Origin of the sequence: Bacillus massiliigorillae (assembly GCF_000380245.2) — a bacterium.
In the GTDB taxonomy this organism is placed as follows: Bacteria; Bacillota; Bacilli; order Bacillales; family DSM-1321; genus Bacillus_AD; species Bacillus_AD massiliigorillae.
This window is the reverse complement of record NZ_HG428741.1, coordinates 2,061,375-2,119,045: the sequence shown is the minus strand read 5'-3', so window position 1 is coordinate 2,119,045 and position 57,671 is coordinate 2,061,375. Positions and strand designations below refer to the sequence as shown.

Genomic DNA, 57,671 nt, shown 5'->3' with positions numbered 1-57,671 from the left:
ATGTGATGGGGGAAATTGGTTTTAATAATGTATTGCCGAGTATCCCACCTGAAATTTCTGTTCCACCGGAATAATTTATGATTGGTATTCTTTCTTTTCCTACATTTTTAAACAACCACATCCATGGATCAGGATTCCACGGTTCACCAGTAGAGCCAATGGCTTTTAATTTCGAAAGGTCATGTTGGTCAATATTAGAAGTGTCTTGATTCATAATGGAACGAATAAAAGTAGGAGAAATACCAAGATGTGTCACGTCATGTTTGCTACAAATCTCCCAAATTCTATCGCTAGAAGGATAGTCAGGTACACCTTCAAAAAGCACAATACTTGCTCCGTTCAATAATCCACCGAAGACAAGAAATGGACCCATCATCCAGCCCATGTCACTATACCAGAAGAAAGTATCTTCTTTTGTAACGTCCATGCCAATTCCGGCATCAAAAGCCGCTTTTATTGGGAAACCACTATGAGTATGAACGGCTCCTTTTGGTTTACCAGTTGTACCTGAAGTATAAAGCAACATAAGTGGATCTTGACTATTCGTTTGAAGTGTTTCTACGACATTATTATTAGAGGTTATTGTATCCCAATGAATATCACGGTTTACATTCCAAGAAGTTTGTTCAGAGGTGCGATTGACGACAATAACATGTTTGATAGAAGGGCAGCTCTTAACTGCTTGATCTGCTTCTGTTTTCATGTTAATTTTTTTACCGCGGCGATAATATCCATTTGCAGTAATTAAATAATTAGCTTTAGCCGCTTGAATTCTTGTTGCTACTGCTTCGGCTCCATACCCAGAAAAGACAGGAGAGAAAATACAACCGATTTTGGCTAATGCTAGCATACTGATAACGGTTTCAGGAATCATTGGCATATAGATGGTGATAATATCACCTTTCTTCATGCCAAGCTTGAGAAAACCAGCGGCAGCAGCATGGACTTCACGATTTAACTGTGCAAAGGTATATGTTTTATCTTTTCCATCATCACTTTCCCAAATAAGCGCTTTGTTATTGGCTGTCTGTGGATTTTTCGCCCATTTTCCTAACGCATTTTCTACTACATTAATTTTTCCATTCATAAACCAACGAGGATATTTCCACTCTAAAGAGGATTGCAATGTTTCGTCGTAATCTTTATACCATTCGATATCAAGTTCTTTTACAGCTTGATCCCAAAACCAAGAAACATTTTCAATAGATTTCGTATAAAATGTATCATAATCATCGTAACCTAATTTTTGCATCCATTTGTAAAGCCTTGTTTGTTTCATTTTTTTGGAATCTGGAAACCACACAGCTTGATTCTTCATAGTATACCCCTTTCAACTAAGTGAATAGTATTTTATTACTTTATTATACAATAAAAGAAAAAGATGGTACAATGCGATTCTGATATATTCAAAGACTAGTATAAAAGTATCGTGTTTTTTTATAGGCAAACATACTTTTTTTTAATAAATGAACAGATAAATTTACATAAAAAATGAAAAATATGGTAGATTTTTAGTGAAAGAAAATTTATTATTAAATCTACTCCAGAAGTTTCGTAAAATCCTCTAGGACTTTCTACATTTAATAGAGTTTATCATTTATTAACAAAAGTATCTGCGATAGTCATTTACCTAATAATTTTAAACAAGACCTCCATTATATTTAGAGGCTAATACAAAAAGTGAATTTGAAAGCGTTTACTTTTGGCTTTAGAAGATGTAGTATGATTCGTTGATTTTTTTCTATCTTAGTTAAAACTCATGTTTGATGTATTCATTTTGTTAGGGGGAAGATAGGAATGAAAGCTCACCATTTAGTATTTAATAATTCTATAGATATAAACCCTCGATTAGGTACAATTCTTCTAAATGAGAAGAGGATGGCACTGATGTCTGTAGAAGCGTTAGGTTTATTAAGAAGAGATTTAGTATCTACTCTTAGTATGGATCGCGCAAAAGGTTTTTTGCTACGTTATGGATGGGCTTGTGGATTTAACGATGCTGAATCACTAAAGAAGATGTATGATTGGGACTCTAGAGAAGAACTAATTCTTGCTGGTCCTGCTCTTCATACATTAGAAGGGGTAGTAACAGTAGACGCAGAGGAGTTATATATTGGTGAAGATCGATTTTATATGTCAGGTTATTGGCGGAATTCCTTTGAAGCAGAGGAGCATATTCGGCATTTTGGCTATAGTGATGAAGCGGTATGTTGGATGCTTATCGGCTATGCGACTGGCTTCCTAGCTAATACATTCGGAAAAGAAGTTGTTATTTATGAGAAGTGTTGTAAAGGAAAAAAGGACGAGCATTGCTATTTTATTGCACAAACTGTCGAAAATTGCTCTCCAGAACAACGTGAAATATTAAGATATTATCAAAATGAATCATTAACAACTGAACTAGATGATATTCATAAAGAATTAAAAATGTTAAATAAATCGATTATTCGCTCGGAAGAAGTACAAAAGCAACTTACAAATCTTTTATTAGAAGGAAAGAGCCTTTCTAGTTTAATAGAAGTGATAGCAAACGTATTAGGAAGAAGTGTTTTAATAGAAAGAGGCACATCGAATTATGCCTTTGAAACTCATATTATTAGAGAAAAAGACTATGAAAGTTATAAGAAATGGAGAAAGAATAGTAAAAGCCATCGCGAGAATATAGATGTATTTCCAATTATGGCTAATATGGTCTCCTTAGGAAAGATGGTTATTGTAGGAGGAAATCCATTAAATAAAGAAGCAGAACAAATTATCGAACGTTCACTTTCCATATTGGCTATTCATATACATACTCAAAAGGTTATAGGGCAGTCATTGTGGCAAGAGAAAATTAATTTTTTTGATGAATTAATGGAAGAAAATCACAATCCTTCATTACTAGTGAAAAAGGCAAAGCATATTTTTGATTTAGATTTTGAAAAGGAAAATCGTATAATTGTTATAAAAAGCGCACCAATAGATCGATTAGAAGATATTCATTTTGTATTAAGTAGAAAATATGTTGACCAGGATATTTTTATTAAAAAGGGTTATATAGTCATGATTTTAAATAAAGCATGCTTGGAAAAACCTTCGATTGAAACATTTATGAAACAAATACAAAGTTTAATTTCTCAATATTATAAAAACGTTAAAGTCTACATCGGAGTAGGTAGGATATCATGTTCAATTAACGAAATAGGAGAAAGTTATCAAGATGCTTTTCATATTTGTGATTTTCTTAGCATAGCTTATCCAACAACCAATAAGGCGGTTATTTTTGAGAATTTAGATCCGATTATGCTTTTTCTAAAAAGTACAAAACCTAAAGATTTACTACTATTCTATGAGAACATACTAGGTGACATTATCAAGTATGATGAATCAAATGATTCGAATTTTATGGAAACATTAAAATTATATTTAGAGAATAATGGAAATGTGAATCAAACTGCGCAAGAATTAAATCTTTCAATACCAGGTCTAAGATATCGTCTTGAAAAAATTGAGACTTTAGTCCATGCTGATTTGAAAACAGGAACAGGAAGGTTTCAATGTCAGCTTGCCACACAAGTTTATTACACATTGAAGACCATTCAGCAAAATAAAAAAAGAAAATAACAAAAAAGGTTCCAAGCATGCTGATTTAGCAAATCAGCATGGTGGAGCCTTTTTTTATAGATTAGAAAAATTAGCTACTTTCATTTTTGAAAGTGAAACAAGAAAAGACCATACATTTCGATAATTTATTATGTTTTATACGTTTTGTATGATGTATATAGAATCTAGATTTGAATATTTGAAAGCGCTTAAATATATAGATGAGAGGGAGGCAAGCAAATGACAATTGCACAAAAAACGACAAAGCCTTTAACGGGTGAAGAATATTTAGAAAGCATTAGAGATGGGCGTGAAATATGGCTACATGGTGAGAAGGTAAAAGATGTTACTACTCATCCAGCTTTTCGTAATTCAGCCCGATCTATTGCTCGTTTGTACGATGCTTTGCATGATCCTAAGTACAAAGATATTTTAACGAGAGAAACGGATACAGGTTCAGGTGGTTATACCCATAAGTTTTTCCGAGTATCTAAAAGCCCTCAAGAATTGCTCGAAGCGAGAGATGCAATTGCTCAATGGACTAGACTTACTTATGGTCAAATGGGTAGAACTCCTGATTACAAAGCGTCTTTTCTAGGTACATTAGGTGGAAATCCAGAATATTATTCTCCTTATCAAGAAAATGCAAAGTTTTGGTATAAAGAAGCACAAGAAAAAAATTGGTTCTTTAACCATGCGATTGTAAATCCTCCTGTTGACCGTCATAAGCAGGTTCACGAAGTGTCAGACGTATTTATTAGAGTAGAAAAAGAGACAGATAAAGGTTTAATTGTAAGCGGTTCAAAAATGGTAGCTACTGGTTCTGCATTAACGAATTTCAATTTCGTTGGAACATACGGGCTTCCTATTCAGAAGAAAGAATTTGCGGTTGTGTTTATAGCACCAATGGATACGCCAGGAGTGAAGCTCATCAGTCGTGCGTCGTATGAAATGAATGCAGCTGTTATGGGTAGCCCTTTTGATTATCCATTAAGTAGTCGATTTGATGAAAATGATGCGGTGCTTGTATTTGATCAAGCGTTAATTCCTTGGGAAAATGTCATCATTTATGAAGATATGAAGAAAACAACAAGCTTTTTTGCTGAAAGTGGTTTTATCAATCGTTTTACATTCCAAGGTGTTACTCGTCTAGCTGTAAAATTAGATTTTATTATTGGACTTATGCTAAAAGCTGTTAAAACTGCTGGAACTGATCAATTTAGAGGTGTTCAAGCAAATATTGGTGAAGTCATCGGTTGGAGAAATATGTTTTGGTCATTAAGTGATGCGATGGCATTAAACCCAACACAAGGTCCGAATGGTACCGTTATTCCAAATTTAAATGGTGGTTTAGCATACCGGATTTTCATGGCGGAAGGCTGGCCGAAGATTACAGGTATTATTCAGCAAATTTGTGGAGGGAATCTCATAGTACAGCCTTCAAGTGCTCGCGATTTTCTTAACGAAGATTTTAGACCGACTCTTGAAAAATTATATCGTGGCTCACATGGAATTGATGCTGTCGATAAAATTAAAACAATAAAATGCTTATGGGATGCAATTGGCACAGAGTTTGGTGGTAGAGCTGAGCTTTATGAGCGCAATTATGCAGGAAATCATGAAGATATTCGCTTGCAAACACTATTTGATGCACAGGGTAGCGGTAAAGCAGAAGAATTTATGGCCTTTGCGGAAGAATGTATGAATGATTATGACCTGAAAGGTTGGACGAATCCAACATGGATTAATCCAGATGATGTGAGTTATTTCCAAAAATAACTTTATTCATAGATTGTGAAATGAAGGTAAGTAAGCTATTGCAGTTAATGAAGAGGATTATTATTAATATTATTTGGAGGGATTTATCATGTCAAATTTTGACGTAGCGCAATTAGCGCATGTTGAGCTTTACTCACCAAAACCAGAGGAAACTGTAAAATTCTTTACGGATATTATGGGTTTACAAGTTTCTGCTAGAGAAGGTCAATCGGTGTATCTTCGTGCATATGAAGATTTCTATCATCATACGTTAAAAATTACTGAAGCGAAAGAACCTGGCATGGCGCATGCAGCTTGGAGAGCGAGCTCAGAAGCAGCTCTTTATCAACGAGTACAATCACTTGAGAAAAGTGGATATGGAAAGGGATGGATTGAAGGCGATCTTGGACACGGCAAAGCATATCAATTTAAAACACCTGATGGACATAATTTAGAAATCCTTTGGGATGTAGATTATTACCAAGCCCCTGACCATCTAAAGACAGCTCTAAAGAGTCGTCCACAAAAGCGACCAAATATTGGTGTGCCAGCAAGACGTTTAGATCATATCAATTTAATGTGTAATGATGTAACGAAAAACAAAAATTTCATGTCTGAACAATTAGGATTTAAACTCCGTGAAAATATCGTTATGAATAATGGGCAAGAAATCGGTGCATGGATGAGTGTAAGTCCGCTTGTACATGAGGTAGCGCTAATGAATGACCAACGTGGTGGTAAAGGAAGATTCCATCATATTGCATTTTGGTATGGTTATCCTCAACATTTAATGGATGTTGCAGATTTATTGGTGGAAAATGACATAGTGATTGAAGCGGGTCCAGGAAAGCATGGCGTAAGTCAAGCGTACTTTATGTATGTTTTTGAGCCAGGTGGAAATCGTATTGAATTATTCGGAGACTCTGGTTATCTTATTTTTGATCCAGATTGGAAGCCAATTACTTGGACGGAAGATGAATTAGAGAAAGGTATCATTTGGTACGGTTCACCACTTCCAGAAGAATATTTCTTATACGGAACACCTGATATCACGCCTGCAAAGGTGAAATAATTGCGTATTCACTTTTCTAAAATGCCTTCGTTGCATCATTCCATTGTAGCGATTGGAGCTTTTGATGGTGTTCATAAAGGCCATCAAACGTTGATTCGAAAATTAGTTGAACATAGTAAACAAATGGGTGTTCCAAGTGTTGTTTATACGTTTGACCCACCACCACGTGTGTTTTTTCGAAATGCTAGGCAACTTACTTCTATTGAAGAAAAAGTAAACAGGATTGCAAAATTAGGAGTTGATCATATTGTCATAGCGCAATTTGATGAATCGTATTTGCAGATGAGTGCTTCCAAATTTATAAAATTACTGTTTCGAATTAATCCAGTTGAAGTAATTGTTGGGCGTGATTTTCACTTTGGTAAGAATCGAAGTGGAGGAATGAAGAATTTGCAGGAACACTTCAAAGTAACCTTACTTGAAACGATTTGTTGTGAAGAGGGTGAGGTTATTTCTTCTACACGTATTCGAGAGTTAATAGCGCATGGAAATGTTCGCGAGGCACAAAGTTTATTAAATTGGTAATGAAATGCAAGTATAATAATTTGAATATTCAAATTAATGAAAAGAGGGACGACCATGGATGATCGTAAGTTCAGGGACGCAATGGGGAAGTTTGCAACGGGTGTGACTGTGATTACGACAGAAGTGGATGGGAAAGAGCATGGCATGACCGCAAATGCGTTCATGTCTGCTTCTCTTCATCCAAAGCTTGTTGTCATATCAATCGGAGAAAACGCCAGCATGCTTGAGAAAATAAGAAAAAGTCAAAAGTTTGCTGTTAATGTTCTTTCGGCTAAACAGCAGGAACTATCAATGGTTTTTGCTGGGCAAATGAAAGAGAAGAAAGCAGTGAACTTTGCCAGACTAGAAGATTTACCAGTAATAGAAGGAGCAATAGCTCAAGTTACTTGTAATGTAGTTAGTGAATACGTCGAAGGCGATCACACTCTTTTTATAGGGTCAGTAACGAATATTCAACTTGAAGATGAAGAACCACTCTTATTCTTTAAAGGTCAGTATCGATTTTTATCTATGCAAGAAGTTTTTAAATAAGAGGTGAACAAAAATGAATATTCAAAATTGCGTAGAGCGTCTAGTTCAAGCGGAAGTTCATCAAATGCCCATTGAGCCATTAACAGATATATTTCCAAGTATTACAGTGGACGATGCATATCAAATACAATTAGCTCAGATTCAACGGAAAGTGGCAAATGGTGCTGTGATTATAGGGAAGAAGATAGGCTTAACAAGTAAGGTTATGCAAAAAATGTTTCAAGTGGATGAACCAGATTATGGTCATTTATTAGACAACATGATGTATGTAGATGGTGATACCGTAGCTTTGGGTGAACTTATTCAACCTAAAATAGAATTTGAGATTGCCTTTAAGTTGAAAAAAGATTTAAAGGGACCAGGTGTTACACCATTAGATGTAATCAATGCTACAGATTATGTTGTGCCTGCTTTTGAAATTATTGATAGTCGAATAAAGGATTGGCAAATTTGCTTTGAAGATACAGTGGCAGACAATGGATCATCCGCTAAAGCTATTATTGGTGGAAGTCCAACTCGGATAGAGGAAATCGATTTACAACATATTGGAATGGTTGTTTATAAAAATGGAGATTACTTTGATTCAGCAGCAGGAGCAGCCGTTATGGGAAATCCTATTAGAGCAGTAGCTTGGTTAGCAAATAGTCTTGGTAAGTATGATATTGGATTACATGCTGGTGAAATGGTTTTATCAGGAGCCTTATCAGCAGCTGTTCCAATTGAAAATGGAGATACATTCACTGCAGAATTTGCTCATATTGGCTCTGTGTCAGCCTCATTCCAAGAAAAGGAGTAGTGACATTGGATAAATTAAAAGTAGCTATTATTGGGTCGGGAAATATAGGAACAGATTTAATGTATAAGATTGAGAGATGTGAGTTTCTAGAAATGAGTGTCATGGTTGGAATTGATCCTGAATCAGAAGGTTTAAGAAGAGCAAGAGAGCGTGGCTATCATTCTATTGCAACTGGAATTGAAGGTTTAGTAGAAATACCTGAGAAATTCGATATTGTCTTTGATGCAACAACTGCAAAAGCACATGTGAAACATAGTGACATGATTACAGCATTAGGAAAGAAAATGATTGATTTAACGCCAGCAGCCATTGGTCCTTTTGTAGTGCCATCTGCCAATGTAAAAGAGCATTTACAATTATCTAACGTTAATATGGTCACTTGTGGTGGCCAAGCAACGATACCGATTGTGTATGCCATTAATCAAATCTGTCCAGTAGAATATGCGGAGATTGTAGCGACAGTAGCAAGTAAAAGTGCTGGTCCAGGTACAAGAGCAAATATCGATGAGTTTACTCGTACTACCTCACGAGCGATTGAAAAGATAGGTGGGGCAGAGAAAGGAAAAGCTATTATTATCTTAAATCCAGCAGAGCCTCCTGTTATTATGCGAGATACGATTCATGTGTTAGTGAAAGAAGTAGGATTGGAACAAGAAATTATCGCTTCAATTGAACAAATGGTTGCGACTGTTCAAGAATATGTTCCAGGCTATACATTACGTGGAAATCCCATTTTTGATGGTAGAAAAATATCTGTATTTATTGAAGTTGAAGGAGCTGGAGACTTTTTCCCTTCTTATTCAGGAAACTTAGATATTATGACTGCAGCTGCTGCAAAAGTCGGTAATGAAATGGCGAAAATGCAGTTAACAACTATCCAAAATTAAAAATAAGGAGGGGAAAAGATGAAGGGTTCATTAAATATTGTTGATGTAACGTTACGAGATGGTAGTCATTCGATGAAGCATGCTTTCACAGAGGAGCAAGTTCGCCAAGTAGCGAGAGGGTTAGATGAGGCAGGGATAAAATATTTCGAAGTATCACATGGCGATGGGCTTGGTGGCTCATCATTACAATATGGCTTCTCAAAGGTGAATGAATTACAGCTTATTGAGGCTGCTCGTGAAGAGTGTAAACAAGCAGAAATATCGGTTTTAATACTGCCAGGAATCGGGTTAAAGGAAGATCTTCAAGATGCAGTTAGTGCAGGAGCAAAAATGGCTCGTGTTGCTACTCATGTTACGGAAGCAGATGTAGCAGCACAGCATATTGAGTTAAGTAGAAATCTTGGTTTGAAAACGGTAGGTTTTCTGATGATGGCACATATGGCTCCTACTAACAAGCTAGTGGAACAAGCGAAACTCTTTGAAAGTTATGGTGCTGAAATTGTTTATGTGACAGATTCGGCGGGGGCGCTTCTACCTCATGAAGTAAGGGAAAAGGTTCAAGCGTTAAGAGAAAATCTATCCTGTGAAATTGGTTTTCATGCTCACAATAATTTATCACTTGCAATGGCAAATACGATGGCGGCAATAGAAGCAGGCGCTACATATATTGATGGAAGCTTACGCTGTTTAGGAGCAGGGAGCGGTAATACACAAACCGAAGTCATGGTGGCAGTTCTTGATAAATTAGGCTATAACACAGGCGTCAAACTATTTCCAATTATGGATGTAGCAAATGACGTAGTTGCTAAATTTATGCCAAGGCCTCAAGAAATTACAGGTTCAAGCTTAATTATGGGTTATGCAGGTGTTTATTCAAGTTTCTTATTATTTACTCAAGAAGCTGCAAGAAAATATGGAGTAGATGAACGTGATATTTTAGTAGCTTTAGGAAAGATGCAAGCAGTTGGAGGTCAAGAAGATTTAATTTATGACGTGGCAAGAGGGATAGCAGCTAAGAAGAATCTATTAGTCTAACTAGAGGTGATATTAAATGAGTAATATGATTGATCAAATTGCTTCGCAACTATATGCAGCAGAAAGAGAATGTTACGAGGTAGATAAATTTGTAGACCAGTATCCAGAATTAGATATTGATTTAGCCTACGATATTCAAGAACGCTTAATCCAAATGAAATGTGAAAAAGAAAATGCAAAAATAGCCGGTTGGAAGTTAGGGTTAACTAGTAAAGCAAAACAAATCATGATGGGTGTACATGAGCCTTCATATGGCATTTTACTAGACAATATGCAGCTACTTGAAGGAGAAAAATTTTCTGTAAAATCATTTATTCACGCTAAAATTGAACCAGAAATTGCCTTTTTCTTTGATAAAGAAGTAAAAGGACCTGTTGTTTCTGTTGCAGACATTTTGGAGGCAACTGCTTATATTGCACCAGCTATGGAAATTATCGATAGTCGTTATCGGAATTTCAACTTTACACTATCAGATGTAATCGCAGATAATTCTTCTTCTAGCCGTTATATCGTCGGAGAGAAATTATATCGAATAGATGAAGTTGATTTACGTTTGATAGGAATGGTCTTTAAGAAAAATGGAGAAATCCTTGCTACTAGTGCCGGTGCAGCGGTAATGGGGCATCCAGCAAGAGCGATTGCTTGGATGGCTAACAAATTGGTGAAAAGGGGTCAAAGCATTAAGCCTGGTGAAGTGGTATTAAGTGGAGCGTTAACAGGAGCTGAAACGATTGCAGCTGGTGATCACTTCTCAGTTAGTTTTGATGGAATGGGTAATTTAGAAGCTGTATTTGAAGGATAAGAATATATTACATACATTGATAAAGGGGGAGAAAGCTTATGCCATTTATTCAAGTAACGATTATGGAAGGGCGTACACTCGATCAGAAAGAACAACTCATATATGAGCTGAGTCATGCTACTGCCAAAGCCTTACAATCTTCTATAGAAAATATTCGTGTATCAATTAATGAAATTCCTAGTAATCATTGGGGAATCGCAGGTGAATCTGTATATAAACGAAATAATACGCTAATGGGGTGAGCAAATTGAATACAATTCAAAAAGAAGTAAAAGAGGTTAAGCTTTTTATTAATGGTGAATATGTGGACTCTTCCAATGCTTCCATGTTTGAAGTGAAAAATCCTGCTACTCAAGAAATCATTGCACGAGTTCATGAAGCTTCTTATGAAAATGTGGATGCTGCTTGTAAAGCGGCTAGAAAAGCATTCGAAGAAGGTCCATGGCGAACGATGTCTGTTTCTGAGCGTTGTTCAAAAATAAGACGGATGGCAGAAATTATTATAGAAAGAAAAGAAGAATTAGCAAGTCTAGAAGCGTTAGACGTTGGTAAGCCCTATCATGTTGCATTAGAAACTGAAATCCCAAGAGCAGCTCATAATCTTACATTCTTCGCTGACTTCATGGAGAAACAAGGTGGCGAAGTATATCCGATGGATGAAGAATTCTTAAACTACACTCGCTATGAACCAGTAGGGGTAGCTGCTTTAATTACACCTTGGAATCTACCTTTTATGCTGACAACATGGAAGTTAGGCCCATGTCTAGCTACTGGAAATACAGCGGTTATAAAACCGGCAGAAATCACTCCACTAACAGTGTCTCTTCTTGGTGAAATAGCGAAGGAAGCGGGAATTCCTGATGGGGTAGTGAATGTAGTTCATGGGTTCGGAGTGGATTCGGCTGGAGAATATATGACAACACATTCTGATGTGGATTTAATTTCATTTACTGGAGAAACAACAACTGGGAAAGCAATTATGAAAAATGGTGCGGATTCGTTGAAACGAGTTTCATTTGAATTAGGCGGTAAAGCAGCGAATATTATTTTTGAAGATGCTAATTTAGATAAAGCAATTCCCGTTTCTATTCGAGCGGCTTTCATGAATTCTGGTCAAGTTTGTTTAGCTGGTTCAAGAATACTAGTACAGCGCTCCATCTTTGACGAATTTGTAAGTCGTTTTAAACAAGCAGCATCAGAACTTGTTGTTGGTGATCCTCAAAACGAAACAACTAATATGGGCCCTCTTGTAAGTGAGGAACATTATGTGAAAGTGACAAGTTACTTCGATATTGCAATAGAAGAAGATTCAAAGTTAGTTTTTGGAGGAAAACGTCCCGAACTACCTGATTACTTACAAGATGGATATTATCTAGAACCTACTATTTATATTCAAGAAAATCCGAATGCACGAATTTGTCAAGAAGAGATCTTTGGACCGGTAGTCACACTCATACCATTTGATACGGAAGAAGAAGCTCTCCAAATCGCGAATAATGTTGATTATGGATTGAATGGTGTTGTGTGGACAGATAATTTACAACGCGCACATCGTATTTCACATAATGTTCGTGCAGGTACAATTTGGGTTAATTGCTGGTTTGTTCGTGACCTGCGTGCTCCTTTTGGTGGGTTTAAGAAGAGTGGAATTGGTAGAGAAGGTGGCCATTATAGCTTAGAGTTTTTTACCGAAGCCAAAAATATTTGTATTGCACTTAAATAAAGTACGATGTTTTGTATCGAAGCGTATTATTAAAAATATGAACAGAAACCACGGCTATTTTCATTATAGGCGTGGTTTTTCTTATTTAGAGTAATACTTGCTTTTTAAATATAAATAGAATAAATTTGAATGAATTGTTTAATAATTAAAGTAAAAAATATAAAAGACTACTACCTTAGTAGTATAGTATATATTAGTTAGAGCATTCTGTTTTAATCAATATTATTCATGTCAAACCGATAAAAACATAGGAACTAAATAAAAATTGCCTTCGGGGATAATACCTTTTTTTACTAATTTTATGATATTATTTACCTAAGGTGCAAACAGTAGAAAAGAGTTTCTAGCGGATTTGGAGAGGTGATTGTTGCACATGAAAATCGGTAATGTAGTAGTGCTTAAAATAAGAAATGGTACAGAAGTTGAAGAATATAAATCAAAAGTATTGGAAATGGAAAAAGATTCTTTTTGTATAGATATTCCGCAAAACATTCGAACGCTAAAATCGAATACTCTACCTAAGGGTGTTACGATTGAACTTACGTATTTAACGATAGAAGGAAATGTGTTTGAATTTAATACTAAAGTAATTGGTAAGAGAAATACAGGCATTCATATGCTAGAACTTTATTATCCTAGTAAAGAAAATCATAAAAAAATTCAGCGAAGACAGTTTGTGAGAGTAAATGTCCCTGTGGATATTGCGATACATTGTCCGAATAATATGTTTTCAGCGTTTGTAACGCATACAGAAGATATAAGTGCGGGTGGAGTAGCGGCTTTTGTCCCTAATAATATAGAAGTGAAACCGGAAATGGTTATTGATGTATGGATTGCCTTGCTTTTTAATTCAGGAGAATTTAAATATATAAAGTTCCCAAGTAAAATAATTCGAGTTCTACAAAGAGAAGAGTATTCGCAGAATATCATTACTATTGAATTTACTGATATGAATAAAACTGATCGACAGTTACTCATTCGCTATTGTTTTGAGAAACAATTACAGTTGAGAGATAAGTTACTTTAATGTGAATCTATGTAAATAATAAGCAAGCTAATATATATAGGCTTTGGAGGGAATATAATGCTTATTAAATTAATTGATGCTCAGGAAGGCGATATCTTGCTTAAAGATATAATGTTGCCATCAAATAGACCTTTAATGTTTAAAGGTGCAGTTTTGACAAAGGACAACATTAAAGTATTATCTGCTTTTTTAATTCGTAATGTAGATGTGAATAAACCTGTTGCACAAGCGTTGGTTAAAGCTTCTTCAGATCAAATTGAGGAAGAAGAATGTGATTTTCTTACTGCATATAGTAATGCAGTAGAACAATATAAAGTATTATTTAAAATGTGGCAGTCAGGAGTACCAACGCATGTCTTGGATGTGAGAGAAATTATCGTTCCGCTATTAGAACAGGCTTTAACCGAGGAAAAAGTTGATTTCTTCTTATATAAACAGTCAACTCCTGTAGATTATATATATCATCATGCTATTTCTGTAGGATTATATGCAGCTTTTCTAGCTAAGTCTCTTGGGTTATCAAAGGGAGAAGTAATTCAGGTAGCAATAGCAGGTTGCCTATGTGATGTTGGCATGGCTAGAATTCCAACAAAAATATTAACAAAAAAATCAAAGCTACTAAGAGAAGAGTATCAGGAAGTGAAAAATCATCCTGTAATAGGCTATAAAATGTTATTAGAAACATCGAGCTTAAAGAAAGATGCTCAGTTAGCTATTCTACAGCATCATGAAAGATTAGATGGGTCAGGTTATCCAAGGGGAGAAAAAGCCGAAAAAATTCATCTATATTCAAGAATTATTGCAGTTGCTGATACATATCATGCTTTAACTACGGATAAACATTACCAAAATGGCATACCGCCATTTAAAGTATTAGAAATGATAAGATACGAGGAATTTGGAAAGTTTGATCTGCCCGTTGTAAATGCATTATTAACTTCAATCGTTCAAATGGGGATAGGTAGTAAAGTGATATTATCTAACTTTCTTTCTGGAGAAGTAATATTTATGAATCCTCAAAATATTACACGCCCACTAATAAAACTTCAAGACTCTGATGATATGGTTGACTTAGAGACTAGAAGAGATTTGTTTATTGAGGTGATTTTTTAGAATTTATAAAAAATATTACTCGTTTAGATGCTTTGACACTAATTTGTTTTAATAAATTTGGAGATTTATATATTGTCATTTCAAAAAATAATAAAATGGATGAGTTTTTTAAAGAAGATGAAATAAATGATTTAGGAATTGTTCATTTTTCTTGGGCAATGTATGAATAGAAGTAATAGGGTAAGAAAACTAAGGCTGTGCAAAAAGTGATTGTAAATCATTTTTTGTATAGCTTTTTTTGTTACGGAATGTTGCTAGAAAAGAATTTTTCTAGGATTTTGACGTTTTAGTAGTACAATTAAAGTGTATTATTTTTTATACATAATAATCAGAAAGTGTATATGAAGAATGGAGGGGTGTTATGATCCTCACAAAATCTACTATAAATTCATTTCGGTACATATTTATATTATATATATCATTTATTGTAGTATTCGCAATGCTATATCTATTACCAATTGCTAGGACGGGGACACTTTCATTTGTTGATTCTCTTTTTGTATCTACAAGTGCGCTGAGTGTGACTGGATTATCGACCATTAATATTGCGGAAGAATTAACTCGTACTGGACAAACATTATTAATAGTAGAAATGCAGTTAGGTGGAATCGGAATTCTAGTATTGATTAGTTATTTATTTCTTATGATGGGAAAGAGAATAACGATGTCGAGTATGCTATTAATATCGAGAGATCAAAATCAGAGCAATTTAAAGACAATTAAACTCTTAAGCTTTTCAGTATTAATTATTGCGCTAACAATTGAACTGATTGCTTTTTGTTTAATTATAGGACAAGTTATTCCACATTATGATTCGATGTCAGATGCTATTTTTATTACGATTTTTCATTGTGTGGCAAGCTTTACAAACGCTGGGTTCGATATTTTTGATGGCAGTTTTTCAATTTTTGAGCATAATCAATTAGTTTTGTATGCTTCAGCAGCGACAATTTTTTTAGGCAGTATCGGTTATCCGACTATTATGGAGTATGTATTTTCTTTTAGAAAAAAGAAAAGTTTGTTCACGAAGATTAATATTCGTCTACATGCTTTATTATTGGCAATCGGTACATTCATTTATTACATATTAGAAGGTCATCATGGTTTTGCTGGTCTTAGCTTTTTTGACAAAATTTCTAACTCTGTTTTTCTTTCAGCTACGTCTCGAAATGGAGGATTATCGACAATAGATATTTCTACTTTATCCATTACTACAGTGCTTATGATTATGCTGTTAATGTTTATTGGTGGTGCTTCTTCAAGTACTGGTGGCGGGATTCGATTAACTACATTAGCTGTGTTAATTGCGAAAGTAATATCAGTTGCTAAGTCGCAAGAGCATACAGTGATTTACAAAAAAACAATAACGCAAGAAACCATAAATAAGTCATTTTTAATTTTTATTAGTTTTATTGTATTAATTTTTAGCTCGACCGTTATATTAACGATATTTCAAAATGTTCCATTAGAACAAATTATGTTTGAGGTTATTTCTGCATTAACTAATACTGGTTTATCCATGGGGTTAACAAGTGATCTGGCGGTAGTTTCAAAGCTTGTATTGATTTGTTTGATGGTGATTGGACGTATTGGGATTTTCACGCTTATTTATTTTGTATTTAGAGTGGAAAGTTCGAAAATCAGTTATTTAAAAGAAGATTTAGCAGTAGGTTAAGAGAGGAAGATAGGGTATGAAACAGTTTTTAATTATAGGTGCTGGCCGATATGGAAGTGGGATAGTAAAAGAATTGTATAAGCAAAATGCAGATGTGGTAGTTTGCGATTCTAATGAGAAGAAGCTTGATGAGATTGATCAATATGCAACACATTGTTTGATTGGTGATTTTACAGATAGTGATGTTTTAAATCAATTAAAAATAGATGAGTTTGATTCAGTGTTTGTTGCGATTGGAACAAATGCCTATTCAGCGATTTTAATAACTAAGAAAATGAAGGAAAGAAATGCGAAAAGAATTATTGCAAAAGCGATAAATCCGGAAGTAGGTGAAATACTTCAAAGTATCGGTGCTGATCGAGTCATTTATCCAGAAGAAGAAGCTGGACGAAAAGTGGCTAGACAGGAATTGATGACAGGGGTTATTGAGTATTTAGAAATAACCAAGGATGTATCGATTGTAGAGCTTGAAGTACCTCAGCAAATGCTTGGGAAATCATTGAGTCAATTAGATTTCTCAAGGAAATATGACTTAACTGTTTCAATTATTATCAGAAATGATGAGCCAATTTTAACACATTTTGCAGATATTCCTTTTCGTGAAGGAGACAAAGTGTTAATTGTAGGTGAGAATAGCAGGATTGAGCGATTTGAGAAACGATTTAAATGAAAAATATTATTATTTATTAGCATCAGTTGATATAATCTTACTGTAAGGTAGGAGGTGGAAAGTGAACATCATAATATTACTTGTTAGCTAAATTGGTCATTTTTTTTATAACATGATTTATGATGAGGATCTTGACACAATTTTACTCACATCTGCAGCAAGAAGAAAATAGCCAATAGGAAATCTTTCGACAAATTAGAAAAAATCGAAGGGAACACTAACAATACAAAAAGAAAAATACATATCTTTCTTTTGTAATTTGATATTAGTGAATTCACAAGAAAATGAAAAAATTCTCTAAAAATGCAAGTATTATTTTCTTTATAGGCTGTATGTTATACTTTATTGTTAGAATTATGTACTTTCCAATTACAAAAGTTATTTTTATTATTGATTTACTATTTGCTGTCGCTGCATCTACCACTTTGTACACATTATATATGGAGCGAAAAGAAAGAAAGCAGAATTAAAGTAGTAGGGCTTCTATAGAGGAAGCTCTTTTTTATTCGACTAAATAAGGAGATTATGGTGTTTATTTCTATATAGATTTGCAAAGTACAATAGGATGTGCTATTCTTACAAAGAATTATTTTTGTTTGTTATTGATTGACAAAGTTTTAGAACTTTTGGTCTAGTAGGTATCAGCAAGGATAGTATTATATTGTGTGGGTATCACACTAGGAGGCAACTTGAAAATGGAACAAGGTAAAGTAAAATGGTTTAATGCAGACAAAGGATTTGGATTCATCGAGCGCGAAGGCGGAGAAGACGTATTCGTACATTTCTCAGCTATTCAAGGTGATGGTTTCAAAACTTTAGAAGAAGGTCAAAGCGTAACTTTTGAAGTTGAGCAAGGTCAACGCGGACTTCAAGCTGCTAACGTTCACAAAGCATAATTAAGAACCAACCATACAAATTCGAGCAGATTCTTTAAGAATCTGCTTTTTTGCGTTCTCCTAAAATAATAAAAAATCCCTACCCATAATGGGTAGAGATAAAAAGAAACAGTAACAGGTTAAATGGTTAACTAAGTATATCATACTGTTGTAATTTTAACTAATTCACTGCTTAATAAATATTTCGACAAAATGGTATAGTTAATTGTAAATATAAGATTATTTAATGATAAAAACTTTTTTAAAATTTACGATTTTCTTCACGATTAAGGATAAAGTAATTTGTTGATAAAAAAATATTGACATTTTAAAAAGTTTGGTGGTAAAATAAAAATTTTATTCATTTTCGAAAATATGTTATACTGTATAATGTAACATATTCGGAGGTGGATTATTTGTTTCAAATTGGTGACAGTATTGTATATCCATTACATGGAGCAGGTGTAATTGAAGCTATTGAAAAGAAGGAAGTATTAGGGGAATTTCGACAATATTTTGTCATTAAGCTATCAATTAATAATCTACAAATTATGATTCCTATTGAGAACATAGCTAAATTAGGTTTACGACCAGTTAGTGAATATAAGAATGTGGAATTTATATTGGAGCAATATCTTAATGGTGAAACAGACCAGTCTATTCCCGTTAAAGAAAGATTTAGATTAAATACGGAAAAAATAAAGACTGGAAAAATTGCAGACTGTATAGAAGTGGTTCGTGATTTAAGCCGCATTGAAGGAGAAAAATCGCTGAACTCAAGTGAGAAACAGTTATTAAATAAAGCAAGAGCAATACTTATGAGTGAACTAGTGTTAATTGATGGAATAACGGAAAAGCAAATTAAACAGTTCTCTTAAGTATGCATTCACGATAGTCTTTCATAAAGAGAAACTTTGCTCGGAGGAGTATTTTGTTCTTTACGCAATGTTTAGTTAAATCAATTTGGTTTAAACGTCGCTTATTTCCCACATAAACGTCTCTGCTTATACTTACGTTTAGAAGTGGGAGTCTTAGCGCCAGTTGTAACCAGATAATATTTACTTAAAACCACTAAGCTTATGCTTGGTGGTTTTAATGTTTTTAGGACATGAGAAGAAATTTATCATCCTTAAAAGTCGAATTGCGGAATCGAAATGATGAATATTATATCGATAATTTGTTATAATCAATTGGTATTGTCGAATGATGTGATAAGAAAGAGATAATCGAGGTGTTAGAAGAGGAACTATGCTAATAGTCTATGATAGCTTAACAGGGAATGTTGAAAGGTTTGTTAAAAAAATACCTAGCAGAAGTGTCAAAATAACCAATGGACTACGTGTAAATGAACCTTTTATCCTTGTAACCTATACGATTGGTTTTGGAGGAGTACCTGAAAGTACAGCTAGTTTTGTAGAAGAAAATTATTCTTACTTACAAGCTGTTGTTTCAAGTGGAAACAAAGTATGGGGATCTAATTTTGCAAGAGCAGGCGATACAATCTCAGATCAATATTTAGTACCATTATTACTAAAGTTTGAATTGAGTGGTACGAACAAAGATTTAGAGATATTTACGCGGGAGGTAGCAATACTTGATGAAAGAACAAATTCCAAAATGGTTGAAGCTAAATAATGAAATAATGATGAAAAAAGATGGCGTCTTTCAATTTGAGAAGGACAAAGAAGCTGCACATAGCTACTTCGTGGATTATATTAATCAAAATACGGTTTTCTTTCACGATTTAAAGGAAAAACTAGATTACTTAATAGAGAATGACTACTATGAAGAAGAGTTCTTAAGTGAGTATTCATATGAACAAATTAAAGAAATTTTTGATATTGCATATGATAAGAAATTTAGATTCTCTTCTTATATGTCAGCATTTAAATTTTATAATGACTATGCGCTAAAGACAAATGACCGTGAGAAGATTTTAGAGCGCTATGAAGATCGTATTGCGATTGTAGCTTTATATTTAGCAAATGGTGATTTTGAAAAAGCTAAAAATATTACTAAAATGATGATTAATCAAGAATTCCAACCAGCGACTCCTACTTTCTTGAACGCCGGAAGAAAGCGACGTGGCGAACTAGTTAGTTGTTTCTTGCTTGAAATGAATGATTCTTTGAATGATATTGCTATGGGAGAGAATATTGCCATGCAACTATCAAAAGTGGGTGGTGGTGTTTCCACTAATTTATCGAAGATTCGAGCAAAAGGTGAACCAATTAAAGATATTGAAAATGCTACTAAAGGTGTCGTAGGCGTTATGAAATTACTCGATCATGCATTCCGTTATGCAGATCAAATGGGGCAACGACAAGGTTCAGGTTCAGTATATTTAAATATTTTCCACAAGGATATTGATGATTTCTTAGAAACAAAGAAAATTTCTGCAGATGAAGATATTCGAGTGAAGACATTATCAATCGGTGTTGTTATTCCAGATAAATTTATAGAGTTAGCTCGTGAAGATAAAGATATGTACGTGTTTTATCCATATTCAGTATATAAGGAATATGGCGAGTATTTAGATGAAATGAATATGACGAAGATGTACCATAAGCTAGTGGATAATCCTAATGTTAGAAAAGAAAAGGTTAATCCAAGAAGATTATTAGAAAAAATCGCGGCACTTCGTTTTGAATCTGGCTATCCATATATTATGTTTAAAGATAACGTAAATGATGTTCATGCGAATAATCATATTTCGGAAGTGAAGTTTAGTAATTTATGTTCAGAAGTTCTACAAGCGTCGGTTGTGTCTACATACAATGATTACGGTGAAGAAGATGAAATTGGTTTAGATATTTCATGTAATCTTGCATCGATGAACATTGTAAATGTAATGGAAAACAAAAGTATTAAGGAAACGGTTAAATTAGGTATAGATGCACTGACAACTGTTTCTGAAAAAACAAAGATTAAGAACGCTCCAGCTGTACAAAAAGCGAACACATTAATGAGAAGTGTAGGCTTAGGAGCGATGAATTTGCATGGCTTTTTAGCGAAAAATAAAATTAGCTACGAAAGTGAAACAGCAAGAGATTTTGCAAATATCTTTTTCATGATGGTAAATTATTATTCAATCGAGCGTTCTATGGAAATTGCGAGAGAAACTGGTATTAAATATTATCGTTTCGAAGATTCCACATATGCGACGGGTGAGTACTTTAAACAATATTTACAAGAAGATTTTAAACCGCAAACAGAGAAAGTAATGGAACTATTTGATGGTATCGAAATTCCAACGAAAGAAGATTGGCGAAATCTGAAGGATGATGTTGCGAAGTACGGTTTAACGAATAGTTATCGATTGTGTATTGCACCGACGGGATCAATTTCTTATGTACAATCATCCACGGCTTCAGTAATGCCAATTATGGAGCGAATCGAAGAGCGTACATATGGCAATTCAAAAACATATTATCCGATGCCATATTTAAGTAAAGAAAACTGGTTCTTCTATAAAGAAGCCTATGATATGGACATGTTTAAAGTAGTAGATATGATAGCGACAATTCAACGACATGTTGATCAAGGTATTTCGTTTACTCTTTTCTTAAAAGATACAATGACAACACGAGATTTAAACAAAATTGACCTATATGCCCACCATAAAGGAGTTAAGACTTTATATTACGCAAGAACAAAGGACACAGGTCAAGAAGGCTGTTTATCTTGTACGGTTTAAGAGAGGGGAAATAATAAATGAGCAAAGTATTTGATGCGGCAAACTGGTCAAAACATGACGATAACTTTACACAAATGTTTTACAATCAAAACACGAAACAGTTTTGGCTTCCTGAAGAAATCAGCTTAAATGGTGATTTGTTAACTTGGAAGTTTCTAAATAAACTTGAAAAAGACACATATAAGAAAGTTTTAGCGGGATTAACCTTACTAGATACTGAGCAAGGTAATACAGGTATGCCTAAGATTGCCGAAAGAGTTGAAGGTCATCAACGCAAAGCAGTTCTAAACTTTATGGCAATGATGGAAAATGCAGTACACGCTAAATCATATTCAAACATTTTCTTAACATTAGCTTCAACAGAAGAAATTAATGATGTATTTGAATGGGTAAAGCAAAATAAATACTTACAATACAAGGCGAAAACAATTGTTGGTATTTATAATGACATTCAAGATGATGATGAAATCAGTTTATATAAAGCGATGGTAGCATCTGTTTACTTAGAAAGTTTTCTTTTCTATAGTGGATTCTATTATCCATTGTATTTCTATGGACAAGGTAAGCTGATGCAAAGTGGCGAAATTATAAATTTAATAATCCGTAAACATATTGCGGCTTGTAACAGTAATGTTGCTTGAAAAACCTCTTTAATTGCTGGGAAGCCCAAAATAATTTAAACAAATTCATTTTAGACTATAGAAATTGTTTATAATGTTACTAAACTATAAAAAAATGGGGAGGTAACCGGTTTGGGTAATCAGCAGCGAAGCCTTTAAACTGGGGAATAGTATGTACGGGATATACTATTTGAAAATCAATAACAAATATTATATTGGAAAAGATGTTTGTATTGAAAGACAAAAACGAATTAAAGAGCATATTTGGATGTTGAAAAAAGGTAACCATTATAATTCTTATTTACAAAAAGCTTATCTCAAATATTTAGAAACGTTTGATTCAGGTATTATTGAAAAAGTAGAGTGTACATTAGAAGAATTAATTGTGCTAGAAAGAGAATATATCCAAAAATATGATGCTTATAAAAATGGTTATAACCTCACTACAGGAGGAGAAGGTTTAGGAGGGTATAAATTCACTCCAAAACAAATCGAGAGAAAAAGACAAAATGTGATGGGGCAAAAAAATCCAATGTCAAAACTGACAGAAGAACAATTTTTTGAAATTGTAGAACATTTAAAGCGAAATAAAACTAATTTAGAAATTGCTGTTATTTACGACTTAAACCCAGGATATGTGTCTTTAATACGTCACAAAAAGCGATATCATCATTTGTGGCCTCTTGTTGAGGATTATGAACCAACTATATCTGAACAACAATTAAAAAATCGTGGTAAAATTACAGAAAAAATGTTTATCGATATAGTGACAATGATTCGTAATGGCGAAACTAATGCTTTTATAGAAAGGAAATATGGTTTGTCTGCAGGCACTGCTAGCCGTATTCGTCATAAAAAACTCTATAAACAGTGGTGGAACCGCTTAGTTTAAAGGAACGTTCAACGACTATCCCATCGGCCGTGAAATTCGGCAATAGGAGTAGGGCCAAAAGCGGTGGGTGAAAATCCCTTAAATCGAAATAGGAGGTCACCTATAAATAGGTGAGTGATATAGTCTCTTCTTATAAGTAATTATAAGCAGTCTATAATATTTGGTTATGGACGACAGAAGAGTAGCGATCTTTTGTGAAGGTAAAGGATGAAGCCATTCACGGTGTATACATTGGCTTATTAGCACAAGAAATATATAATAAACAAAGCGAAGGAATGAAACAATCGTTAAAGGAATTCGCTTATGATTTATTAAAGGACTTATATGATAATGAAATGAGTTATACAGAAGATGTTTATGATCAAGTTAATTTAGCATCTGATGTTAAGAAATTCGTGCGATATAATGCAAATAAAGCTTTACAAAACCTTGGATTTACTCCATATTTTGAAGATGAAGAAGTTAATCCAATTGTACTAAATGGACTTGATACGAAAACAAAGTCACATGATTTCTTCTCTATGAAGGGTAACGGTTATAAGAAAGCAAAAGTAGAACATTTACGTGATGAAGATTTCTATTTTAATGATTAAAGGAGCACAATAGTACAGTGACAAAACAAATTAAAGTAAAGTACTTCGACAAAGAATTAGACAAGATTAATAAATTGGCAATTGGAGACTGGATTGATTTGCGTGCTGCTAAGACAGTTGAAATGAAGCAATTTGATTTTGCGCTAATACCACTTGGGATTGGAATGAAATTACCTGAAGGGTATGAAGCAAATGTCGTACCTCGCTCTAGTACGTTCAAGAACTTCGGTATTTTACAAACAAATTCTTATGCTGTTATTGATGAATCATATTGTGGTAATGAAGATCAATGGTTTTTCCCAGCACTAGCTATGAGAGATACGGTTATTCAAAAAGGAGATCGTATTTGTCAATTCCGTATTAATAAAAAAATGGAAACAGTGGAAATACTTGAAGTAGCAGAGCTAGATGAAGTAAGCCGTGGTGGCCTTGGTTCAACTGGAACAAAATAAACGTATATAAATATATTTAATAAGGAAACCTTAATCTTTATAGTATAGATTGGGTTTCCTTTTTTGTTTATTGTAAAAAACTAAATAATTAAAATTATAAATTATTGACAATTCTGTAAAATAGTTTTATATTTTAAAAACAAATAGTTAACTTCTTAATCATTAAGAAGTTAACTATTTTAGATTTATTTAGAAAGGAGGCTGCATCAATGGATAGAAATAAGGAGTTATTTGAAGTTACTTCTATGTTCCAGACATTTATGAAGACCATTTCCCGTGATTTTAATAAGAAAAGCACTAGTTTAAATATAAATCAATTTAAGGTTTTATTTATCATTGATAATTCAGGTTCACAAACTGTCTCAAAACTCGCAAGTGCTCTTAGTATTTCTGCTGCTGCTGTAACAGGAATAACCGATCAATTATTAAGTGAGGGGTTTGTTGAAAAAGAACGTTGTGATAATGATCGAAGGATTGTAAATATCACTATAACAGAAAAAGGTAAGGAAAAGGTTAATCATCTTCGTGCTATTAAAAAAGAAATTCTTCAGTCATACTTCGATATACTACCTGATGAAGAAATCCATCATTTAAAACGAATCTTCACAATGTTAACTACAAATTTATAACTGAAATAATAGGGGAGAGAAAACAAGGTAATGGAAAATTTATCAAAAAGTAAAAAATTATCTATTATGTTTGCAATTATGGCAGCTATGTTTTTTGCTGCTATAAATCAGACAATAACTAGTACAGCCATGCCTAGAATTATAGCAATTCTAGATGGTATGGACTATTACACTTGGACCATTAATATATATTTATTGACATCGACTATTGCAACAGTTCTTGTCGGTAAGTTGTCAGATATTTTCGGTCGTAAACCATTTTTATTGCTAGGGATTTTATTATTTATGATTGGTGCTTTTTTAACAGGTACCTCATCAGATGTATTTCAATTTATTATTTATAGGGGTATTCAAGGGGTAGGAGCTGGTATTATCCAATCAACAGCTTTTACTGCAGTAGGAGATTTATTTCCTCCACGTGAACGAGGGAAATGGATGGGATTAATGTCTGCCGTATTCGGCTTCTCTAGTGTACTTGGACCAGTACTTGGAGGTTATTTAGTTGATCACCTAGATTGGCATTGGTTGTTCTGGATCTTCTTACCTATTGGAATCATAGCTTTCGGTATGATTTTAGTGATGTTTCCTAAAGTTGAACGTGGAAAAGCACAGAGTATTGATTATTTGGGATCATTGTTTATTACATTAGCCATCGTCCCATTATTGCTTGCTTTCTCATGGGCTGGTACTGAATATGACTGGGGTTCATCACAAATTATTGGTCTTATTGCAGGCTCTATAGTAGCTGCAGTAATTTTCATATTTATAGAATCTAAAGTGAAAAATCCTATATTACCACTTAGTTTATTTAAGAATAATGTCGTAACTATTTCTAATTTGATTAGCTTTATCATGAACTTTGGTATGATGGGAGCTATGATTTATCTTTCATTCTTTGTTCAAGGTGTACTTGGTATTTCTCCAACTTATGCTGGATATGTTACGATGCCGATGTCTATTGTTATGGTTGTGTCCAGTGCTGTGACTGGACAGTTGATGGCGAAAACCGGAAAATATAAGCGGTATGCCTTGATTGGTGTTCCAATTATGATTGTAGGTATGACTATTATGGTTTACATGGATAATACTTTCATGGCTGTACTAAGTATGATTGTTTTTGGATTTGGTTTAGGTCTCGGTTTACCTGTATTCTCGTTAGCTACCCAAAATGCTGTTTCGCATAAAGAACTAGGTGTAGTAACGGCATCTACTCAATTATTCCGTAATTTAGGTGGTACGATTGGGGTTGCGGTAATGGGTACAGTAATGTCTAATAATCTAAGTACGCATTTAAAAGAAGCGATGCAATCTGCTTCTGCACCTGATTTTTCAAAAATTGACCCGAAAATAGCAGAGCAAATGGTTGCTTTCGCAAATCCGCAGGCGTTGATGAACAAGCCATTACTCGAAAAAACACAAGCAAGTTTGCCTGCTGAAATTCAGCCTATATTTACTCAAATGATTGATAATATTCGAGATGCCTTATCTCAAACATTATCAACCGTATTTTTAACAGGAACCATTATATTAGTGGTAGCTTTTATCCTTGTATTCTTTTTAAAAGAATTACCTCTTCGTACTTCAAATATTGCTGAGGAATTAAATAAAGAGAAGAAGGAAAATCAGGAAGTAACCACTGCATTATCACAAGAGATGAAGTAATTTGGTATTTAATGTTTATAAAAGAGAAATACATGCCATGCTTAGGTATGAGTCTTTCCGTTTTGAAAACCATAAGTAGTTTTCGAGAGCGGTTTGCTCTATGCCAGCATGGCTCTTTTTGATTAGTCAACAGAGGTATTTACTTCTAATTTATTTATTTTTGAACGTTTTTAAAATATATTTAAATGATTTCTCATCGGCAATTAATGCTGTTAATATGACTAAAGTAATGGATAGACATATTAAACTTGTCATCGAGCTATCACTCCTAATTCAATGATTTATGGACAATGAATATATTTTCTTATAAATAATATATTAGTAGTTTATTCTTTTATTCAATATTAGTAGAAGATTTTTCAAACATATTTATGGAAAATGACTTCGTTGCATAGATAAATAATCGTGAAAGGTCTATAATTTTTATAAGGCAAATAATTTGAAAGAGTTAAACTCAATTCTACAAAGTAAGCAAGACATATGAAAAATGAAGCTTATAAATAATAGACTATATAAGGAGGCGTTTATAATGATGATAGGGCTAGTAGCGGTAGTATTAATATTCTCCATTCCTATTATTGCAATTGTAACAAGTCATTTTGAGAAACAAGCTAAATTAAATCGAGAAATGCTTAAAGATCAAATAGAATTAGAAAAGCTAAAGCAAGAAAACTTCATTATGGAAACGGAAAAATTACGACTTGAACTTGATAAAATGGAACAAAACAATAATAAACATCTTACTAAATTTTAGATTAAGTTGTATTACTTCGTTTATGTCGATTAGAAACAAAAGCTATAATATTATTTCATTAAAAAGTACATATGAGAAAAATACATTGTGTAAAGTCCTTGTAAAAGGACTTTTTTTTGTACGATGAACATACAATGAAAAAGAAGTTTTTTGTCTAATACAGGAGGGATTGACTTGGAGAATGTAAAGTATGCCGTACAGAGCTTAAAGGCTTTTAGAATGTATTGGTTTTATGCATCTGAAGAGGAGAGAAATATGATTTCATCAACTGTTAAAGATGAAAGTTCAGCCTGTTTAAAGATTTTAGGAGCAATACAATCTTATGAAAAAAGTGATGATGAATATTTTCCATATGAATAAAGAATAATCCGCTCACATTTTATGTAATATAACAAAATCAAAAGACTAGCATTTATTATCAATGCTAGTCTTTTGATTTTGTTTAAGCAAAGCTCTTATTAAACTATTTAATCACACGTACAGCTTTCACTGCTCGTGGCTTCCAGTAACTATTTAAGGTTGCTGTCGAAACACCACTCGATGTTGTACATTGAAGAAGAGATGTATTGTCCATCGCTATGGCAACATGATTGATAACACCATCATAGTCTGTGTCAAAAAAGATTAAATCTCCTTTTCTAACTTCTGATAAAGAAATAGCTGTACCAACTTTCGATTGCTCTATAGATGTTCTTGGTAATGTAATACCATTTTCTTTAAAGACACGTTGTGTATAGCTGGAGCAATCAAACACATCTGTTCGATCAGGTGATGCACCGTATAAGTATTTAGCCCCTAAGTATTTCTTCCCGGATTCAATAATGGAATTCGCTTTACTTTCCCAATTAGAAGAGTTAGAAGAATTACCGGAGATATTAAGTACTTGTCCAATATATAATGAATTGATATTTTGAACTTGGGGGTTTAAGCTTTGTAATTGTGACATGCTCATGTTGAATTTCTGAGCAATTTTATAAAAAGTATCGCCTTTAGCAACAATATAGGTTTTGCTAGAAGAAGTATTGATTTTAAGAATTTGACCAGGATAGATTACGTCACTTTTTAATTGATTCCAAGTTTTTAATTGACTTACGGTAACATTATTTGCCTTGGAAATGGACCATAATGAGTCTCCTGACTTTACTGTATAATCTGCTGCTAGTGCTTGGCCAGCGAATAATAAAGAGCTAGCAAGTGCTCCTATTAGTATTGCTTTCTTCATGATTACTCTTGACCTCCAAAGTTGTTTTTCAATCATGACATATAATAGCAACATAATAAGAGGATAAAAAGCTTAAATATCTTCCATACCAAAATATTGTTGCGATGCTATAAGCTTCTATTTAACTTGCATTTATTAATATTTAGGCAGATTAGATAACAAAATTATGAAATTTTATTATAATGAGGAGAGTTAATCTAACTTTTATAGGGGAGGAGGGCTTAAATGGAGAAGCAAAAGATTTATTTTACTTTTTTTTCATCTATTCAATGGTTTTTCTTTATTTTCGCTAATACAATAGTAGTTCCCATTTCTATAGCTAGTGTATTTCAATTAGATGCACATACGGTTGAAGCAATGATTCGAACTTCATTAATAATTACAGGGGTAGTTGGTATGATTCAAGGCTGGATAGGTCATCAATTGCCATTAATGGAAGGCCATTCTGGTTTATTATGGGGTGTTATTTTAAATTTAGGAATATCAGCTTCCACAATGGGATTGGACTTAACAACAGTTGGAGGCGGTATTGCAACGGGGATTTTTTTAGCTAGTGTCACTACGTTACTGTTTGCTGCATTGAATTGGGTACATATTCTAGAAATGATTTTTCGTCCGATGGTTTTAACTGTGTATTTATTCTTATTATCTTTTCAGCTTATTTTTATCTTTTTTAAAGGCATGTTAAAAATTGATGAAACAGGTACAATCAATCTTCCTATAAGTCTATTATCAATTGCAATTGTACTGTTGGTTAGTATTTTGAAGGTGAAAGGTAATCAATTTCTGAGTAATTTTTCTATATTAATTGGCTTGGGGATTGGTTGGTTACTGTTTGCTCTTTGTTTTCCAAATAATATAGCTGAGGTTACACAATCAAGTGGAGATACCTTTGCATTCTTTCCACTGGGTGCACCTAATTTAGAAATAGGAATCGTAATCATTACTTATATTGCAGTTATGCTAAATCTTACAAACACAATGGCCTCTATTAAAGCGGGTTCGGAGCTAATAAATGAAATAAGAGGCGATAGACATTATCGTTGTTCGATGGCGATTACTTCTATCTTTACTATGATTGGTACTTGTTTCGGATTGGTACCTTATACACCATTTACATCATCTATTGGTTTTTTACAGAGTACTAGAATATTTGATCGAAAATCATTTATTCTAGGAGGAGCTATTTTAGCGATAATAGGCTCAATACCAATTATTGCCTCTCTATTGGCTACCATGCCAATTACAATAGGAAATGCTGTTTTATTTGTCGCTTATCTTCAGCTTTTTGGAACAGCTTATAGTAGTTTAAATGGAAAAACATTCAATTCAAATACTATATTTAGAATAGCAGTACCATTGTTGGTAGGTGTATCGTTAATGAATGTTTCACCTGAAATATTTAATAGTGTGCCAATTATTATTAGGCCTTTTTTATCAAATGGATTAATAATGGGTGTTCTTATATCTGTTATATTAGAGACGATTGTCAAGTGGTCTAAATATGATGTGTTTGAAAATAAAGGATTAACAAAGTGATGAAATGCTGAATATTGTATGTGTAACAACAGTTATTTTAGATAATAATCTCAAAATCAATTTAAGAAACATTCTCAAACATTTTTGTTTATGGTATCATTCTGATAAGGAGTCTGATTTTTTATAAAAGGTGATTATTATGGGTAACAATATAGCTATAGGTAAACGTATACAGGAACTTAGACTTAAAAACGGGCTATCGTTAACCGAGGTAGCTAATCGTGCAGGAGTAGCAAAATCGTATATTTCCTCCGTTGAACGAGAAATTCAAATAAATCCTTCTATTCAATTTTTAGAAAAGGTTTCTAATGTTTTAGGTATTAGTGTAGATCAGCTTGTTAATAATAAAGAAACTGAAGATTCTGACCCTACAACGTTACTTGATGAAGAATGGCTGGAACTCGCAAAAAATGCTATGGAATCAGGTGTAAGTAAAGAACAGTTTAGACAGTTTCTTGAATTTCAAAAATGGCAGCAACACAATAAAAATTAGATGAGTTGTTAAATTTAGTTGTATGTAAATTGTTAAAACATAAGTGATTGTTTGATTAGAATACGGTTGTAGTAGTTTTTGGTGTAATAAAGAAAATCTTTAATTACTTGAATTAAAATTATTTTCGGCCTTTATTACAGGCTTTAAATTTAATAGGTAAAAGTGAACAGGGCTTAATGGAATTTTTCTATTAGGTCCTTTTATTTTTTTATAATACTTCATAACACTTACAAATCACTTAAATATAGTGTTAATACTAGGTGTATTTAAGATACATCAAAGCACTTACAATTTTCTTAAACATTTCTATTACTTATGAACTAATGGGAATTAATTTAGCTTGTTAAATGATTTAGTTCTATTTCAGAAAACGAGTATATCATATATCGTATTTACGAACATAATATTTAAACAGGTCAATTTTACTTGTTTTCACTATGTGAATGTAGTTAAATTGTACCATCTACTTAGATGTGAAGAAAAGCCTATTTGAATAAGAATGTTGCGACAATTTAAGAGGTTTATCGACAATATCAAATAACGGTTTTGGAAATTTGTAAGTGATTTGACCTTCTTTTTTCAATTAGATGTTAAATTGCGTGAAAAATAGACATTCCTCTACAAGAAATTTTTTAAACCTTTTGTTTTCAGTTACAAATATTTTAGAGCCAAAAAATAGATATTTGGAGGGTGGTACAAAGAAAGTTCAATCGATATAATTTTTAAAAGTGGGCATTTTGTTTTCATTAAAATATAAATATTTTAAAAATAAATAAAAAAATATTGATAATTAACAAATTAAACCATATAATAATCCTTGTAAATAAATCGTTCTTTATTGAGAACAATTTAAGTTGATTAATGAGACCTTTAATAAAAATTAAAGTATATAAAATAAAAACATATAAACGAGGCTTTGATTATCTAGTTAAGGAGCAAGGGGATGGAAGTCTTGATGAATTTTGGAGAAGAGATTGATAAAGATTGGATTTTATTGATGTTAGAAGCAAAGAAAATAGGATTAACACCTCAAGAAGTTCTAGATTATCTTACAAATAATTCAAATCTTATTAGCAATGACAAAACAATATAGTGTAATTATATAGAGGGAAGTGAAATATATTGAAGCATACTGGTGTAAATAAGATTAGTTCATTACCTAGGGCATTGAATTACCAAGAGCAATGGATGTATGAAGCTGCTAGAACGAATAATCAAAAAGATGTAGATTTTCAAGAAAATCTTTTACAAACGTTAAATCGTATAGAAACGAAGTTAGATATATTACTTATGCAAAAGCAGAAATAGGCTTAAGAAATAATGGAAATTAATGTGTTTTATAATATAAAAATATTTATTTAAAATCTGAAAATTTTGATTTCTTTTTGTGGAATAACTTAGATATTAATAGCTACCAACTGAGCGAGTCCATTAAAAGAAAGCAAATTTTTTTTGTATCATTGTTCTTTATTGAGAACAAAAGTGTGGTGAATAAAGAACATAATCATTTGGTGATGTCTCCTTACCAGTAAGAATGGAGGCACTCGGTCATGCTGTGGGTTTGCATAAACCTTAGACGCCAGTCGTCGAGAGTATGATGTGAGGGGGGGTTAAATGCCCTGTTTTTCATTATTTTATGAAAGCATTATAAAATGCTTAAGTAATGTAATGAATAGTGTCGGTTTTATGATAGGGGGATCAGAATGAATTATCAAAGGCTATCCTTATTATTATTTGTGGATACGATCTTAGTCTTAGCTGCTACTTTTATAAGTCATTTATTACTGTTTTCTGCACAAGTAGCTCTAACAAAGCAAGTGATTAGTGCATCTCTTCTTATTTTATTATGTCATTATTTCTTTTCATTCATTTATCGTTTATATCAAAAAGCTTGGGAATATGCTAGCATTCGAGAATTAGTTTTTATTTTTAAAACCGTATCGACTTCTATTGTCATTTCATCTGTTATCCAACTAATGTTATTTCAAAATATTGATATAAGATTGGTGATTGTTAACTGGCTATTATATTTATTCTTTATAGGTGGTTCTCGATTTTGCTGGCGTATATATCGAGATTCGTACTTAACAACATATGCTAAAAAAAGAACATTAATTATTGGGGCAGGATCAGCAGGGACGATGGTAGCCAGGCAGCTTAAGAGCGGAAACGTAGCTAATTTACTTCCCGTTGCATTCATTGATGATAATTATAATAAACAAAAGCTGGATATATTAGGAGTGCCGGTGGTAGGAAAAATAAAGAATATCGAACAAATTGTGCAAGAATTAAACATTGAACATATTATTATAGCTATTCCTTCTTTAAACAGAGAACGATTAAATATCATTTTCCAAGAATGTGCTAAAACAGATGCAAGAACGCAAATATTACCAATGCTAGAAGATTTATTAACTGGAAAGCTTTCTGTTACTAAATTCCGTGATGTTCAAGTAGAAGATATATTAGGTAGAGAACCTGTTCAATTAGATATGGAAAGTATCTCTGAATGTATCACAAACCAAGTCATACTCGTTACAGGTGCAGGTGGTTCAATCGGATCAGAAATATGTCGCCAAATTGCTCAGTTTAATCCGAAACAATTAATATTATTAGGTCATGGAGAAAACAGTATTTATACCATTGAAATGGAACTGAAGGAAACATATAAACATAGTAATATCGAATTTCTAACTGAAATTGCAGATATACAAGATGAAAAGAAAATGTTTTCTATTATGGCGCATTATCTTCCTAATGTTGTGTACCATGCTGCAGCCCATAAACATGTGCCATTGATGGAACGTAATCCCGAAGAAGCAGTTAAGAATAATTTGATTGGAACGTCAAACGTTGCAAAGGCTGCCAGTTGGCACAATGTTCAAGTCTTTGTGATGATTTCAAGTGATAAAGCTGTAAATCCTACAAGTGTAATGGGTGCTACGAAGAAATTATCAGAAATGCTTATTCAACAAATGAATGAAGAAAGTAAGACGAAATTTGTAGTTGTGAGATTTGGAAATGTATTAGGAAGCCGTGGTAGTGTAATTCCTTTGTTTACAAAACAAATAGAAAATGGAGGACCAGTTACTGTCACAGATCCAAATATGGAGCGTTACTTTATGACAATACCTGAAGCATCAAGGCTAGTAATACAATCAGGGGTACTTGCTCAAGGTGGAGAGATTTTCGTATTAGATATGGGTGAGCCGGTGAAAATTGTTGATTTAGCAAGAAATTTAATAAAGTTATCCGGTCATACAACTGATGAAATAGAAATTAAGTATATTGGAATTCGTCAGGGAGAAAAGCTTTTTGAAGAATTACTAAATGAAAATGAAATCTATGATGAACAGGTATATCCAAATATTTATGTAGGTAAAGCGAGGGATCTTTATATTTCAGAAATTGAAGATATTATTGCCAACTATGCTTTTCTAGAAAAAGACATTTTAAGAAAGAAAATCATTGAAACTGCTAACCTTAAAAAGGTTTCACATTCGGCGTTATCAATATCTTGATAAGGGAGTTTATAAAATTGAAAATAAGAAAAGCGATTATTCCGGCTGCTGGACTTGGTACTAGATTTTTACCGGCCACAAAAGCAATGCCTAAAGAAATGTTGCCGATTGTTGATAAACCAACGATTCAATATATTGTTGAGGAAGCAATCGAATCAGGAATTGAAGATATTATTATAGTAACAGGTAAAGGGAAACGAGCAATTGAAGATCATTTTGATCATTCTTTTGAATTAGAGAAAACACTTTTTGAAAAAGGAAAATTTGAGTTATTAGAAGAAGTGCAAAAGTCATCAAAACTAGTAGATATACATTATATTCGTCAAAAGGAGCCGAAAGGATTAGGTCATGCTGTTTGGTGTGCACGGAAATTTATTGGCAATGAGCCTTTTGCAGTTTTACTTGGAGATGATATTGTCAGAGCAGATAAACCTTGTCTCAAACAATTAATTGAACAATATGAGCATTATCAAAGTTCTATTTTAGGTGTCCAGCAAGTATCAATGGATGAAGTTTCTCGATATGGAATCATTCATGCAAAGTCTATAGGGAATCGATCACATCTAATTACAAACTTAGTTGAAAAACCAAAACAATCTGAAGCACCTTCAAATTTAGCTATAATGGGACGCTATATTTTGAATCCGCAAATTTTTGAGATTTTAGCCAATCAACAGCCAGGGGCAGGGGGGGAGGTTCAATTAACTGATGCAATAAGTAAATTAATTGAGTATGAGGCGATATATGCATACGAGTTTGAAGGCGTTCGATATGATGTAGGTGAAAAAATGGGGTTTATTCAAACAACGATAGAAATGGCTTTAGAACAAGTTGATTTAAGGGATAAAGTTTTACATTTTATTACTGGTATTATTGAGCGCGAATTAACACAAAAGAGATTAGCTAATTAAAATCTTAATCTTTGGAGGTGTTCAATATAGCGATTTTAGTTACGGGTGGAGCTGGTTATATAGGCAGCCATACCTGCATTGAACTTCTTAATGCTGATTATGAAGTTGTTATCGTAGATAATTTTTCAAATAGCAATCCAATAGCTCTACAACGTGTCCAGCAAATTACTGGGAAAACCATTAAAGTTTACGAAATAGATTTATTAAATGAGCTGGAGTTAGAGCGTGTATTTCAAGAAAATAGTATAGAGGCTGTCATTCATTTTGCTGGTTTAAAAGCTGTAGGGGAATCAGTTGTCAATCCACTCCTATATTTTGAAAAGAATTTAATCAGCACAATATCTTTATGTACAGTTATGCAAAAATATAATGTGAAAAATATTGTGTTTAGTTCATCTGCAACAGTATATGGTTTGCCCGAGACGCTGCCTATTACTGAAGATTTTCCATTAGAGGTTAGAAACCCTTATGGAAGAACGAAACGAATGATTGAAGAAATGCTTCATGATGTATATATTTCCGATTCAAGTTGGAGTATTTCTATTTTAAGATATTTCAATCCAATTGGTGCACATGAAAGTGGTTTGATTGGTGAAGATTCAATCGGTATTCCGAATAACCTTATGCCTTATATAACAAAAGTAGCGATTGGTGAACTAAAGGAATTAAATGTATTTGGAAACACATATGAAACAAGTGACGGAACTGGTGTCAGAGATTATATCCATGTATGTGATTTAGCAAATGGTCATGTAGCAGCATTGAAAAAAACGATAGAGATGAACGAAGTAGGTATTTTTAACTTAGGTACAGGGCGTGGTTATAGCGTTTTAGAAGTTTTAAGAGCTTTTGAAAGTGCAACAAGTTTAACAGTTCCTTATAAAGTTTGTGATCCTAGACCGGGAGATGTAGCGATTTACTATGCAGATGCAACTAGAGCATTTAAGGAATTGGGTTGGAAAGCGAAGAAAAGTTTAGAAGAGATGTGTAAAGACGCTTGGCGATGGCAATTAAATAATCCGAATGGATACCTTAAAAGGAAAAAACAATCAACCTCGTCTAAGTGAAAATGGGGATTTTTTTTATCTAGAACAATTCATTTTGGAAGTGAAAGCATGAAAAGAATTTTTGATTTATGCACTGCTTTACTATTATTAATATGTTTTAGTCCCATAATAGTATGTATTGCAATTATAGTAGGCATAAAAATAGGAACACCCATTTTTTTTGTACAGAAGCGGCCTGGTTTAGATGAAAAACCTTTTTATTTATATAAATTTCGTACGATGAATAATGCTACAGATGAGGAAGGTTGTTTATTACCAGATCATCTTCGACTTTCAAATTTTGGGAAAATCCTTCGGAAATATAGCTTAGATGAGCTACCGCAATTAATAAATGTTATAAAAGGAGAGTTGAGCCTAGTAGGACCAAGACCTTTATTAATGCAGTATCTTCCGCTGTATAATGAACGGCAAGCACAAAGGCATCTTGTAAGACCAGGAATTACTGGATGGGCTCAAATCAATGGCAGGAATGCAATAACTTGGGAAGAAAAATTTGAATATGATGTTTGGTATGTAGAAAATCAATCATTTTTATTAGATTTAAAAATATTATGGTTAACCCTTATTAAGGTTTTTCGCTCAGAAGGTATTACTCAGGCTGAGCATGTTACTAGTGATGTATTTAAAGGTTCTTCAACTGAACATCAAAATCATGGTTAACAATGTAATAGAGGAGTATTCCATGTTGAAAAAAAAGCTATTAAATAAAATATCCCTTTCGACACCTCATATGTCAGGGATGGAAATGAAATATATTGAAGAGGCATTTGAAACGAATTGGATTGCACCATTAGGATTGAATGTGGATGAGTTTGAGAAGGAATTTGCACATTATGTTGGTATGAAAGGGGCAGTTGCTGTAAGTTCAGGAACAGCCGCTATACATTTGGCTCTTTCTATATTAGATGTAGGAAAAGATGACATAGTCTTTTGTTCGAGCTTAACTTTTATCGCAAGTGCTAATCCCATATTATATCAAGGTGCACATCCTGTATTCATTGATTCAGAACCCGAAAGTTGGAATATGTCACCAAATGCATTAGAAGAAGCTTTTAAAGATGCTGTTCATACAGGAGTGTTACCGAAAGCTGTTATTATTGTGAATCTTTATGGTCAAAGTGCAAAAATGGATGAACTTGTTTCTATCTGTCAAAAATATAACGTTCCTATAATAGAAGATGCTGCTGAATCGCTTGGGGCGATGTATCAAGGGAAAGCTAGTGGTACCTTTGGAGATATTGGAATTTATTCTTTTAATGGCAATAAAATTATTACAACATCTGGTGGAGGTATGCTTGTATCTCATAAACCAGAAATACTAGAAAAAGCACGTTTTTTAGCTACTCAAGCTAAAGATCCTGCACCGCATTATCAGCATAGTGAAATAGGCTATAACTATCGTATGAGTAATATATTAGCAGGTGTTGGTAGAGGACAATTAGAGGTATTAAATCATAGAATCTCAGCACGCAGGGTTATTTTTCAAATTTATAAACAAGAGTTAGCGGATTTTGAAGGAATTGAATTTATGCCAGAATTGGTAGAATCATTATCCACAAGATGGTTAACAGCTATTACAGTTAATGAAAAAGAAGCTAATGTTACTTCTCGTGAGCTATTACAAGCTTTAGCTGAAAACAATATTGAAGCACGTCCAGTCTGGAAACCATTACACATGCAACCGCTATTTAAACAATCTAAATATTATTCTAATTGTAAAGAAGGCAGTGTATGTGAGCGTCTTTTTTCTACGGGAATTTGTTTACCTTCAAGCTCAAATTTAACATTAAAAGATCAGGTGAGAGTCATTCAATGTTTAAAAGATAGATTGAAATAATACCTTTTTATTAAGGTTTTCTAAAAGGGAAGATTGAAAACTTACTTAAAAAGAAGAAGAGGTAAATAAATGATTGGTAAAAATATAACGGAAATTAGAAAAAAAAGAGGTTATACACTTTCAGAGTTAGCAGAATTAGCGAATATTTCAAAGTCATATTTAAGCAATATTGAACGAGACATTAATAAAAATCCTTCGATACATGTAATTAAAAGGATTGCCGAAGTATTACATGTGGATTTAATAAAGCTATTAAAGAGTGGAGCATATAAGGATTCTCAACTAGAATTTGAAAAAGAATGGGTTGATTTTTTATATGAATTAAAAGAGCTAGGAATTCAAAAAGAAGAAATTCAGGAGTATAGAACAGTAATAGAATTTATCAAATGGCAAAAGGAAAACCCGAAATCTGGTTAAAATAAAGATGTGACCGTTGCCGGAGGGACAAAATGGAAGAAACAATTAGTCTAAAAGATGTTTTTTTAATAATCAGAAAACGTTGGAAGCTTATTATAATTTCGATGTTAGTTACTGGGTCCATTAGTGGTGGCATTTCTTATTATGTGCTTAAGCCAGTCTATCAAGCATCTACTCAAATGTTGGTGAATCAAAAGAATAGCGATAATCAAATTGATGTAACACAACTTAGAAGTAATGTTGATTTAATTAATACGTATAGTGTGATTATTAAAAGTCCAATCATTTTAGAAAAAGTAAAAGAGAATTTAAATCTTCAACAAAGTATTGACGAGCTTAATCATAGTATTTCAATCAACAGTCAAGATAATTCTCAAGTTTTCTCATTAACAGTTGAAAGTCAAAATGCAGAGCAGGCAGTTGACATTGCCAATTCAATATCAGATACGTTTCAGCAGGAAATCTCACAAATTATGAATGTTGATAATGTTAGCATTCTAGCAAGAGCTGAATACGAAGAAACTCCTATACCAATAAAACCAAATCCATACCTAAATATTGCTGTTGCGCTTGTAGTTGGAGGAATGATTGGAGTTGGATGGGCTTTTTTAAAAGAATCTATGGATAAAACAATCAAAAATACTCAAGATATAGAGGCTATTCTTGCTTTACCTGTACTAGGGACTATTCAAAACTTTAAAAATAGTAAAATGCCAAAAGAACTATCAGTAAAGCAGAGAAGGAGTGAAACGCTTGAGTCGTAAATCAAGAGCAAAACATAAAAAAGCAGTGAAGTTGGTAGCATATAGTTTTCCTAAGTTACCTGTTACTGAACAGTATCGATTTATTTGCTATAACATTCTTTTCTCATCGGTTGATCGAGAAATAAAATCAATCGTAGTAACTTCACCTGAACCATCTGATGGTAAATCTACAACGGCGGCAAACTTAGCTATTGTGCTTGCGCAACAAGGAAAAGCAACATTACTGGTTGATACGGATCTAAGAAAGCCTTCAATTCATTATACATTTAATATTAGTAATATGAACGGGCTTACAAATGCTATTACAAGAGCTATCTATTTAGATACCGCCATTGTTAAGACTTTTATTCCTAACCTTGATATTCTTCCAAGTGGACCAATACCACCAAATCCTTCAGAACTATTAAATTCAAAGTCAATGGCTACCATAATGGATGATTTAAAAAGTAAATATGAATATGTAATATTCGATGCTCCACCTGTTCTAGCTGTATCTGATCCACAAATTATGGCTGCAAAGAGTGACGGTGTCGTAATGGTAGTGAACAGTGGGAAAACTCGCAAAGATAGTGCTCTAAAAGCAAAAAAAATATTAGAAAATGTAAAAGGAAATATACTTGGAGTAGTACTTAATGGAGAAAAGACATCAGAGAATATGTACTATTATCAATAATAGCAATTATTTGTTGCAAACAAGGGGGCATAGAAGCTGGTTGATATTCATTGTCACATATTACCTGGTATAGATGATGGTCCTAAAGAAATGGAACAGTCCTTAAATATGGCTATATCTGCTGTGAAATCTGGAATTACTCATCTATATGCTACACCACACCATATGAATGAACGTTATGATAATCCGAAGATTACTATTATAGAAAGTGTACGTATGTTTCAGGAACAATTACAACTGTACAATATTCCTCTTATCATACATCTTGGTCAAGAAGTCCGAATTCATCGGGAATTACTTCAATCGGTTGAAAGAAATGACATACTTACTTTAGATCATCGCGGTAAATATTTATTATTAGAACTGCCTTCAAACTATATACCTACTTATACGATGGATGTTATTTACGAACTGTTAGTAAAAGAGATTGTTCCGATACTTGTACATCCAGAGAGAAATAGAAGATTGTATGAGAATCCAAGTATACTATTTGATTTAGTGAAGATGGGAACGCTAACCCAAATTACTGCAGGTAGCATTATAGGGCATTTCGGTAAAAATGTAAAAAAATTCACAGAGCAAATTATAGGGCATCATCTAGCTCACTTCATTGCGAATGATGCACATAACACCCAGAAAAGAGGTTTTTTTCTCCAAAACGCATTTTACACAATCACAAAAAAATTTGGGATAGAACAAACAAATTTTTTTCAGGAAAATGCTCATTTGCTCGTGAGAAGTGAAAATATTAAGTGGGAGGTACCACAACCAATTCGCAAAAGGGTATTGGGGATATTTTAAAAGGCTTGTTATGAAAAGAAAGCAAATGAGGTGGATTAATGGAAATTACAGTAGTTGGTTGTGGGTATGTTGGATTAGTGACAGCGGTTTGTCTATCACATATTGGTCATAAAGTTACTTGCGTTGATATAGATAAAGAGAAAATTAATCAATTACAAAATGGACTCTCCCCTATTTATGAAACAGGCTTAGAAGAATTACTTCAAAAAAATATAGCATTGGGGAGATTACATTTTACAACGAATCATAAAGATAGCTATAAGAACACGGAAGTCATCATTATAGCCGTAGGAACACCACCGAAGCAAGATGGATCAGCAAATTTAGATTCTATTTATCAAACAGCTTTAGATATAGCTAAAAGTATTGTAAATGATGGAATAATTGTGATAAAGAGTACAGTTCCGGTAGGTACGAATTCAAAAATACAAAGATATATTCAAGAAAATCTTATAAGTAATGTCCATTTTGATATGGTTTCTAATCCTGAATTTCTTCGAGAAGGTTCGGCGGTTTACGATACATTTTATTCTGACCGTATAGTAATTGGTACTAATAGTGAACGAGCGGCACGAACTTTATCAGCCATGTATAAAAAATTTAATACGCAAGCGTTCATTACAGATCCATCGACAGCTGAGATGATTAAATATGCTTCAAATGCTTTTTTGGCAACAAAGATTAGTTTTATTAACGAAATCTCTAATATATGTGAAAAAGTAGGAGCCAATGTAGAGGATGTTGCAAATGGAATGGGATTTGATAAAAGGATTGGTCATGCCTTCTTGAACGCTGGAATCGGTTATGGTGGATCATGTTTTCCGAAAGATACAAGAGCCTTAGTGCATATTGCTTCGGATGTGGAGCATGATTTTGATTTATTAAAGTCTGTTATTAATGTGAATAATAAACAGCAAAAGTTATTAGTACAAAAGGTAGTTTCCACATTACAAGAGATTAAAGGGCAACATATTGCTGTACTTGGTTTATCTTTCAAGCCTAATACGAGCGATATAAGGGAAGCACCATCAATTAAGATAGCTGAACAACTCATAGAATTGGGGGCAAACGTAGTAGCTTATGATCCAATTGCTAATGAAAACGCAAAAGCTGTTTTGCCTAACGAGGTAAGGTTAGTATCAACAAAAGAAGAAGCAATAAACGGTTCAGATGCAGTTCTTATTCTTACTGAGTGGGAAGAGTTTAAAGATATGGATTTACAGATTTATGTTGAGTTAATGAACAAGCCAATTATTTTCGATGGAAGAAACTGCTATGATCTAAAAAGGGTGAAAAAACATAACATTGAGTACCATTCGATTGGCCGACCAATTATTAATGCTTATATGGATACTACATTATTTTTAGAACGATAGAGCAAAAAAGTCTGAAAGATATTAGCGTTTTTTATAGATAGTAGAGAAAAGAGGGATCTGATTGGCCATCTTAGTAACAGGTGTTGCTGGGTTTATTGGTATGCATACTGCTAAAAAATTACTTCAAAATAATTTGGAAGTATTTGGGATTGATAATATAAATGACTACTATGATGTAAATCTGAAGAAAGATAGGATTAAGGAGTTACAAAAATATCAATCATTTACTTTTCTTGAAGGTGATATTGCTGATCGTAACTATATGATGAATATATTTCAACATAATTCCATCCAAATTGTCATTCATTTAGCTGCACAGGCTGGGGTTCGCTATAGCATTACGAAGCCGGATGCTTATATACATTCTAATCTAGTGGGGTTTGCAACTATTTTAGAAATGTGTAGATATTGGAAGGTGAACCATCTTATATACGCTTCATCGAGTTCGGTATACGGTGCGAATACTAAAATACCGTTTTCGACAAATGATGGTACGAATCATCCAGTTAGTCTATATGCAGCTACAAAAAAATCAAATGAATTAATGGCACACGCCTACAGCCATCTTTATGGAATACCAACGACTGGTCTGCGTTTCTTTACTGTATATGGACCATGGGGTAGACCTGATATGGCTTATTTTATGTTTACGAAAAATATCATGGAAGGAAAAGCAATCTCAGTATTTAATAAGGGGCTTATGAAAAGAGATTTTACGTATATTGACGATATAGTCGAAGGAATATACCACCTATTAAATCACATGCCTCAAAAAAACGAAGATTGGGATAGCTTAATGCCTCATCCAAGTTCAAGTCATGCTCCTTATAAAGTATATAATCTTGGCAACAATAAGCCGGTAGAATTAATTAGATTTATAGAAACGATCGAGCAACTAATCGGAAAAAAAGCAGTGATTGATTTGCAGCCAATGCAAGCGGGAGATGTAGTAGAAACCTATGCGGATATTGATGATTTACAAGCAACAATTGATTTCCAACCAAAGGTGACAATCGAGCAAGGTTTGAAGACATTTATTGACTGGTATCAATCTTATTATGGAATTAATGTGCAAAGCTAAGGAGCGGTTAATAATGCAAAAAATTGCTCATATTTGTACTAGTAGCTATAGTTATGGCATTTTACTTGGGAAATTACAATTATTATCTCAAAAAGGGTATGACGTACATTTAATATCTTCTAATGACGGATATGATGAGAATACTCTTGAAAATCTAGATATTACTCTACAATTTGTTAAGATGAATCGCGAAATAAAACCATTGGAAGATATCATTTCAATTATCCGTATGGTACGGCTTTTAAAAAAAGAAAAATATGATATTGTTCATACTCATACGGCAAAAGCAGGTATTATCGGTAGATTAGCTGCTAAATTATCAAGGGTACCAATTATTATTCATACATCTCATGGTCTCCCTTTCTATGAAGGTCAGTCACCTTTGAAGTACAAAACATATAAATTATTAGAAAAAATAGGTGCTTATTTCTGTGACGCTTTATCTTCTCAAAATAAAGAAGATCTGAAGGAATTAAGAAAACTTAATTCTAAAAAGCCTATTTATTACGAAGGTAATGGAGTAGATTTACAATGTTTAGATGATAAGCTTTTGCAAATCAAAGACGAAATGTCTATGGAACTAAGAAAATCTTTAAGTGTTGAGAAACAAACAGTTGTTATTTTAGTAGTAGCTAGATTAGAACCAGTAAAAGATCATCTTTTTCTCATAGAAGGTTTAGTAGAATTAAAGAAACATTTTCATGACTTTGTATGTTTACTTGCAGGTGAGGGACCGCTCAAAGCGGAAATAGTTTCACTAATTAAGAAAAAGCATCTGGAAAATCATGTGAAATTAATTGGGTATCAAGATGATATTTATCCATTTATAAAAATGGCGGATATCATTGCACTAACATCAATAAAAGAAGGAATCCCACGATGTATCATGGAAGCGATGACGTTTTCAAAAGCTGTAGTTGCTACAAATGTGCTAGGAACAAAGGAATTAGTTCAAGACAATTATACTGGAATTTTAGTGGAGTATAAAAATGTGAAATTGTTAGCAAGAGCTTTTGAGTATTTATCGGAAGATCCGGCTAAAAGGGAGTCATCTGGTCGGAATGGTAGAAAAGTCATTGAAGAAGATTATACGGAAGAAATTGTTGTACGGCGCTTAGTCACTATTTATAAAGAGCTTCAGAAGAAAAAAGGATTATTGTGGAAAAAAGATTCGGATAAAGAATTACAATTTTGAATGGGAGCAAAAAAAGATGGGGTATAAGAGTAGGGGGTAACATGATTAACATTCTATTTTTAATTACGGGATTAAATGTTGGTGGTGCAGAAATGCAAGTATATCACATGATAAAAAGGTTGAAAAAAATAGAAGCCTGTCATCCAATTGTTGTATCTTTGTTAGAGCCTGGGCCAGTAGGCCAAAAATTAAAGGACGAAAAGGTAAAAGTATACTCTTTACAAATGGAACGAGGGAAAATGGAACTTAAAGCCATAACAAAATTGAATAAAATTGTTAAGCAAGAAGAAATACATTTGGTTCATTCACATCTTTTTCATGCAAATGTGTTAGCTAGAGTAATCAAAATCTTTAATCCAAGAATTAAAATTGTAACAACGATTCACAACTTAAATATTGGAGGACGCAATAGAGAAAAGATACTTCAATATACGAACTTCCTTTCTCAATCAAATACAATTATTAGTGAAACAGCAAGGCAGTATTTTATTAAAAAAGGTGCTTTTGCAAATAATCAGTTAAAGCTTATTCCTAATGGTGTTGATATGGAAGAGTTTCAAAGCAATGAACAACTTCGTATAAAAACTAGAGAGCAATTACAAATTGGAGATGCTTTTGTATGGTTAGCCGTAGGGAGATTTGAGGTACAAAAAAACTATTATAATATGTTGCGAGCGTTTTCTATTCTTGTTGAATCCCAACGAAATATTCAATTGCTATTAGCTGGTACAGGTCCATTGCTAGAAGAAATGAAAGAGTTAGCTGCCAAACTAAATATAACGGAATATATTCATTTTCTAGGATATCAAAGTAATATATCAGCTTTGATGAATGTTGCTGATGGCTACGTGATGTCGTCAAGCTGGGAAGGAATGCCCCTTGTATTATTGGAAGCATCAGCGGTTGGTATACCAATTGTATGCACAGATGTTGGTGGAAACAAAGAAGTAGTTCTGGATACTGAAACGGGTTATATAGTTAAACCTGATTGTCATACATCTTTAGCAGGAGGGATGAATCGATTAATGAGTTTAACTACTCATGAAAGATTAAATATGGGTGAGAATGCAAAAGCGTATATGAGAGAGCGATATGAAATGAATCAAATAATGGAACATTGGAAAGCTATTTATAAAGAAGCTTTATCTTAATGGATAATATAGATTGAGCTGGAATTAGGTGATTCGAATTGCTAGGTGCGTTAAAAAAGAGTGAATTTTTAAAAAATGTTGCTGTTTTAATTTCTGGAACAGCTATAGCGCAGGGGCTTATGATTGCAAGTTCACCGCTTCTTTCTCGGTTGTATAATCCGGAAGTGTTTGGGATATTCGCGATATATACATCGATAATAAGTGTGTTATCTGTCATAATGACTTGGCAGTATGATACGGCAATTGTTTTACCTAAGAAAGAAGAAGATGGAATGAAAGTAGCCATTTTTTCTTCATATATTGTGATTGCTATGACTATACTCGTTTTTATCATCATGCTTCTGTTTGGCGATTTCATTGCAAATCTGTTAGGAATTACGATTCTATCTTCATGGCTTTGGGTAGTTCCAATTAGTGTGTGTGCTTTAGGGTTTTATCAAATATTAAACAATTGGAGTATTAGAAGAAAACGATTTAAACGCCTTTCAACTTCTCAACTAAGTCGTTCAGTATCTGTTGTTTCTACCCAAGTAAGTGGGGGATTTATTGGCTTAGGGAGTATAGGATTAATTGGTGGGCAAATAATAGGTCAATTAATGGCATCTATAATATTAGGTTATCAAGTGTGGAAGGATGATAGACGAGAAATTCTACAAGCTAATAACAACAATACAATGGGAGTTTTAGCAAGAAAATATAAAAACTTTCCTTTATATAGTGTGCCACAGTCATTATTGAATGCAGTTTCAAGAAATATCCCGCCATTTTTATTGGCTTTTTTTTATGGACCAGGAGTTGTTGGATTTTATGCATTATCATTAAAGCTTGTTCAAATTCCTGCTGATGTGATTGGTGAGTCGATTAGAAATGTGTTTTTTCAGAAAGCCTCTGAGCATTACAACGAGAATGGAAAGATTCGTTCATTAATGATAAGAGCAACCTGTTATTTAGCACTTATTGCTATTATTCCTGCAATCATTGTAATATGCTTTGGACCACAAATTTTTTCACTTATCTTAGGCAATCAATGGTATACAGCGGGTGAGTATGCGAAATGGATGGTCGTTTGGTTATTTTTTGGTTTTATTAATATCCCTGCTTTTGTTGTTGCTCAAATAGTAGGTTTACAAAAACACCTACTCATTTATGAGGTTTGTTTATTATTCTTTCGAAGTGCGGCATTATTTATTGGTTTAAAATTCTACAATGCTTTAACAGGTATTATGTTGTTTTGTATAGTAGCTGGTGGATTCAATTTACTATTAATAGCTGGAGTAATCTTTTTAATTAAAAAAATAGAATTGTATCAAATGCAAAAAGAGAAAATTGAATTAGTTAATTAGAAAAAGGGGTGTCAAATGAGTATGGGGAATACGAAGGAGAAATTGGCTAGACTACGACTTCATTCATCTGGAAATACGCTAGAAAATTTATCTCAACTAGAAGAATCACAATGGTTAACGCATCAACAAGTTCAAATATTACAGCAAAAACATTTAACTAATTTAATTAATCATGCATATGAAAATGTACCATATTATCAAGATAATATTCCAATTAAGAGTATATTTGATGCTAAGGGTCTTGTAGATTTACGAAAATTCTCAACTATTCCGATATTAACAAAAAAAATTATTCGAAAACATTTTGATCAGTTAAAGTCTAATCACCTTCAAACTTTAAATTGGTATGAAAATACATCCGGTGGATCAACAGGTGAACCAGTAGTTTTTATTCAAGATTCGAGTGTTAGAGAATGGGAACAATCCGTTAAGATTTTATTCGATAAATGGTCAGGAAGATTAATTGGTGACAAACAAGTACGTTTATGGGGATCGGAAAGGGATTTACTTGTTGGAAAAGAAAGTATGAGGTCGCAAGTAGGAAAATGGATGCGAAATGAAGTGTGGTTAAATACATTTTCGATGTCAGACGAAATAATGCTAAGTTATGTAGAAAAAATTAATACTTTTCAACCATTACAGATTTTAGCATATGTGGAGAGCATATTTGATCTTGCTCAATTTATAATTAAAAACAAACTGCAGGTTTTTTCGCCGAAATCAATTATGGTTTCTGCAGGAACATTATTTCCATATATGAGAGAGGTCATTGAAGCAGCATTTAAGGCGCCTGTTTTTAATCGATATGGTTCACGAGAAGTTGGAGATATAGCTTGTGAATGTGAGCGTCACAAAGGTCTTCATATTTCATCTCCGACACATTTTGTAGAAATATTACGAGAAGATGGATCGTCTGCAGAGCCTGGGGAAGTCGGAGAAATAGTCATTACATCATTAATGAATTATGGTATGCCCTTAATTAGATATAGAATTGAAGACATGGGGTGTTGGGCAGAAGATTTTTGTTCATGTGGTAGCGGCTGGCCATTGTTGAAAGAAGTAACAGGTAAGGTGACGGATACATTTTTAACAAAGGATCATAAGCCTGTAAATGCTGTCTACTTTGAATTCTTATTCTATTATCAAGATTGGATTAGGAAATTTCAAATTATCCAAGAAGATTATGAGTTGATAAAAATCAATATCGTATTAACAGACATGAAGCAAGAAAATCCATTTGAAATATACCATAATGAACTCGAAAAAATAATAAAAGAAATAAAGATTGTTATGGGAGAAAAGTGTGTAGTTCAGTTTGATTTTGTTTTAAAAATTAATGCATCACCTTCTGGTAAATATAGATTTTTGATATCAAATATTAAAAGAAATGAATAGGCTTTTAGGAGCATCAATGATTTTGAAAAAATAAAGATTGAAAATACTTCCTAAACTCTTTTTTACTGGGGCTTACTCTCTCTTTATAACACTTCTAACATTAATTTGATATGGGGAGGCACGAGGAGAGCGCCAGTTCGAACAGGATTTAAAAAATGGGGATGCATGAAGATGAATAGTAGTCATACAGTTAAAAAGAAACAGAATACGATTTTGAACATTTTGGTATTTTTGTATATTCTTTGTGTATTCACTCTTAACACTGTACCCGAGTACTCAAGGCTAGATTTTTATATTTCTGTATTAATTATGCTCGTTTTAATAGTTAAGTATTTACATTCAGGTACGTTACACATTCCTAAGTTAATTTGTTTACCGTGGTTCTTCCTTTTTTTTTCAATGAGTTCAATTATATGGGCATACAATCCGTCTTCAGCCTTTAATATTTGGATTGCTCTTTTTTTAATGATTATAAGTGCCAGTACAATTTGGATTGCCTTGGAGAATGGTGCTTCAGTTAAAATAATTGTAATCGCAATGGCTTTTGCTTCATTTATCATTGTTCTCTCAACAGTTTATGAGATTTTATTCACTACTGAATATGTAACTAGATACACAGGCATTCTTAATAATCCTAATTTATTAGCTATTTTATTATCATTAATAGGTTTATTTATGATTGGTTTATACTCTCATAATAAGATTGTGGTACTTTACAGTTTTTCGATTATAATCTTTGCTACTATCTATTCTGGTAGTAGAAAAATTGTCTTTACCTGGATTGTATTAGGGATTTTATTACTTATAAAATCAAATATGAAAGTGAAAAAATCGACAATTTTCTTAGTAACAATTGTTTTGATTGCAATCATAATAGCATTTGCTTATTTTTCATCAGATTTTCTTGTATTTTTTGATAATCTAAGTGTTGTAAAAAGGTTTGAACGTTTATTATCAGGAACAGATCAATATAGTGCTGATGTTAGAGGAAATATGATAAAAGAAGGATTTCAATTTTGGCAAGATCATATATGGTTTGGAAATGGTCTAGGTCAATTTAGTGAGCTGAGTATGTATAAGAAATATTCACATAATAACTATATTGAAACATTGTCCGGATTGGGTATTATTGGATTGCTATTCTATTATATGTTGTATTTCTATCTTGTTTTTAAATCAATTACTCAATTTATTAGTAGCAATAAAGGATCGGCAATTACCATATCGATGATTTTCTTGTTTTTTTTATGGGATTTTGCTCTTGTTTCATATATTGAACAATTTACTTGGATTATATTAGTCATTTTATTGCATCTAACAACACATCAAAAAAAATTAGTGCAACAAAAAGCAGTAAAAGGAGCAGAAATATGAAAAGAAGGCTTATGTTTGTTGTTCCATCTCTTAGAGGCGGAGGTGCTGAGAAAGTAATGGTAACATTACTGAAGTATCTAGATCGGAGTAAATTTACGCTTATTCTAGTCCTACTTTCAAAAGAAGGGAAGTACATTGATGACATTCCTAATGATGTTGAAACTATTGATTTAAAAGCTGTTAGAGTAAGGCATTCTTTTATTTCTTTAGTCAAAGTAATCAGAAAAGTGAAACCGGATGTGGTTTTTTCTACACAAGGACATCTTAATATTGGAATGATTGCATTAAAACCTTTTATAGGGAAGAGAACTAAATTAATTGTAAGAGAAGCTAATACCGTATCTGAAATTGTGAAAATAGCTCCCAAACCTAAGGTGTGGAGAATGTTATATAAGTTCTTTTATAGAAGAGCAGATGTGGTAATATGTCAATCAAAATATATGATGGAAGATTTATTAGTTAACTTTAAAATACCAACAGAAAAACTCTGTCATATTTATAATCCTGTTGATATTAAACGAATTGAAAAACTTTCACAGATAGATTCTAACCCATTTGAAAGGTCAAAAGCATCTATAAATGTCGTTGCAGTGGGAAGATTAGTGTATCAAAAAGGATTTGATCGATTAATAGAATCAGTTCCGAAATTAATGGAGTGTATACCAGATGCTAAACTCTGGATTATAGGAGAGGGAGATTTAAAAGAAGAACTAGTGAAAAAGCGGGATGATTTTGGTTTATCAAAGAAAATAGAACTTATTGACTTTCAGGAAAATCCTTATAAATGGTTGAAAAATGCTGATCTATTTGTATTGCCATCTTATTATGAGGGATTACCTAATGTTTTATTGGAGGCAATTGCTTGTGAGTGCCCAGTTATTGCACTAGAACATCCAGGTGGGACAAAAGAGATTATGGAGATTACTGGACAAGAAGATCGATATATTCAATCGTTTGATTGGCAGCAAGCTTGGTTGGCTAAACCTGATGGTAATATAAAAGATTTATTGTCTAATAAGTTTCAGGTTTCAAGAATAGTTAAAGAGTATGAAAGTCAGTTTATATAGTTCGAACTAGTGTAATATTATTGCTTTAAAATGTTGAAGATTATGCGAAGTTGTTTAATTAGACTTTCAACGTAAATAAGATAATGGGTTCATGTTTCTAAGTTGCCATCTTAAGATTGTTAATCCCGGACAATTCATTCTATGAATGGGAAAAATGAATGATGACAGGAGAAAAGAGTATGACAATAACATATAGAAGAAGATTTATTAATATGGAAGAAACATGGGGAGATGGAGGGGTGATAAGTGATAATAAAAGGGACATTTCAATTCAAGTACACCTCTTATTAGAAGCACCACAAAAATTAATATCAATAGGAAATAAAGAGACTACGAGTTTGGATATTAGTGTTCCGAACTTTTTAATTGATTTACGTTCAGACGAAGCAAATATTTTTAAAAAAATTCATAAAAGTACTAGAGCGGATATTAGAAAAGCAACAGAGAATGATGAAATAACTTATTATGGGACGGACCATCCCACTGGGGAACAAATTAAAGAATTTTGCATGTTCTATAATTTATTTGCAGAGAAAAAAGGGATAGCTTTATGTTCGTTGGAAAGACTACAAGAACTAAGGAATCATGATGCGTTAATAATGACTGTTGTAAGAGATAAGAATAGTAATATTCTCTGTGCTAGTATGTTGCTACAGGATAGATGCTGTAGTCAATTATATGGTTTATATGGTGTTTCAGCACGATTATCAACAAACTCTTCAAAAGAAAGAAATAAAATAGGAAGAGCAAACAAATTTCTTCAATGGAAAGAGATACAGTTAGCTAGAGAGAAAGGGTTTGATTGGTATAATTTTGGAGGTGAAATACATCAAGAAAAAGACCTTGGTGTAAATGATTTTAAAAGGCGATTTGGTGCCATTCGTGGTTTTGATCGTAGAATATATACATCTAGAAGCCTACTAGGGAAAATGTATGTTTATTTACTGTATTATAAATGGAAAAATATAATTCCTTCCATGTATCGTATGTAGGCTTTTGGATGTAATATAGATTTTTCTTTTTGAATGATAATAAGGTGAATTTTTAAACATTATTATTTTTATCGATGATGAAAGGTTATCATCTATTTGTTGTTGATAATTGTATTATCTTTGGAGTTGTAGGTTTTCATTTTATTAGGTTTTAAAACGTTTTCTTGAATTACAGAATTATACACACGGTCCATCATTATCTGTAGATTTCTATTATTAAGGAACGTATTTTTAATAATTTGGGCTGTCTCAACACGGGATAGGTTAAGACCATTCGCTAAGTTGTTTTGAATCGTGTTTTCTTGAACAATGATTCTATTATTATTGGTTGACCCTCCCCAGATTTGAACTCCTGCACCTTTGTTATTTTGAATCGTATTATTTTTAATGATATTTTCATTAACATTATTAAGTAGTTCAATTCCGTTTTGAGAATTATTTGATATGTCATTGTTCTTAATTGTATTTTCAGAAGAAAAGTTTACAAATATTCCATTTCCATTCAATGTTGTCGAAGTACTACTTCCATTATTTAGTATCTTGTTTTCGATAATTAAATTTTTGTTTGTTTTAGTATTTTCTGCTTCACCACCTATAAAAATTCCGCCTTTCTTGTTATATTGAATGCTGTTGTTTTGAGCGATATTTTCAGTTGTAAAAACAAACATTAACCCATAACCATTATTATTATTGAATGTGTTGTTAGATAGTATTACATTTTCTAGTGGCAATTGATAAGGTGAGTTTCGTTCAATATCAATACCAGCTTCTGGAGCTGTTCCATTTGTATTTGAAAATGTGCTATTTTGAATAGTGATATTTTTTCCAGCTGTTACTGACAATCCTTGTCTGCGATTATTGTCAGAAATACAGTTAGTTATGGTGATATTGGATGGATAAGTTCCATTGGTTTCATTACCACCAATGTAAAAACCATCGCCCCAAAAATTAGATGCTCGTACATTAGAAATAACGATATCTTTTGCTTCACCACCAATATAAATACCATGTCCATATTCTCCAGTGTTGCCTTGATGCTGATATCGATCTCCAACTAGTGTACCACCTGTTATTTTTATATTTTGTTGGTTATATATGTTAAAAATTTGATAATTGGATAACTGATTTGGAATCACTTTTAGTATCGTTTCTTCATCCATTTGGATTTGTAGATTACTTTGAAGTCTTATAGTTCCTGAATGAGGGTTAGCGTTTATATAGAATGTACCTTTAGGGAATTTCACGATTCCCCTAACTTTAGCAGCATAATCAACAGCTGATTGAATGGCAATGGTATCGTCCTTTAAATCATTTGGTTTAGCACCAAATTGTAATATGTCTATTATTTGCATTTCTCTTTCACTCCCTGTAATAAGAAAAGGAATCAGAAGTGTTAAAAGTAAGAATAAACGTTTCAAAATAACACCTCCAATACATTAACAATTGGTTTCTATTTATTCTATGATTCTATTTTTGGATGGTTTATGCTAATTAATTAATAACAGCGGATAAGAAAGGTAGTTTTAAAAAAATATAAAGGATAATTGTAAAATGGACCAAAATGACAAAGGTTTAAAAATTATCATCATTACAATTGGTAAATCTCAGATTGTTATGCCTATGATTGAATCGAGACATAAAGTGGTAGGAATTATTGAATCGGGTGTAAATAACAAGGGAGAAAAGACATCAATAAAGAAGTTTTTCGTTCAAAATACTAAAAGAGTATATAAAAGAGTGTTTGGCCTGGAAAGATTGGCGAAGATGTATAAAATCCCCTACTATTATATGGATAACGGCTGTGATTTTCAACTTGAAAATTGGGTGAAAAAATTAGAACCAGACTTAATCATTGTATATGGGATGACACAATTATTGAAAGAAAATATCTATAATATTCCCAAATATAAAACAATTAATCTTCATCCTTCTATACTGCCATTTTATAGGGGGCATAGTCCAGAATTTTGGATGTATTATGATACAGAATTGAATCCAGGGGTAACTCTTCATTATATTGATCAAGGTGAGGATACAGGAGATATTATTTATCAGGAGAAATACAAGATTCCTTTAGGAACGAAATTTCCTGAAATGGAGAAAGTAGCAATTGGTCAGATAGGTGTTAAGTTGATAAAGAAAGCTTGTGATGAATTTGAACTTGGTACCATTCCTCGTTCTGTTCAACCTCATATAGAATCAGCCTATAGGGCAAGAAAAATAAAACAAGAGGAACATAAGAGTTTAATAAATTGGGAAGAGTGGCCGATAGAGAAAATTTGGCATTTATTAAGAGGAACAGAGCAATGGTTAGAGGCGATAGAACAGCCAACAGGATTGTTCAAAGGATATCGATGGGAAATCATGCATTTTGAAAAATGTACAATGGACCAATATGAAACGTCAAAAGTATATGCAGATGCTTTTGGCCGATTTATAGCATGTAAGGATGGAAAAATTTATTTATCCAAGAATTTTTCATTTGAACTGTTATTTCGTAGTATGCTAACGTAAATTAAAATTCAATGTTTTCTTAAACGAATAGGGATGTGTGGCTGTGTATCAAATTATATCTTTTAAAGAAAAACAAAAGTGGAATGATGCTCTTTCAAGATTTCATAAAAGCGATTTATATTATTATCATGGATACTGTTCTTTATCTTATTTGATGGGAGATGGAGAACCGTATCTTTTTTTCTTTGAGGACGATAATGAATGTCTTGTTTGTTATCCATATATAAAAAGACGTATTGAACTTCCATTTATGAATGATGATATGTTGAAAGAAGATGTTTTTGACATAATTACACCTAATGGATTCGGGGGGCCATTGACTCAAAATATAAGTGAAAAAACAATAGGAAAATTTAGGAGGGATTTTGAAGAGCACTGTCAAAAGGAAAATATAATAAGTGAGTTTATTAGATTTCATCCAATAATACAAAATCATCACTATTTAGAAGAATGCTTAGAAGTCATTTATGATCGAGAAACTGTATATATAGATTTAACAAAAAGTGAGGAAGAAATCTTTAATAACTATCACAAAAATCATAAACGGAATATTCATAAAGCTATTAGTAATAATTTTGAATTTAGAGTTTTGGCTAAAGATGAAGCGATGCTATTAATTAAAGATTTTTATATTTTATATAAAGAAACAATGGATAAGGTAGGGGCAACTCCTTATTATTACTATTCAATTGAATATTTAACATCATTTTTATTAGATTTAGATAAGCATTGTAGAATAGCGGCTGTCTTTGATGAAGGGAAATTGATTTCAGCGGCATTATGTATGTTTAATGAGGAGTATATCCATTACCATTTAGGATGTTCGAAGAAGGAATATTTGCATTTGGGGATTAATCCTTTTCTTTTTCATCATCTTGCACTTTGGAGTAAAAAGGTTGGATGTCGTGCACTACATTTAGGTGGTGGTCATATTGGGAGAGATTCTTTATTTCAATTTAAACATCGATTTAATGATGAAGGAACTTTAGACTTTTATGTAGGGAGAAAGATTCATAATATTTCTAAATATAATCTGTTAGTTCGGAATTGGGAAAAGTACTATTCGCAAGACGCCTCTAGTGGATTTTTTCCTTTATATCGAGGGAATCCTCAAAAGGTTGTTTCTAAAGTACATGACTAGGATGAATTTGTAAGTGCAATTTTATTTATTAAAGAGGTGTGAGGATTTGAAGGACTTTGTTAGTGAAATACACCAAAATGAAAACTCAGATATAGAATTGAAAAATGAGTTATATCATTATAATGCGCTGCATGGGTTGGAGCAGAAATACGGATCTTCCTTTTATGTATTAGATGTAAATAAATTAAGAGAAAACTATCATAAAATCAACAACGCTTTTAAAAGTAGATATTCGAACTTTATTATTGGTTATTCTTATAAGACAAATTATGTTCCGTATTTATGCAAGGAGTTATCGAAGTTAGGAGCATATGCTGAAGTTGTTTCTAGATTAGAGTATGACTTAGCCATCAAGATAGGTGAAAATCCTAAGAAAATCATATTTAATGGACCGTTAAAAATGAAAGACGATATTCATTATGCATTGGAAAATGAAAGTATTTTGAATATCGATTCTTTATATGAAATCGAGTTTATCAAAGAATATGCCATATTATGCCCAAATAAGCAAATTAATGTTGGATTACGTCTGAACTTTGATGTGTCGGAAAATGGTGTTAGTTCTATACAGGAAGGTTATTCTCGAAGTAGATTTGGAATTTGTATAGAGAACGGTAGTTTTCACTCAGCGTTAGATGAATTGCACAAAATAAAAAATGTTAGAGTGGTAGGATTGCATGGACATTTCTCAACAAGTACTAGAAGTGTTGAAACATATAAGCTTAAGACTAAAAAATTATGTAAGATTGCAAAGGAATACATCCTAGATAGTTTGGAATTCATTAATATTGGTGGAGGTATTTATGGGGAATTACCAAAATCATTTCAAATCAGTGCTCCTACCTTTGATGATTATGCAGAGGCAATTTGTGAAGTAATGAATCATGAATTTGCGACTTTTGATAAAAAAGCTACATTAGTATTAGAACCAGGTGTTTCTATGGTTGCTAATACTTTTATTTTTGTAGCGAAAGTGATTGAGCGAAAGACAGTTACTGACATAAATTATGTTTTGGTTGATGGGAGTGTTCATAATATTAAACCAACAATGCATAAGAACAACCTTCCGTGTAGGGTAATTCAGAAAAAACAGCTAGATCAAGAAAAGGGCACTTATCATATTGTTGGATATACATGTATGGAGAAAGATTATTTAGCTCATGATTTGACAGGAGATTTACCGCAAAAAGGGGATTATATTATTTTTGAGAATGTAGGAGCCTATACAATCGTTTTTAATCCACCCTTTATTAAAGAAAGACCAGCTATTATAGCTATGGATTTAAAGGAAATATTTCTTATTCGAAATAAGGAAACAATAAACCAATTTTTTAACGAGGAACTATATTATTTTTAAAAGTATTAATAAAGGATTTGTGGGAGGAAATAGTATGAATATATTAATCTGTAGCGCTGGACGCCGAGTGAAACTAGTGGAGTATTTTAAACAGGAACTTCATAAAATAGATGGGAAAGTAGTAGCTATAGATTGTAGTCTTTCTGCTCCTGCATTACATCATGCGGATATATATGAGGTCGTTCCTCGAATTGAGCATCCGAATTATCTTCAATGTCTCAAGGATTTATGTCATAAATATAAAATAAAAGGAGTTTTATCATTAATAGACCCAGAGTTAGAATTGTTAGCTAGTTGGAAGGAAGAGTTTGAAGAAATCGGTGTTCATGTTATTCTTTCGAATCGCAACACAGTAGAGTTATGTTTTGATAAATATCGAACATATAGTGCATTAAGAGCAAAGGGAATTCCTATTGTTCCTACTTATTTAAGTATTAAAGAGGTAATAGATGATGTTAAAAGCAAAAAAATTCAGTTTCCGTTGATTGCAAAACCGAGAAAAGGTAGTGCTAGTTTAGACATTCATAAGATTACGTCCTTAATAGAGTTAGAGAAATTTAATGATTTATTTGACGATTACGTTGTGCAACCTTTTATTAATGGTGAAGAATATGGTGTCGATTGTTATGTAGATTTATTATCACAAAAACTGACCAATGTTTTTATGAAAAGAAAAATAGCCATGAGAGCTGGAGAAACAGATAAATCAATCGCAATAAAGGATTATGAGTTACAACAAATCATAGAAAAACTCATCAACAATGTTGAATTTCTAGGGCCGATTGATATAGATTGCTTCAAGACAAATAGTGGCTATATAGTATCTGAAATTAACCCCAGATTTGGAGGAGGTTATCCTCATGCACATGAGGTTGGACATAACTTTATTTGGAATATTATAAATAACTTAAAAGGAAAGAGTAATGAAAACGAAAAGGTAAATTATAAAGAAGGTTCAGTAATGGTGAAATATGATCAACTGATAATCCTGTAGAGACTGAACTTATTATGAAAAAGAAATGTAGTGTGATATAGAATATCTAGATGATTTGTAAGAATAGGCGGAGCCC

The 57,671-nt window shown here is 32.9% G+C and carries 54 protein-coding genes and 2 pseudogenes (1 of these 56 only partly in view); 53 read left to right on the top strand and 3 right to left on the bottom strand.

Features of this window, described 5'->3' with window-relative positions; genetic code table 11:
• On the bottom strand, positions 1-1,318 hold the 5' portion of the coding sequence (locus TX86_RS09810; protein WP_042348434.1) for an AMP-binding protein. It extends 623 nt beyond the left edge of the window; the window shows 1,318 of its 1,941 coding nt (coding positions 1-1,318); its start codon is at positions 1,316-1,318; its stop codon lies off the left edge, out of view.
• Positions 1,319-1,797: 479 nt separating this feature from the next.
• On the opposite strand from TX86_RS09810, the gene TX86_RS09805 reads away from it, so the two are divergent.
• The 27 genes and pseudogenes from TX86_RS09805 (at position 1,798) to TX86_RS09675 (ending at position 27,730) form a co-directional block, all read left to right on the top strand.
• Positions 1,798-3,603: a XylR N-terminal domain-containing protein gene (locus TX86_RS09805; RefSeq protein ID WP_042348431.1), complete on the top strand. Its 1,806-nt coding sequence runs from the start codon at positions 1,798-1,800 to the stop codon at positions 3,601-3,603.
• 219 nt (positions 3,604-3,822) lie between these two features.
• Complete coding sequence (locus tag TX86_RS09800; protein WP_042348429.1) at positions 3,823-5,361, top strand: 4-hydroxyphenylacetate 3-hydroxylase N-terminal domain-containing protein; 1,539 nt, start codon at positions 3,823-3,825, stop codon at positions 5,359-5,361.
• An 88-nt stretch (positions 5,362-5,449) separates the two neighbouring features.
• The gene (locus TX86_RS09795) at positions 5,450-6,412 is read left to right on the top strand and encodes a catechol 2,3-dioxygenase (RefSeq protein WP_042348428.1); all 963 of its coding nucleotides are present in this window, start codon (positions 5,450-5,452) and stop codon (positions 6,410-6,412) included.
• A 21-nt stretch (positions 6,413-6,433) separates the two neighbouring features.
• Positions 6,434-6,937: an FAD synthetase family protein gene (locus TX86_RS09790; RefSeq protein ID WP_042350378.1), complete on the top strand. Its 504-nt coding sequence runs from the start codon at positions 6,434-6,436 to the stop codon at positions 6,935-6,937.
• Positions 6,938-6,991: 54 nt separating this feature from the next.
• Positions 6,992-7,468 (top strand): flavin reductase family protein, encoded by a 477-nt coding sequence (locus tag TX86_RS09785; protein ID WP_042348425.1) that lies wholly within the window; start codon positions 6,992-6,994, stop codon positions 7,466-7,468.
• Between the two features lie 13 nt (positions 7,469-7,481).
• The gene (locus TX86_RS09780) at positions 7,482-8,264 is read left to right on the top strand and encodes a 2-keto-4-pentenoate hydratase (RefSeq protein WP_042348424.1); all 783 of its coding nucleotides are present in this window, start codon (positions 7,482-7,484) and stop codon (positions 8,262-8,264) included.
• Between the two features lie 5 nt (positions 8,265-8,269).
• On the top strand, positions 8,270-9,151 hold the full coding sequence (locus TX86_RS09775; RefSeq protein WP_042348422.1) for an acetaldehyde dehydrogenase (acetylating): 882 nt from the start codon (positions 8,270-8,272) through the stop codon (positions 9,149-9,151).
• An 18-nt stretch (positions 9,152-9,169) separates the two neighbouring features.
• The gene (gene dmpG, locus TX86_RS09770) at positions 9,170-10,186 is read left to right on the top strand and encodes a 4-hydroxy-2-oxovalerate aldolase (RefSeq protein WP_042348420.1); all 1,017 of its coding nucleotides are present in this window, start codon (positions 9,170-9,172) and stop codon (positions 10,184-10,186) included.
• 16 nt (positions 10,187-10,202) lie between these two features.
• Positions 10,203-10,988 carry a 2-keto-4-pentenoate hydratase gene (locus TX86_RS09765; protein ID WP_042348417.1) on the top strand — a complete coding sequence of 262 codons (786 nt, stop codon included), beginning with the start codon at positions 10,203-10,205 and terminating at the stop codon, positions 10,986-10,988.
• A 38-nt stretch (positions 10,989-11,026) separates the two neighbouring features.
• On the top strand, positions 11,027-11,230 hold the full coding sequence (locus TX86_RS09760; protein WP_042348414.1) for a tautomerase family protein: 204 nt from the start codon (positions 11,027-11,029) through the stop codon (positions 11,228-11,230).
• 5 nt (positions 11,231-11,235) lie between these two features.
• Positions 11,236-12,711 (top strand): aldehyde dehydrogenase, encoded by a 1,476-nt coding sequence (locus TX86_RS09755; RefSeq protein ID WP_042348411.1) that lies wholly within the window; start codon positions 11,236-11,238, stop codon positions 12,709-12,711.
• A 373-nt stretch (positions 12,712-13,084) separates the two neighbouring features.
• Positions 13,085-13,738, top strand: coding sequence for a flagellar brake protein (locus TX86_RS09750; RefSeq protein ID WP_042348409.1), 654 nt, complete (start codon positions 13,085-13,087; stop codon positions 13,736-13,738).
• Between the two features lie 57 nt (positions 13,739-13,795).
• Positions 13,796-14,851, top strand: coding sequence for an HD-GYP domain-containing protein (locus tag TX86_RS09745; protein ID WP_042348408.1), 1,056 nt, complete (start codon positions 13,796-13,798; stop codon positions 14,849-14,851).
• 439 nt (positions 14,852-15,290) lie between these two features.
• Positions 15,291-16,526 carry a TrkH family potassium uptake protein gene (locus TX86_RS09740; RefSeq protein WP_195892885.1) on the top strand — a complete coding sequence of 412 codons (1,236 nt, stop codon included), beginning with the start codon at positions 15,291-15,293 and terminating at the stop codon, positions 16,524-16,526.
• A gap of 16 nt (positions 16,527-16,542) precedes the next feature.
• Positions 16,543-17,196, top strand: a complete 654-nt coding sequence (locus tag TX86_RS09735) for a potassium channel family protein (RefSeq protein ID WP_042348406.1) — start codon at positions 16,543-16,545, stop codon at positions 17,194-17,196.
• 695 nt (positions 17,197-17,891) lie between these two features.
• The gene (locus TX86_RS09730) at positions 17,892-18,092 is read left to right on the top strand and encodes a cold-shock protein (protein WP_042348405.1); all 201 of its coding nucleotides are present in this window, start codon (positions 17,892-17,894) and stop codon (positions 18,090-18,092) included.
• A gap of 395 nt (positions 18,093-18,487) precedes the next feature.
• Complete coding sequence (locus TX86_RS09725; protein ID WP_042348403.1) at positions 18,488-18,949, top strand: CarD family transcriptional regulator; 462 nt, start codon at positions 18,488-18,490, stop codon at positions 18,947-18,949.
• Between the two features lie 370 nt (positions 18,950-19,319).
• Complete coding sequence (gene nrdI, locus TX86_RS09720; protein WP_042348400.1) at positions 19,320-19,706, top strand: class Ib ribonucleoside-diphosphate reductase assembly flavoprotein NrdI; 387 nt, start codon at positions 19,320-19,322, stop codon at positions 19,704-19,706.
• Positions 19,669-21,768 carry a class 1b ribonucleoside-diphosphate reductase subunit alpha gene (nrdE, locus tag TX86_RS09715; protein WP_195892910.1) on the top strand — a complete coding sequence of 700 codons (2,100 nt, stop codon included), beginning with the start codon at positions 19,669-19,671 and terminating at the stop codon, positions 21,766-21,768. Before nrdI ends, nrdE begins: the two co-directional genes overlap by 38 nt.
• Positions 21,769-21,785: 17 nt before the next feature.
• A pseudogene (locus tag TX86_RS09710) lies at positions 21,786-22,373 on the top strand (ribonucleotide-diphosphate reductase subunit beta); the annotation flags it as partial.
• 205 nt (positions 22,374-22,578) lie between these two features.
• Positions 22,579-23,280 (top strand): nuclease, encoded by a 702-nt coding sequence (locus TX86_RS09705; protein WP_230203607.1) that lies wholly within the window; start codon positions 22,579-22,581, stop codon positions 23,278-23,280.
• A gap of 200 nt (positions 23,281-23,480) precedes the next feature.
• A pseudogene (locus TX86_RS09700) lies at positions 23,481-23,873 on the top strand (ribonucleotide-diphosphate reductase subunit beta); the annotation flags it as partial.
• Positions 23,874-23,890: 17 nt separating this feature from the next.
• Positions 23,891-24,325 carry a dUTP diphosphatase gene (locus tag TX86_RS09695; RefSeq protein WP_042348395.1) on the top strand — a complete coding sequence of 145 codons (435 nt, stop codon included), beginning with the start codon at positions 23,891-23,893 and terminating at the stop codon, positions 24,323-24,325.
• 209 nt (positions 24,326-24,534) lie between these two features.
• Entirely contained in the window at positions 24,535-24,954 is a 420-nt protein-coding gene (locus TX86_RS09690) for a MarR family transcriptional regulator (RefSeq protein WP_042348393.1), read from the top strand.
• Positions 24,955-24,984: 30 nt separating this feature from the next.
• Positions 24,985-26,616 (top strand): MDR family MFS transporter, encoded by a 1,632-nt coding sequence (locus TX86_RS09685; protein WP_042348388.1) that lies wholly within the window; start codon positions 24,985-24,987, stop codon positions 26,614-26,616.
• Positions 26,617-27,148: 532 nt separating this feature from the next.
• Entirely contained in the window at positions 27,149-27,370 is a 222-nt protein-coding gene (locus tag TX86_RS09680) for a hypothetical protein (protein ID WP_042350375.1), read from the top strand.
• Positions 27,371-27,544: 174 nt separating this feature from the next.
• The gene (locus TX86_RS09675) at positions 27,545-27,730 is read left to right on the top strand and encodes a hypothetical protein (RefSeq protein ID WP_042348386.1); all 186 of its coding nucleotides are present in this window, start codon (positions 27,545-27,547) and stop codon (positions 27,728-27,730) included.
• Positions 27,731-27,833: 103 nt separating this feature from the next.
• Here TX86_RS09675 and TX86_RS09670 read toward each other — a convergent pair whose 3' ends face one another.
• Positions 27,834-28,592, bottom strand: coding sequence for a C40 family peptidase (locus TX86_RS09670; protein ID WP_042348385.1), 759 nt, complete (start codon positions 28,590-28,592; stop codon positions 27,834-27,836).
• Between the two features lie 225 nt (positions 28,593-28,817).
• Between TX86_RS09670 and TX86_RS09665 the strand changes: the two genes are divergently transcribed.
• From TX86_RS09665 to TX86_RS09560, 22 genes are all read left to right on the top strand, one after another.
• On the top strand, positions 28,818-30,131 hold the full coding sequence (locus TX86_RS09665) for a uracil/xanthine transporter (protein ID WP_042348384.1): 1,314 nt from the start codon (positions 28,818-28,820) through the stop codon (positions 30,129-30,131).
• Positions 30,132-30,270: 139 nt separating this feature from the next.
• The gene (locus TX86_RS09660) at positions 30,271-30,624 is read left to right on the top strand and encodes a helix-turn-helix domain-containing protein (protein WP_042348383.1); all 354 of its coding nucleotides are present in this window, start codon (positions 30,271-30,273) and stop codon (positions 30,622-30,624) included.
• Between the two features lie 943 nt (positions 30,625-31,567).
• A complete protein-coding gene (locus TX86_RS26220; RefSeq protein WP_081707622.1) occupies positions 31,568-31,717 on the top strand; it encodes an anti-repressor SinI family protein in 150 nt (49 codons plus the stop codon).
• Positions 31,718-31,746: 29 nt separating this feature from the next.
• The gene (locus TX86_RS09655; protein ID WP_042348381.1) at positions 31,747-31,932 is read left to right on the top strand and encodes a hypothetical protein; all 186 of its coding nucleotides are present in this window, start codon (positions 31,747-31,749) and stop codon (positions 31,930-31,932) included.
• A 395-nt stretch (positions 31,933-32,327) separates the two neighbouring features.
• Entirely contained in the window at positions 32,328-34,145 is a 1,818-nt protein-coding gene (locus TX86_RS09650; RefSeq protein ID WP_042348379.1) for a polysaccharide biosynthesis protein, read from the top strand.
• A 17-nt stretch (positions 34,146-34,162) separates the two neighbouring features.
• Positions 34,163-35,056, top strand: a complete 894-nt coding sequence (gene galU, locus TX86_RS09645; protein ID WP_042348377.1) for a UTP--glucose-1-phosphate uridylyltransferase GalU — start codon at positions 34,163-34,165, stop codon at positions 35,054-35,056.
• A gap of 26 nt (positions 35,057-35,082) precedes the next feature.
• Positions 35,083-36,123, top strand: coding sequence for a UDP-glucose 4-epimerase GalE (galE, locus tag TX86_RS09640; RefSeq protein WP_042350374.1), 1,041 nt, complete (start codon positions 35,083-35,085; stop codon positions 36,121-36,123).
• A gap of 48 nt (positions 36,124-36,171) precedes the next feature.
• Entirely contained in the window at positions 36,172-36,783 is a 612-nt protein-coding gene (locus TX86_RS09635; protein ID WP_042348376.1) for a sugar transferase, read from the top strand.
• Positions 36,784-36,805: 22 nt separating this feature from the next.
• A complete protein-coding gene (locus TX86_RS09630) occupies positions 36,806-37,960 on the top strand; it encodes a DegT/DnrJ/EryC1/StrS family aminotransferase (RefSeq protein WP_042348373.1) in 1,155 nt (384 codons plus the stop codon).
• A 69-nt stretch (positions 37,961-38,029) separates the two neighbouring features.
• Positions 38,030-38,377, top strand: a complete 348-nt coding sequence (locus tag TX86_RS09625) for a helix-turn-helix domain-containing protein (RefSeq protein ID WP_042348371.1) — start codon at positions 38,030-38,032, stop codon at positions 38,375-38,377.
• Between the two features lie 32 nt (positions 38,378-38,409).
• Positions 38,410-39,141 (top strand): YveK family protein, encoded by a 732-nt coding sequence (locus TX86_RS09620; protein WP_042348369.1) that lies wholly within the window; start codon positions 38,410-38,412, stop codon positions 39,139-39,141.
• Positions 39,122-39,814: a CpsD/CapB family tyrosine-protein kinase gene (locus TX86_RS09615; protein WP_336469855.1), complete on the top strand. Its 693-nt coding sequence runs from the start codon at positions 39,122-39,124 to the stop codon at positions 39,812-39,814. Before TX86_RS09620 ends, TX86_RS09615 begins: the two co-directional genes overlap by 20 nt.
• Before the next feature lie 36 nt (positions 39,815-39,850).
• Positions 39,851-40,615 carry a tyrosine-protein phosphatase gene (locus TX86_RS09610; RefSeq protein ID WP_042348366.1) on the top strand — a complete coding sequence of 255 codons (765 nt, stop codon included), beginning with the start codon at positions 39,851-39,853 and terminating at the stop codon, positions 40,613-40,615.
• 38 nt (positions 40,616-40,653) lie between these two features.
• Positions 40,654-41,991, top strand: coding sequence for a UDP-glucose dehydrogenase family protein (locus TX86_RS09605; RefSeq protein ID WP_042348364.1), 1,338 nt, complete (start codon positions 40,654-40,656; stop codon positions 41,989-41,991).
• A 61-nt stretch (positions 41,992-42,052) separates the two neighbouring features.
• Entirely contained in the window at positions 42,053-43,072 is a 1,020-nt protein-coding gene (locus TX86_RS09600; RefSeq protein WP_042348362.1) for an NAD-dependent epimerase, read from the top strand.
• Between the two features lie 13 nt (positions 43,073-43,085).
• Complete coding sequence (locus TX86_RS09595; protein ID WP_042348361.1) at positions 43,086-44,267, top strand: glycosyltransferase family 4 protein; 1,182 nt, start codon at positions 43,086-43,088, stop codon at positions 44,265-44,267.
• Between the two features lie 41 nt (positions 44,268-44,308).
• Positions 44,309-45,418 carry a glycosyltransferase gene (locus TX86_RS09590; RefSeq protein WP_042348360.1) on the top strand — a complete coding sequence of 370 codons (1,110 nt, stop codon included), beginning with the start codon at positions 44,309-44,311 and terminating at the stop codon, positions 45,416-45,418.
• Between the two features lie 38 nt (positions 45,419-45,456).
• Entirely contained in the window at positions 45,457-46,761 is a 1,305-nt protein-coding gene (locus tag TX86_RS09585) for a lipopolysaccharide biosynthesis protein (RefSeq protein WP_042348358.1), read from the top strand.
• 15 nt (positions 46,762-46,776) lie between these two features.
• The gene (locus TX86_RS09580) at positions 46,777-48,156 is read left to right on the top strand and encodes a phenylacetate--CoA ligase family protein (RefSeq protein ID WP_052343619.1); all 1,380 of its coding nucleotides are present in this window, start codon (positions 46,777-46,779) and stop codon (positions 48,154-48,156) included.
• Between the two features lie 171 nt (positions 48,157-48,327).
• Positions 48,328-49,530 carry an O-antigen ligase family protein gene (locus TX86_RS09570; RefSeq protein ID WP_195892884.1) on the top strand — a complete coding sequence of 401 codons (1,203 nt, stop codon included), beginning with the start codon at positions 48,328-48,330 and terminating at the stop codon, positions 49,528-49,530.
• A complete protein-coding gene (locus TX86_RS09565; protein ID WP_052343618.1) occupies positions 49,527-50,597 on the top strand; it encodes a glycosyltransferase in 1,071 nt (356 codons plus the stop codon). Before TX86_RS09570 ends, TX86_RS09565 begins: the two co-directional genes overlap by 4 nt.
• A gap of 158 nt (positions 50,598-50,755) precedes the next feature.
• Positions 50,756-51,589 carry a GNAT family N-acetyltransferase gene (locus tag TX86_RS09560; RefSeq protein WP_154663094.1) on the top strand — a complete coding sequence of 278 codons (834 nt, stop codon included), beginning with the start codon at positions 50,756-50,758 and terminating at the stop codon, positions 51,587-51,589.
• A 92-nt stretch (positions 51,590-51,681) separates the two neighbouring features.
• Here the strand turns inward: TX86_RS09560 and TX86_RS25730 are convergent, their stop codons facing one another.
• Positions 51,682-53,007, bottom strand: coding sequence for a right-handed parallel beta-helix repeat-containing protein (locus TX86_RS25730; protein ID WP_052343617.1), 1,326 nt, complete (start codon positions 53,005-53,007; stop codon positions 51,682-51,684).
• Between the two features lie 133 nt (positions 53,008-53,140).
• Between TX86_RS25730 and TX86_RS09550 the strand changes: the two genes are divergently transcribed.
• The 4 genes from TX86_RS09550 to TX86_RS09535 are packed head-to-tail and all read left to right on the top strand — an operon-like array spanning position 53,141 to position 57,595.
• Positions 53,141-54,103, top strand: coding sequence for a methionyl-tRNA formyltransferase (locus TX86_RS09550; RefSeq protein ID WP_042348352.1), 963 nt, complete (start codon positions 53,141-53,143; stop codon positions 54,101-54,103).
• Positions 54,104-54,146: 43 nt separating this feature from the next.
• Positions 54,147-55,244: a GNAT family N-acetyltransferase gene (locus tag TX86_RS09545; RefSeq protein ID WP_042348349.1), complete on the top strand. Its 1,098-nt coding sequence runs from the start codon at positions 54,147-54,149 to the stop codon at positions 55,242-55,244.
• A gap of 46 nt (positions 55,245-55,290) precedes the next feature.
• Positions 55,291-56,601 carry a type III PLP-dependent enzyme domain-containing protein gene (locus TX86_RS09540; protein WP_230203606.1) on the top strand — a complete coding sequence of 437 codons (1,311 nt, stop codon included), beginning with the start codon at positions 55,291-55,293 and terminating at the stop codon, positions 56,599-56,601.
• 34 nt (positions 56,602-56,635) lie between these two features.
• A complete protein-coding gene (locus TX86_RS09535; RefSeq protein WP_042348348.1) occupies positions 56,636-57,595 on the top strand; it encodes an ATP-grasp domain-containing protein in 960 nt (319 codons plus the stop codon).
• Positions 57,596-57,671 lie beyond the last annotated feature (76 nt).

Excerpts from the sequence above, each read along its gene's own strand:
- TX86_RS09800 (WP_042348429.1), top strand. The coding sequence starts at position 3,823 with ATGACAATTGCACAAAAAACGACAAAGCCTTTAACGGGTGAAGAATAT.
- TX86_RS09680 (WP_042350375.1), top strand. The coding sequence starts at position 27,149 with ATGATAGGGCTAGTAGCGGTAGTATTAATATTCTCCATTCCTATTATT.
- TX86_RS09740 (WP_195892885.1), top strand. The coding sequence starts at position 15,291 with ATGCTATATCTATTACCAATTGCTAGGACGGGGACACTTTCATTTGTT.
- TX86_RS09550 (WP_042348352.1), top strand. The coding sequence starts at position 53,141 with ATGGACCAAAATGACAAAGGTTTAAAAATTATCATCATTACAATTGGT.
- TX86_RS09730 (WP_042348405.1), top strand. The coding sequence starts at position 17,892 with ATGGAACAAGGTAAAGTAAAATGGTTTAATGCAGACAAAGGATTTGGA.
- TX86_RS09745 (WP_042348408.1), top strand. The coding sequence starts at position 13,796 with ATGCTTATTAAATTAATTGATGCTCAGGAAGGCGATATCTTGCTTAAA.
- TX86_RS09660 (WP_042348383.1), top strand. The coding sequence starts at position 30,271 with ATGGGTAACAATATAGCTATAGGTAAACGTATACAGGAACTTAGACTT.
- TX86_RS09650 (WP_042348379.1), top strand. The coding sequence starts at position 32,328 with ATGAATTATCAAAGGCTATCCTTATTATTATTTGTGGATACGATCTTA.
- TX86_RS09795 (WP_042348428.1), top strand. The coding sequence starts at position 5,450 with ATGTCAAATTTTGACGTAGCGCAATTAGCGCATGTTGAGCTTTACTCA.
- TX86_RS09690 (WP_042348393.1), top strand. The coding sequence starts at position 24,535 with ATGGATAGAAATAAGGAGTTATTTGAAGTTACTTCTATGTTCCAGACA.
- TX86_RS09780 (WP_042348424.1), top strand. The coding sequence starts at position 7,482 with ATGAATATTCAAAATTGCGTAGAGCGTCTAGTTCAAGCGGAAGTTCAT.
- TX86_RS09790 (WP_042350378.1), top strand. The coding sequence starts at position 6,434 with ATGCCTTCGTTGCATCATTCCATTGTAGCGATTGGAGCTTTTGATGGT.
- TX86_RS09760 (WP_042348414.1), top strand. The coding sequence starts at position 11,027 with ATGCCATTTATTCAAGTAACGATTATGGAAGGGCGTACACTCGATCAG.
- nrdE (WP_195892910.1), top strand. The coding sequence starts at position 19,669 with ATGAAAGAACAAATTCCAAAATGGTTGAAGCTAAATAATGAAATAATG.
- TX86_RS09630 (WP_042348373.1), top strand. The coding sequence starts at position 36,806 with ATGTTGAAAAAAAAGCTATTAAATAAAATATCCCTTTCGACACCTCAT.
- TX86_RS09580 (WP_052343619.1), top strand. The coding sequence starts at position 46,777 with ATGAGTATGGGGAATACGAAGGAGAAATTGGCTAGACTACGACTTCAT.
- dmpG (WP_042348420.1), top strand. The coding sequence starts at position 9,170 with ATGAAGGGTTCATTAAATATTGTTGATGTAACGTTACGAGATGGTAGT.
- TX86_RS26220 (WP_081707622.1), top strand. The coding sequence starts at position 31,568 with ATGGAAGTCTTGATGAATTTTGGAGAAGAGATTGATAAAGATTGGATT.
- TX86_RS09535 (WP_042348348.1), top strand. The coding sequence starts at position 56,636 with ATGAATATATTAATCTGTAGCGCTGGACGCCGAGTGAAACTAGTGGAG.
- TX86_RS09560 (WP_154663094.1), top strand. The coding sequence starts at position 50,756 with ATGATGACAGGAGAAAAGAGTATGACAATAACATATAGAAGAAGATTT.
- TX86_RS09625 (WP_042348371.1), top strand. The coding sequence starts at position 38,030 with ATGATTGGTAAAAATATAACGGAAATTAGAAAAAAAAGAGGTTATACA.
- TX86_RS09805 (WP_042348431.1), top strand. The coding sequence starts at position 1,798 with ATGAAAGCTCACCATTTAGTATTTAATAATTCTATAGATATAAACCCT.
- TX86_RS09685 (WP_042348388.1), top strand. The coding sequence starts at position 24,985 with ATGGAAAATTTATCAAAAAGTAAAAAATTATCTATTATGTTTGCAATT.
- nrdI (WP_042348400.1), top strand. The coding sequence starts at position 19,320 with ATGCTAATAGTCTATGATAGCTTAACAGGGAATGTTGAAAGGTTTGTT.
- TX86_RS09590 (WP_042348360.1), top strand. The coding sequence starts at position 44,309 with ATGATTAACATTCTATTTTTAATTACGGGATTAAATGTTGGTGGTGCA.
- TX86_RS09785 (WP_042348425.1), top strand. The coding sequence starts at position 6,992 with ATGGATGATCGTAAGTTCAGGGACGCAATGGGGAAGTTTGCAACGGGT.
- TX86_RS09670 (WP_042348385.1), bottom strand. The coding sequence starts at position 28,592 with ATGAAGAAAGCAATACTAATAGGAGCACTTGCTAGCTCTTTATTATTC.
- TX86_RS09565 (WP_052343618.1), top strand. The coding sequence starts at position 49,527 with ATGAAAAGAAGGCTTATGTTTGTTGTTCCATCTCTTAGAGGCGGAGGT.
- TX86_RS09595 (WP_042348361.1), top strand. The coding sequence starts at position 43,086 with ATGCAAAAAATTGCTCATATTTGTACTAGTAGCTATAGTTATGGCATT.
- TX86_RS09665 (WP_042348384.1), top strand. The coding sequence starts at position 28,818 with ATGGAGAAGCAAAAGATTTATTTTACTTTTTTTTCATCTATTCAATGG.
- TX86_RS09620 (WP_042348369.1), top strand. The coding sequence starts at position 38,410 with ATGGAAGAAACAATTAGTCTAAAAGATGTTTTTTTAATAATCAGAAAA.
- TX86_RS09635 (WP_042348376.1), top strand. The coding sequence starts at position 36,172 with ATGAAAAGAATTTTTGATTTATGCACTGCTTTACTATTATTAATATGT.
- TX86_RS09735 (WP_042348406.1), top strand. The coding sequence starts at position 16,543 with ATGAAACAGTTTTTAATTATAGGTGCTGGCCGATATGGAAGTGGGATA.
- TX86_RS09765 (WP_042348417.1), top strand. The coding sequence starts at position 10,203 with ATGAGTAATATGATTGATCAAATTGCTTCGCAACTATATGCAGCAGAA.
- TX86_RS09570 (WP_195892884.1), top strand. The coding sequence starts at position 48,328 with ATGAATAGTAGTCATACAGTTAAAAAGAAACAGAATACGATTTTGAAC.
- TX86_RS09605 (WP_042348364.1), top strand. The coding sequence starts at position 40,654 with ATGGAAATTACAGTAGTTGGTTGTGGGTATGTTGGATTAGTGACAGCG.
- TX86_RS09750 (WP_042348409.1), top strand. The coding sequence starts at position 13,085 with ATGAAAATCGGTAATGTAGTAGTGCTTAAAATAAGAAATGGTACAGAA.